This window comes from Deltaproteobacteria bacterium HGW-Deltaproteobacteria-4, assembly GCA_002841765.1.
In the GTDB taxonomy this organism is placed as follows: domain Bacteria; phylum Desulfobacterota; class Desulfuromonadia; order Desulfuromonadales; family UBA2197; genus UBA2197.
In genome coordinates this window covers 1-42,267 of record PHAV01000011.1, presented here as the reverse complement: position 1 = coordinate 42,267, position 42,267 = coordinate 1, and the positions used below count along the sequence as shown (strand labels likewise).

35 protein-coding genes, 1 tRNA gene, 1 other RNA gene and 1 pseudogene (1 of these 38 only partly in view) are annotated in these 42,267 nt (G+C 57.8%); 13 read left to right on the top strand and 25 right to left on the bottom strand.

Annotated elements, in window-relative coordinates:
* The 15 genes and pseudogenes from CVU69_08950 to CVU69_08880 form a co-directional block, all read right to left on the bottom strand.
* Nucleotides 1-231: pseudogene (locus CVU69_08950) on the bottom strand (C4-dicarboxylate ABC transporter permease); it reaches 894 nt to the left of the window's first position.
* The gene (locus CVU69_08945) at nucleotides 228-899 is read right to left on the bottom strand and encodes a TRAP transporter permease DctQ (protein ID PKN12154.1); all 672 of its coding nucleotides are present in this window, start codon (nucleotides 897-899) and stop codon (nucleotides 228-230) included. The pseudogene CVU69_08950 and the gene CVU69_08945 overlap by 4 nt, the downstream one beginning before the upstream one ends.
* 84 nt (nucleotides 900-983) lie before the next feature.
* On the bottom strand, nucleotides 984-1,976 hold the full coding sequence (locus CVU69_08940) for a C4-dicarboxylate ABC transporter (GenBank protein PKN12062.1): 993 nt from the start codon (nucleotides 1,974-1,976) through the stop codon (nucleotides 984-986).
* 165 nt (nucleotides 1,977-2,141) lie between these two features.
* On the bottom strand, nucleotides 2,142-2,345 hold the full coding sequence (locus CVU69_08935; GenBank protein PKN12061.1) for a hypothetical protein: 204 nt from the start codon (nucleotides 2,343-2,345) through the stop codon (nucleotides 2,142-2,144).
* Between the two features lie 321 nt (nucleotides 2,346-2,666).
* A complete protein-coding gene (gspN, locus tag CVU69_08930; GenBank protein ID PKN12060.1) occupies nucleotides 2,667-3,518 on the bottom strand; it encodes a type II secretion system protein GspN in 852 nt (283 codons plus the stop codon).
* A complete protein-coding gene (locus tag CVU69_08925) occupies nucleotides 3,518-4,045 on the bottom strand; it encodes a hypothetical protein (GenBank protein ID PKN12059.1) in 528 nt (175 codons plus the stop codon). Before CVU69_08925 ends, gspN begins: the two co-directional genes overlap by 1 nt.
* Entirely contained in the window at nucleotides 4,042-5,436 is a 1,395-nt protein-coding gene (locus tag CVU69_08920; protein ID PKN12058.1) for a hypothetical protein, read from the bottom strand. The genes CVU69_08925 and CVU69_08920 overlap by 4 nt, the downstream gene beginning before the upstream one ends.
* Before the next feature lie 6 nt (nucleotides 5,437-5,442).
* Complete coding sequence (gene cbiD, locus CVU69_08915; protein ID PKN12057.1) at nucleotides 5,443-6,540, bottom strand: cobalamin biosynthesis protein CbiD; 1,098 nt, start codon at nucleotides 6,538-6,540, stop codon at nucleotides 5,443-5,445.
* A 4-nt stretch (nucleotides 6,541-6,544) separates the two neighbouring features.
* The gene (locus tag CVU69_08910) at nucleotides 6,545-7,189 is read right to left on the bottom strand and encodes a precorrin-8X methylmutase (GenBank protein PKN12056.1); all 645 of its coding nucleotides are present in this window, start codon (nucleotides 7,187-7,189) and stop codon (nucleotides 6,545-6,547) included.
* Complete coding sequence (locus CVU69_08905; protein PKN12055.1) at nucleotides 7,189-7,575, bottom strand: sirohydrochlorin cobaltochelatase; 387 nt, start codon at nucleotides 7,573-7,575, stop codon at nucleotides 7,189-7,191. Before CVU69_08905 ends, CVU69_08910 begins: the two co-directional genes overlap by 1 nt.
* 16 nt (nucleotides 7,576-7,591) lie before the next feature.
* On the bottom strand, nucleotides 7,592-8,710 hold the full coding sequence (locus CVU69_08900; protein PKN12054.1) for a ribonuclease D: 1,119 nt from the start codon (nucleotides 8,708-8,710) through the stop codon (nucleotides 7,592-7,594).
* A 37-nt stretch (nucleotides 8,711-8,747) separates the two neighbouring features.
* Nucleotides 8,748-9,659 carry a hypothetical protein gene (locus CVU69_08895; protein ID PKN12053.1) on the bottom strand — a complete coding sequence of 304 codons (912 nt, stop codon included), beginning with the start codon at nucleotides 9,657-9,659 and terminating at the stop codon, nucleotides 8,748-8,750.
* 25 nt (nucleotides 9,660-9,684) lie between these two features.
* Complete coding sequence (locus tag CVU69_08890; GenBank protein ID PKN12052.1) at nucleotides 9,685-10,623, bottom strand: hypothetical protein; 939 nt, start codon at nucleotides 10,621-10,623, stop codon at nucleotides 9,685-9,687.
* A gap of 42 nt (nucleotides 10,624-10,665) precedes the next feature.
* Nucleotides 10,666-14,181, bottom strand: a complete 3,516-nt coding sequence (gene mfd / locus CVU69_08885; GenBank protein PKN12051.1) for a transcription-repair coupling factor — start codon at nucleotides 14,179-14,181, stop codon at nucleotides 10,666-10,668.
* A 45-nt stretch (nucleotides 14,182-14,226) separates the two neighbouring features.
* Complete coding sequence (locus CVU69_08880) at nucleotides 14,227-15,141, bottom strand: quinolinate synthase (protein ID PKN12153.1); 915 nt, start codon at nucleotides 15,139-15,141, stop codon at nucleotides 14,227-14,229.
* Between the two features lie 208 nt (nucleotides 15,142-15,349).
* Here CVU69_08880 and CVU69_08875 point away from each other — a divergent pair, with 208 nt between their 5' ends.
* Both CVU69_08875 and CVU69_08870 read left to right on the top strand, forming a co-directional pair.
* The gene (locus CVU69_08875) at nucleotides 15,350-15,652 is read left to right on the top strand and encodes a hypothetical protein (protein ID PKN12050.1); all 303 of its coding nucleotides are present in this window, start codon (nucleotides 15,350-15,352) and stop codon (nucleotides 15,650-15,652) included.
* Between the two features lie 44 nt (nucleotides 15,653-15,696).
* Nucleotides 15,697-16,893 (top strand): type II toxin-antitoxin system HipA family toxin, encoded by a 1,197-nt coding sequence (locus CVU69_08870; GenBank protein ID PKN12152.1) that lies wholly within the window; start codon nucleotides 15,697-15,699, stop codon nucleotides 16,891-16,893.
* Between the two features lie 282 nt (nucleotides 16,894-17,175).
* On the opposite strand, the gene CVU69_08865 is transcribed toward CVU69_08870, so the two are convergent.
* A tRNA-Asn gene (locus tag CVU69_08865) sits at nucleotides 17,176-17,251 on the bottom strand.
* 198 nt (nucleotides 17,252-17,449) lie between these two features.
* Between CVU69_08865 and CVU69_08860 the strand changes: the two genes are divergently transcribed.
* Together CVU69_08860 and CVU69_08855 are read left to right on the top strand one after the other, a co-directional pair.
* Nucleotides 17,450-18,211 (top strand): glycerophosphodiester phosphodiesterase, encoded by a 762-nt coding sequence (locus CVU69_08860; protein ID PKN12049.1) that lies wholly within the window; start codon nucleotides 17,450-17,452, stop codon nucleotides 18,209-18,211.
* Between the two features lie 27 nt (nucleotides 18,212-18,238).
* Nucleotides 18,239-20,410 carry a glycerol acyltransferase gene (locus tag CVU69_08855; GenBank protein PKN12048.1) on the top strand — a complete coding sequence of 724 codons (2,172 nt, stop codon included), beginning with the start codon at nucleotides 18,239-18,241 and terminating at the stop codon, nucleotides 20,408-20,410.
* A gap of 100 nt (nucleotides 20,411-20,510) precedes the next feature.
* Here the strand turns inward: CVU69_08855 and CVU69_08850 are convergent, their stop codons facing one another.
* From CVU69_08850 to ffs, 7 genes are all read right to left on the bottom strand, one after another.
* Nucleotides 20,511-21,104 (bottom strand): gliding-motility protein MglA, encoded by a 594-nt coding sequence (locus tag CVU69_08850; protein ID PKN12047.1) that lies wholly within the window; start codon nucleotides 21,102-21,104, stop codon nucleotides 20,511-20,513.
* A 14-nt stretch (nucleotides 21,105-21,118) separates the two neighbouring features.
* A complete protein-coding gene (locus CVU69_08845) occupies nucleotides 21,119-21,619 on the bottom strand; it encodes a dynein regulation protein LC7 (GenBank protein PKN12046.1) in 501 nt (166 codons plus the stop codon).
* 171 nt (nucleotides 21,620-21,790) lie between these two features.
* On the bottom strand, nucleotides 21,791-25,369 hold the full coding sequence (gene nifJ / locus CVU69_08840; GenBank protein ID PKN12045.1) for a pyruvate:ferredoxin (flavodoxin) oxidoreductase: 3,579 nt from the start codon (nucleotides 25,367-25,369) through the stop codon (nucleotides 21,791-21,793).
* 125 nt (nucleotides 25,370-25,494) lie between these two features.
* The gene (locus tag CVU69_08835; GenBank protein ID PKN12044.1) at nucleotides 25,495-26,094 is read right to left on the bottom strand and encodes a recombination protein RecR; all 600 of its coding nucleotides are present in this window, start codon (nucleotides 26,092-26,094) and stop codon (nucleotides 25,495-25,497) included.
* Between the two features lie 166 nt (nucleotides 26,095-26,260).
* Nucleotides 26,261-26,575 carry a YbaB/EbfC family nucleoid-associated protein gene (locus tag CVU69_08830; protein PKN12043.1) on the bottom strand — a complete coding sequence of 105 codons (315 nt, stop codon included), beginning with the start codon at nucleotides 26,573-26,575 and terminating at the stop codon, nucleotides 26,261-26,263.
* 33 nt (nucleotides 26,576-26,608) lie between these two features.
* Nucleotides 26,609-28,372, bottom strand: coding sequence for a DNA polymerase III subunit gamma/tau (locus CVU69_08825; GenBank protein PKN12042.1), 1,764 nt, complete (start codon nucleotides 28,370-28,372; stop codon nucleotides 26,609-26,611).
* Nucleotides 28,373-28,477: 105 nt separating this feature from the next.
* Nucleotides 28,478-28,576: signal recognition particle sRNA small type (gene ffs / locus CVU69_08820), an RNA gene on the bottom strand.
* 177 nt (nucleotides 28,577-28,753) lie between these two features.
* On the opposite strand from ffs, the gene CVU69_08815 reads away from it, so the two are divergent.
* From CVU69_08815 to CVU69_08785, 7 genes are all read left to right on the top strand, one after another.
* Complete coding sequence (locus CVU69_08815; GenBank protein PKN12041.1) at nucleotides 28,754-29,467, top strand: hypothetical protein; 714 nt, start codon at nucleotides 28,754-28,756, stop codon at nucleotides 29,465-29,467.
* Nucleotides 29,468-29,789: 322 nt separating this feature from the next.
* Complete coding sequence (cobM, locus tag CVU69_08810; GenBank protein PKN12040.1) at nucleotides 29,790-30,557, top strand: precorrin-4 C(11)-methyltransferase; 768 nt, start codon at nucleotides 29,790-29,792, stop codon at nucleotides 30,555-30,557.
* Nucleotides 30,554-31,633: a cobalt-precorrin 5A hydrolase gene (locus tag CVU69_08805; protein ID PKN12039.1), complete on the top strand. Its 1,080-nt coding sequence runs from the start codon at nucleotides 30,554-30,556 to the stop codon at nucleotides 31,631-31,633. Before cobM ends, CVU69_08805 begins: the two co-directional genes overlap by 4 nt.
* Nucleotides 31,630-33,990 carry a cobyric acid synthase CobQ gene (locus CVU69_08800; protein PKN12038.1) on the top strand — a complete coding sequence of 787 codons (2,361 nt, stop codon included), beginning with the start codon at nucleotides 31,630-31,632 and terminating at the stop codon, nucleotides 33,988-33,990. Before CVU69_08805 ends, CVU69_08800 begins: the two co-directional genes overlap by 4 nt.
* A complete protein-coding gene (cobD, locus tag CVU69_08795; GenBank protein ID PKN12037.1) occupies nucleotides 33,987-34,934 on the top strand; it encodes a cobalamin biosynthesis protein CobD in 948 nt (315 codons plus the stop codon). Before CVU69_08800 ends, cobD begins: the two co-directional genes overlap by 4 nt.
* Before the next feature lie 2 nt (nucleotides 34,935-34,936).
* Nucleotides 34,937-36,007, top strand: coding sequence for a threonine-phosphate decarboxylase (locus CVU69_08790; GenBank protein ID PKN12036.1), 1,071 nt, complete (start codon nucleotides 34,937-34,939; stop codon nucleotides 36,005-36,007).
* A gap of 4 nt (nucleotides 36,008-36,011) precedes the next feature.
* Entirely contained in the window at nucleotides 36,012-36,449 is a 438-nt protein-coding gene (locus CVU69_08785) for an esterase (protein PKN12035.1), read from the top strand.
* A 64-nt stretch (nucleotides 36,450-36,513) separates the two neighbouring features.
* Here the strand turns inward: CVU69_08785 and CVU69_08780 are convergent, their stop codons facing one another.
* Complete coding sequence (locus tag CVU69_08780) at nucleotides 36,514-37,665, bottom strand: glycosyl transferase (GenBank protein ID PKN12034.1); 1,152 nt, start codon at nucleotides 37,663-37,665, stop codon at nucleotides 36,514-36,516.
* A gap of 310 nt (nucleotides 37,666-37,975) precedes the next feature.
* On the opposite strand from CVU69_08780, the gene clpB reads away from it, so the two are divergent.
* Both clpB and CVU69_08770 read left to right on the top strand, forming a co-directional pair.
* Nucleotides 37,976-40,582, top strand: a complete 2,607-nt coding sequence (gene clpB, locus CVU69_08775) for an ATP-dependent chaperone ClpB (GenBank protein PKN12033.1) — start codon at nucleotides 37,976-37,978, stop codon at nucleotides 40,580-40,582.
* Between the two features lie 91 nt (nucleotides 40,583-40,673).
* Nucleotides 40,674-41,534 carry a hypothetical protein gene (locus CVU69_08770; protein PKN12032.1) on the top strand — a complete coding sequence of 287 codons (861 nt, stop codon included), beginning with the start codon at nucleotides 40,674-40,676 and terminating at the stop codon, nucleotides 41,532-41,534.
* Between the two features lie 121 nt (nucleotides 41,535-41,655).
* Here CVU69_08770 and CVU69_08765 read toward each other — a convergent pair whose 3' ends face one another.
* Nucleotides 41,656-42,036 carry a hypothetical protein gene (locus CVU69_08765; GenBank protein ID PKN12031.1) on the bottom strand — a complete coding sequence of 127 codons (381 nt, stop codon included), beginning with the start codon at nucleotides 42,034-42,036 and terminating at the stop codon, nucleotides 41,656-41,658.
* Between the last annotated feature and the right edge of the window lie 231 nt (nucleotides 42,037-42,267).

Genomic DNA, 42,267 nt, shown 5'->3' with positions numbered 1-42,267 from the left:
CCGCTTGGCAACGCCGCCGTGGGTGAGGAAGTTGCCGGCGAGTATAAAGAAGGGGATCGCCATGATCTCGAACTTCTCAATCCCGGTAAAGAGCTTGAGGGCGACCGCCTCGATCGGTACGGTGGTCATGGTAAAGAGGAAGGTCAGGACCGTCAGGCCGAGGGAGATGGAGATCGGCATGCCGGTGAGCATGAGCAGGGCAAGGAGGCCGAAAATGATCAATGCGGTCATGACTTACCTCCGGGATGGCCTGCATGGTCGAATTTGTGTTCTTCGTACGCTTCCAGTGCTTCCGTGGCATCCTTGGGGATTTCGTCATCAAGGCCGTCGACATGACCGTGGTCATGATGCGGCAGTTCGCCGGTGCGGATGAAATTACGGATGACCTGCAAAAAGCGGAAGCACATAAGATAGGAGCCGAGAGGAATCGCCGAATAGAAGATCCAGACCGGCCATTCGAGATCCGGGGAGACCGGGCCGGAGGTCAGATCAGGCCAGTCAAAACCGAAGGTCGTTGCCACGGCATAGCGCATGCCGACTTCCCAGACAAACATGGCGCCGAGGGAACCGATGATAAAGGTGAAGAGAGCGCCGCCGGAAAGGCCGATGACGACGAACTTGGCGCGGGCCTTAGCCTTCAAGCTGTTGATAAAGACATCGACGCCGACATGAATGCCGGTGCGCACGCCATAAGCAGCGCCGAACTTGGCCATCCAGATGAACATGTAGATGCAGAGTTCCTGGGTCCAGCTCATATTGAGGCTGAGCAGCCAGTCCTGCACACCGGGGATGGCGAGGCCGCTGGCGTAGCGGTGCACCACCGAGAGGAAGATAATGACCGTCGCCGCGCCGATCAGCGTCGCCACCAACCACTCTTCCAGGTGGTCAAGAAATTTCATCATGAGTTATTTTTCTCCACAACGCGTCAAAGAATAGACAAAAAGATGCCGCTGTACACGGAGATACAGCGGCATTAATGCTCTTTACTTGTTAAAACCGGTCGCTTTCTGTACTTCTGCAATCAGGTCAGCGCCGATGCGGTCGGCCATCTGCGCATGCACCGGGGTCAGCACCTTCTTCCACTCTGCCTTCTCGGCCGCGCTCAATGTATAGACCTGTGATTTCCCGGAAGCCTTGACCGAAGCCATATCTTCGTCGTTCTTCTGCTTGGCGATATCGTTGGCAAATTTGGTGGCATCGACCATGGCGCTGTCAAGAGCCGTACGGATATCGGCCGGCAGGCCGTCCCAGAACTTCTTGTTGACGATGACCGCATAACCGAGATAGCCGTGGTTGGAGACGGTGACGTGCTTCTGCACTTCATACATCTTCTGGGTGTAAAGGTTGGAGGGAGGATTCTCGGTACCATCAACAACGCCGGTCTGCAGCGCCTGATAGACCTCGGAGAAGGCCATGACCTGCGGGATAGCACCTAACGCGCGCATCTGGGCATCGAGGATCTTCGAGGACTGGATGCGCATCTTCAAGCCCTTGAAATCGCTCGGCTGCTTCAAGGGCGTGTTGGCGCTCATCACTTTGAAGCCGTTATCCCAGTAAGCCAGACCAAGAACGCCCTTTACCTCAAGCTTGTTCAGGAGTTTTTTACCGATCGGACCGGTGGTGATGGCATGCAGGTCGGCATAACTGTCGAAAATATAGGGCAGGTCGAAGAGTTCAAATTCCTTGACACCGAGAGGAGCAAACTTGGCGAGCGAGGGGGCGAGCATGTGCACGGCGCCGAGCTGGAGGGCTTCCATCTCTTCCTTGTCTTTGTAGAGCTGGCTGTTCGGATAGACTTCAATCTTAACCGCGCCTTTAGTCCGCTCTTCTGCCAGTTTCTTGAAGTATTCCGCCGCCTGCCCTTTCGGGGTATCGACCGCAACAACGTGGCTGAACTTGATGACGATCGGCTCAGCAAGAACCGGAGCGGCAAAGGCCAGAACCAGTGCCATAACCAATAACGACTTGAACTTCATAGGAACCTCCATGTGGGGGGTGAGGGGGGGCTGACCTTGACTGCCTTCAGTCGCAGTCAGCGGCTCTTGAATGTTGCCTTATTCAGTGTAACAAGTATTTATCAGAATTCACTATCTGCAAAAAAGTGTCCAGTGAAAAATAGAATCCTTTTTGTTTCTCCCCCATCAGTCGCGGAAACAGGGACGCTTTGCCGAACCGGTGGGCCCGATCGGGAGGGGCAACCAATGGGTGAAGAGGGGCTGACAGCTCAGGATCGCAGCGCGAGTACCGACACAGGCATGATCATCACCAAAAACCATCTCGGGGGTATAAAGCAGTACGCGTTCCTCTTCGCGGGGGAGCTGTTCATTAATGCTGATCCATTCCATTGTTCTACCCCTGCTGAGAGATTTGTCGGGCGCTGCCGGACAGCGTCAAATTGACGGCATAGAATATAGAACGATGTTAGCAAGAGCGGTGCCGAAAATAGCGACTGGGATTAATCTGTTGATTTCTCAGATGAAAATTGGCGACGACGCTTAGTCGCCCAAAGAGAAGGGGTATGGCGCAAGTTATACCCATCCCCGCAGTCACCGGCAAAGGACGCCAGTAACTGGGGCTTGGCGAATTATCCACGACGTTATAGATATAACTTTGGTTATAGGGGTTTTTGGGGCTTGGCGAATTTCAAACAGCGGATCAATATGATTCTAGCGACTCGCGCTACTTTGTTGCGGGGCCGCCAGGGTACCGGTCAAACGCAGACGCGAGGTGCCATCGACGGCCGGCGGGATAAAGGCGGCCAACAGCTCGACTAGGGTCGGATCGAGGCCGGGGTTGCCGCGCAGGACAAGATTGAGATTGAGGAGACTGCGGCCGAGCGGTTCGTTGAGAAGGATGGTGCCGCTGCCATCGACACCGAGCTGACCGCCGCTGGCCGCCAGGGTCGTCAGGCGCAGATCCTTCCCTTTGCCGCTCCCCTTGACGGTCAGGCTGCCGAGAAGCAAGGGCTCTTTCGCACCGAACAGCCCTTCGATTCTCGCCTGCTCGCAGTCGAGAGAAAGGAGGAGGGCATCGTCCGCCTGCGCCGGCCAGAAAGCACTGAGATCGCCCCGACATCCCTGCAGCACCACAGTGCCGCCACTGAGCCCGGGGAGAGCACCGCGCCAGTTAATCCCCGCCCCTTGCAGGATCATAGGTCCGGGGCGCTGCAGCACCCCCTTGATCCGCCCCCCGAGAAGGGCGGCGTCGTAAGTCATGGCCGCCTTCCCGATCAGCAGTCGCGACCAGGCCGGCGCCAGAGTCAATCTCTCAAGCTTCACCTCGCCACTCTCCATGCCGGTGCTACTGACAATGACATCTTTGGCGCTCAGAGCGGGAGGGAAAGTGCTTTGCAGGGATTTGACTGTCAGGCGCAGGCCCTGTTTTGCCGCTTCCGCTTGCAGCCGCGGCCGCAAACTCTCGGCCGGAAAGAAGAGGGAGAAGCCACACAGGAAAGCGACAAGGGTCACGAGTAAGCCCGCTGCTGAGAGAGTCCAGGGAGAATTACGCAGTCTTTGCATCACGAAGCCTTGACAAAGGAAGAGACGACGACAGTGACGTCGAGGAGGGCGGGATCTTCAAAGCGGGGGCGGATCTTGAGACTGTCACTCTGCATAACACTTTTGGCGCTGTCGATGGCGTGCAGAAGCTGAACCAACTGCTCCAGGCGCACTTTTTCCAGCTGCATCTCCACCTTTTCCTGACGGAAACCGGACGGAGCCGTCACCGGTTGCGGCCGGATGCCGAGAAGTTTTTCCTTGCCGGCAATTTCGGCAACCAGCCCTTCGAGAGTGGCGACCAGCGGGGCGGCGGGAGCCGCACTCAACTTGCGCTGCGTCGCAGCGGCCTCCCCCTGCATCGTCTTGATGCGCTGTATCAGGGTGCGGGCTTCCAGGAGTTGCCCCTGGCGACTGACAATGCGCTGGTCGAGACGCTCCAGGGCCGCGCGGTAAGGGAGGATGATCCCGGCGATAAGGATGGTCAGAAGGACGACAGTGCCGGCGACGCCGACAGCCATTTTTTCCCGGGGCGTGAGACGCTGTATCATGGCAACTCCTCCGCCGCTTTGCTGGTCAGAGTCAAACGAAAATCGACCCGGCTGTTATCCGCGCTACTCTTGGCATCTGTCACCTGCACCGCCTTGAAGAGGGGGGACGCGGCAAGAGCGGCGGCAATCTTGTCGGCAGCTTCAAAGGAAGGAGCATGGGCTTCGATGCGGATCTCTTCCGCCGTCATACTCCAGTCGCGCAGCGTCACCGGAATCTCCCGCGGCAGCAGATTGGAGACCTCGCGCATGATCCCGGCCGGACGCAGCAAGGGATGCTGACCGCCCGGACGGCTGCTGCGCGTCAGTTCATTGAGGTGGGCCTTTAGTTGCAGCGTGACATCGACAATCGCCCCTTGGCCGGGGATCGCTTGACGATACAGGGTTTGCAACTCCTGCTTGAGCGCTTCCGCCCGTTGCGCTTTACTCCACCAGCGCACGCCTGCCGAAGCGGAGAGGATCAGAACGGCCGCAACAACAATCCCGGCGAGAATGAACAAACGGGAGCGCAGCGCAGTGCTTTCTCCGTGCCGGGAAAAGGCGCCACGCCGAAAGTTAAAGCCATTGGCCGAACTCCAGGTCCCACGGCGGGCGAGAGCGAGGGCCGGGAGGAATTCTCCGGCGAGGGTTGCGCCCCCCCGCCCTGGCCGTAACTCCGTGACCGCCAGCTGCGGATAAGCGCTCTGCAGGGCGAAAAGGAGCGCGGCATCGACCTCGGCACCAAAGAGGCGCAAGGTGGTGCTGCGACTGGCATGCAACAGCGGCGTCAATTCCCGCTGCAACCCGGCAGAGCGTTCTTCCGGAGGGAGATCCGCAGCCAAGGGGACGACACGGTAATCGTGCAAGCGGCCGGCAACAAGATGGAGGATCATCCCCCAGCCGTGGCTGAGACAAAGGGCAATCCCATCACCGAGCTCGGCTGCCAGGCCGGCGGCAAGAGCAAAAGGGAGGAGATCGACGGTCTGCAAGGGGATTCCGGCGGCATCATAGGGACCGACCAGCTGTGCCACGGCAATCGCCGGCACGGCAGCGGCAACGACGCTGACGCCGCTGCCCAGGGCAATCGCTTCCTGCTGGGCGATCACACAATTATCAAGGGGGATCGGCAGGAGAGCGGCGAGTTCGAGGGGAATAGCGGTAGCGACCTTGCGGCGGTCGCTAAAGGGGAAGGTCAGGGTACGAGTCAAACCGATGGCTGGCGGCAGCGCTGTTGTCACCCGATCACCAACAGCCGGAATCACCCCCGCCCCCGCCAGGAGCGGCGCCAGGGGTGCACTCCCGTCCCAGGGAATGCGGGCAGCATGGAGGAGGCGTTCACTCCCCTTCTCTACCTGCAGAACAACCGCCCGCAAGATGCTGCCATCGAAGTCGATGCCGATCGCTCGTGTCGTCATAAAAAGTTATACCGTTATCCTTGGCTGGAGTTGGTCCTGACCGGAAAAATATAGCACTTCACCGTCATATCCTGCCAGAAAAACCTGTATCTCCGTCGCCGGGGCGAAGGATTGAGCAAATTTTTGCGCCCGATCACAGATCAACGCGCAGAGAGCCGGGGCGGCAGTACCACAATCCGCCAACAGATGGCGGGCGGTATTGGCTCGCTCCGCCAGCTTGATCGTCGCTGTCGGGAAATTCTCCACCCGCAGCCAGGAGGTTACTGCATGCAGATCGAGCCGGGAAGCGCTGACATGGGTCTGCTCGTGACAGCAGGCGATCTTGAGGAGTTTGGCAAACTGGCCGGCCAGGATGATTGTGGCAATGTTGCGGCGGGCACAGGCGCGCAAGGCATAACCGACATGATCGCCCATCATGATGAAGGCTTCTTCGCCGAGGCTGATCCCGGCCTTGGCGAGGGCGCGCTGTACCACCATCTCGCTCGTCCGCCCGGTCGAGAGGACGATGGTACGCTGACCGCAGGCGCAGGCGACATCAAGGGCCGCATCGAGGGTATCGGTCCAGGCCTGATGCGAAATCGGCTTGACAATGCCGGTGGTGCCAAGAATAGAGAGGCCGCCGAGGATACCGAGGCGAGCATTGAGGGTGCGCTGCGCCCGATCGACACCGTCAGGGATACTGATCTCGACCTGCACTCCGCCGGTGGGGAAGACTTCGCGCAGCGCGGCGGTGATCATCGCCTGCGGTACCGGATTGATCGCCCAGGCGCCGACGATTACGGCGAGCCCCGGCTTGGTCACCCGGCCGATGCCGATGCCGCCAGTGATAACCACTGCTGCACCGGGAAGTCGCTGTACCTTTGCCCAAACCTCACAACCATTGGTGACATCCGGGTCGTCGCCGGCATCTTTCACCACAAAACAGCTGGCCTGTGCGCTCTCAAAGATCTGGCCGTGCAAAGCAAAGGGGACGACTTCACCGCCAGGAAGGACAATCGTCACTACATCGACCTGTCTTTGCCGTTGCAGCAGCAGCGCCGCCCCCTTGGCGGCTGCCGCCGCACAGGCGCCGGTGGTGTAGCCATGCCGCGCCCCCTTGGCCATAGCCTTAATCCACCTCGCCAGCCGCGAGAATAAGCAGGGCGTTGAGCACGGCGGCGGCGACATTCGAGCCTCCCTTGCGGCCCCGGTTGGTGATCATCGGCAGCTGATATTCCGCTGCCATGGCCAGGAGTTCGGCTTTGCTTTCGGCGGCACCGACAAAGCCGACCGGCAGGCCGACGATGAGGTCGGGGCGCACTCCCTCCTCGCGAATCAGCCGCAGCAGTTCAAAGAGGGCGGTGGGAGCGTTACCGATGACGAAAATACCGGCATCTTCGGCTTGTACCGCCGTCCGCATCGCCAGCAAGGAACGGGTGACACCGAGGCGCTTGGCACTCTTGGCAACGACAGGATCATCGACCAGACAGCGCACTTCAATGCCAAGAGGGTCGAGCCGCGCCGCGGTAATCCCGGCCATAGCCATGCGCGTATCAGTGATAATTGTCCGGCCGCGGCGCAGGGCGGCGAGCCCCCGGTCCAGCGCCGTTGGGGCAATGACCAGGTCGCGCACATAATCGAAATCAGCGCTGGTATGAACGGCGCGGCGGACGATCGTCCATTCCGCTGCTGACCAGCCATGCGCACCGGCCTCAGCCTCGATAATGCGAAACGATTCCGCTTCGATCTCTTCCGGACGCAGATGCACCGTCATCACTGCCACCCGTTAACGGTCAGCCCTTCGGCAATCCGCTCGATGACGATCTCGGCGAGCTTGCGATGAGCACCGAGATGATTCCCCATGGCAAATTCGACCTGCGGATAGCGCTGCTGCGCCAGGGTCATCTCGGCGGGGAGGTCTTCCCGCACATGGGCGCCGACAAAGAGGAAGTAGGGCATGAGGAGGATACGCTCAGCCCCCTGGGTAACGCAGCGATCGATGGCACTCTGGATATCCGGGGGGTGCATTTCGCGAAATGCGACCTCGACGATCTCGAAGGTACTGGCGCCCCGGATCATTTCGGCGATTTCATAAGCAGCATTGTTGGCTTCGGCAATGCGGCTGCCGTGTGCCATCAGAAGAATAGCGGTCTTTTTCATCGTGATTCTCCTAAAATCAGCCTTTTAAGGCGGCGACAATCCCGGCGCCGAGGACATGACGCTGCCAGCGCTTCATGCCGATCTGCTCCAATTCGGCGAGGCTGCGCGGCGGCTTGCGAGCAATTTCTTCGAGGAGGCCGTTATTGATCAGGATCCCCGGCTCCAGCGCCAGTTCTTTGGCAATCGCAGTGCGCCAGAGTTTAAGGATGGCAAGACGCTGATCAACGGCAGGATCACGCTCGCGCCGCTCAGTGCGGGGGAAGCGCGGCAACTCTGCCTCAGGGAGCGCCAAAGCGGTGGCAATCACCGGCAATAAGCTCTTGCCGAAACGTTCGGCCACCCAACCCGGCAGGCCGGCAATGGCACTGACAGCGGCAATATCGAGCGGGGCATTCCGCACCAGCAGGACAAGAAAGTCGTTGCCAAGGATCTTGAAGGGGGGTTTGTCGCGGCGCTCGGCTTCGCGATTGCGCCATTGCAGCAGCTCTTCAAGGATCGCCAACTGGCGGCGATCGAGGGCCGCCGCCCCTTTGAAGCGGAGGAAGAGCGGGCCGCCATGCTGCGCAAACTGCCCCTGTTCGAGGAGTTCAAACTCCTCCGCCACCCAGTCGAGGCGGCCGAGCTCGCGCAAACGCTCTTCGAGCAGGACAGCGAGGGGGAGGAGATGAGTGGTATCGGCGGCGGCATAAGCGATCATCTCCGGCGACAGGGGCCGCTGCGACCAGTCGGCGCGCTGATACTGTTTGTCGAGGGTGACACCGTAATATTTGCCAAGGACATCAGCGAGTCCGAACTTCTCTTCGCCGAGGAACTGGCAGGAGACCATGGTGTCAAAGAGGCCGCGGATGGTGAAGCCGTAATCGCGGTGCAGGCAGCGGGTATCGTAATCGGCGGCATGAAAGATTTTTCGGATCGCCGGGTTGGCGAGGATCGGGCCCAAAGGGGAAAGATCGCCGCCGGCCAAGGGGTCGATAAGGAGAGTTGTACTCGGCGTCGTAAATTGCAGGAGACAGACCTTCTCCTGATAAGAGTGCATCGAATCTGCTTCGAGATCGACGGCAATGACCGGCTCGCGGTGCAAGTCGGCAGCAAAGGCGGCGATCTCGGCGCTGCTGGTGAGAATCGGGAAAGACATGAAATCTCCGGGAGAGGGGAAGGACGGGCGGAAAAATTTACAGTTTCATCTCAATGTGTGCTCTCTTCTTCAAACCCTCCAGCCAATCCTTGGCGGCGGTGGAGCGCTTCTGTTCGGCGAGCTGGTTGCGAATCTCTTCGCGCACCTCGTCGAGGGTGCGAACCTTGGCGGGGGTGCGCGCCGTGACGATCAGGAGATGCAGTGCCTGTTCGTTGGCAATCAGCTCACTGCTCTCCCCAACCGGCAGATCCCTGACCGCGGCGGCAAAAGCCGGGGTGAGATCTTCAAGATAAAGTTCCCCCATGTCACCACCATCCGCCCCGTCCTGCCGGGCTGTCTCCAGAACGGTGGCAAAATCTGTACCGGCGCGCAGGGCTGCAAGGGCGGCATCGCCCCGTTCTTTCTGCACTTGCGCGTCCTGCCCGGCCAAAGGAAAACTGATATGCCGCAGCGTGATGCTTGCGGCTTCGCGGTAGGCGGTACTGTTAGCGGCATAATAATCCTGAATCTCACGACTGGAAACTTCGATCAAGCCCTGCACCTCTCGCCCGACCAGCTTGAAACGCAGAATCTGCCGACGCAGGCTCTGCCGGTAATCGTCCGGAGTAATCCCTTGCTGAGCCAGAGCAACATCGAGCTGTTCTTTGGTGAGACGGTTCTGGCGGAGAACATCCTGCACCGCCGCTTCGACCTCGTCATCGCTGACCGTCAAACCGATCTCTTCAGCGCGTTGCCGCATCAGGCTCTCTTCGATCAAACGCTCGAGAACCTGGCGGCGCTCATCAATGGCCGGCGTCGTTCCGGGCTCGGCCGCGGCCAGAGCCTTATCGAGCTGGATGCTGGTAACGGCATCGTTGTTGATCACCGCAACCACCCGGTTTAATTCAAGGGCAAAGGCGTACACGGGGAGGAGAAGACAAAGAAGTAACAGGAGCCATTCTTTACGCATGTTCAATACCTTTATCCGGGAAGGATTAACGCTGGTCGAGGAGTGCCCAGTTGACCTCTATCTTTGCCTTGGCCCGCAATTCATCAAGCCATTGCTGGTAAAGGCGCTCTTCGAGCTCCGCCTGCAAAGTCGCGCGGATCTCTTCATGGGCCTGCGCAGGGGAGAGCTTACCGGCAGCGCGGCGCTCTTCGACGAGAAAAATGTGATAGCCGTATTCACTCTTGATCAAAGGGCTGAGACGGCCGACCGGCAGGGTAAAGACGACAGCATCAAACTCCGCCGGCATTTCGCCACGGGCAAAGAAACCGAGATCCCCTCCCGCTTCGGCATCGGGGGAAAGGGAATACTCCTTCGCCACCTGCGCAAAAGGGACCGACGCTTTCAACAGGGCCAGGATCTTTTCTCCATCGGCTTCGCTGGCAACGACGATCTGCCGGGCCCGCACCTGTGCCGGGCGGTCGAACTCATCGCGATTGGCACGATAATAAGCAGCAATCGCCGCGTCGTTGACCTTCTCTTGGTCGCCGACCACTTTTTTCTCCAGTTTCTCGATAAGCAGGCGATCCTGGAGCTCACGCTTCCAGTCGGCAAGGCTCATCTTTCCTTCCTGCAAATTTGCCTCGAACTCGCCATCCGGATAGTCACGCTGGAGTTCGGCAAGAGCAGCGTCAACTTCGGCGGGGGAGACCTGAACGCCGAACTTTTCAGCCGCGGCAAGGGCGAGTTCTCGGTCGATGATCTGGGCGAGGAAAGAGCGTTGCAATTCATCCCGTTCAGCGGCGCTGCTTTGCTGCTCTTTGGGGAGGATCTGCTCGAAGTCGCGACGGAAATCCTGCAAGGTGACGGTGCGATTGTCGATTTTGACAAGAATGTCGACGGGAGGAGCCGCTTTCTCCGTGCAGGCGGCGACTGAGCCGAGGAGGAGAAGGAGACAGGAAAGGATAATGACCTTACGACATGTCATGGGAAAGAAAGCGTCCTTTTCAGGGAGAAAGAGGGGTAACAGTTAATGGGCATAACTAACACGCTCACCCAGCCCGTGCAATTCCTTTTTTATCCGGGCCAGGAGCTCTTCTCCTTCAAGTTTACCGCATTTGATCGTCAACCGGTAATCTGGGGAGAATTGATACAGCCCGCTTTTATCCTGAATCAGCGTGAGAATCGTTTCCGGGGGGACCGGCGTGGATTGGTGGAAGGCGAAAAGGAGGCGACGGCCGTCGTATTCGGCGCTTTCGATCCATAACTCTTTGAGGAGGACCCGTAACTTCATGATCGCCAGGAGACGCTCTGCGGCTTCGGGGAGGTCACCGTAGCGGTCCCGCAATTCATCGGCAATTGCATAGATCGTCTCAGCGTCCGGAGCGCTGGCCAGCCGCTTGTAAAGGACAAGTCGCTGATTCGGATCCGGGATGAACTTCTCGGGGAAGAAGGCGGAGAGACCAAGACGGATTTCAGGGTCGATCTTCTCTGCGTGCGCCTGCCCTTTCAGCTCGAGGATCGTCTCTTCCAGCAGCTCACCGTACATCTCGAAACCGATGGCGGCAATCTGCCCGGATTGATTGGCGCCCAACAGGTCGCCGGCGCCGCGCAGCTCGAGGTCGTGGCTGGCAATGCGGAAGCCGGCGCCGAGTTCGGTCAACTCCTGCAGAACGCGCAGCCGCTCCCGTGCTTCGCGGGTGAGGATTCCTTCGCCGGGGATAAGGAGATAAGCGTAGGCACGGCGGTCGGAGCGCCCGACCCGGCCGCGCAGCTGGTAAAGCTGGGCAAGGCCGAAACAGTCGGCGCGGTTGACAATGATGGTATTGGCGCGGGGGATGTCGAGGCCGTTTTCGATGATCGTTGAGCAGACCAGAACATTGCTGTTGCCGGCCATAAAGTCGAGCATGACTCCTTCCAGCGCCTTCTCTGCCATCTGCCCGTGGCCAACGGCCACTTTCGCCTCGGGGACCAGAGTCCGGAGGAATTCGGCCATCGCCTCGATATTCTGCACGCGGTTATGAACAAAGAAGACCTGGCCGCCGCGACGCAGTTCGCGCAGAATCGCTTCGCGGATCACCGCTTCATCGAACTTGGTGACATAAGTGCGGATGGTGAGGCGATCGACCGGGGCGGTGTCGATGACCGAGAGATCACGCAGCCCCATCATGCTCATATGCAAGGTTCGGGGGATGGGAGTGGCAGTGAGGGTGAGAAGATCGACCTCGGCGCGCATCTTCTTCAGCCGTTCTTTGTGCACCACCCCGAAGCGCTGCTCTTCGTCGACAATGACCATGCCGAGATCCTTGAAGTGGACATCACGCTGCAGCAGGCGGTGGGTGCCGATGAGGACATCAATCTTTCCGCTGGCAGTGGCGGCGAGGATCGCTTTCTGCTCGGCCGCCGTGCGAAAGCGCGATACCATCTCGACATTGATTGGATAATCCTTGAAACGCGCCTTGAAGGTTTCATAGTGCTGGCTGGCAAGGATCGTCGTCGGCACCAGGACTGCCACCTGGCGGCCGTCCATCGCCGCCTTGAAGGCGGCACGAATCGCCACTTCGGTCTTGCCGAAACCGACATCGCCGCAGACGAGACGATCCATCGGCCGCCCTGACTGCATGTCGCTGAGGACATCGCTGATGGCGGCAAGCTGATCAGCGGTCTCTTCGTGCGGAAAGGTCGCCTCGAATTCGCGGAAAGTGCGATCCGGCGGCGTATAAGTGAAACCGGCGTGCATCTCGCGGCGGGCGTAGATCTTGAGGAGTTCGCGGGCGAGCTCCTCGACAGCAGCGCGGGCCTTGACTTTCGCCTTTTCCCAGGCGCTGCCCCCCATCTTGTCGAGACGGGGGATGTGCCCTTCACCGCCAAGGTACTTCTGCACCTTCTCGATGCGCTCGACCGGCACGTAAAGTTTGTCGTCGCCGGAATATTCGAGATGGAGGAAATCCCCCTCAATCGCGCCTGCCTGGAGGTGGAGGAGGCCACGGTAAACGGCGATGCCGTGATCGGTATGGACAACATAGTCGCCGATTTTGAGCTCGGCCAGGGAGTCAAGGAGGGCACGCGCCTTGGCGGACGCGAGACCGCGGCGATGGGCGCGCTGGCCGAAGATCTCTTCTTCGGTGACGACGGCAATCTTTTCATCGGCGAGACGAAAACCGGCGGAGAGGTCACCGAGGCAAAGAAAGAGTTCGCCAGCCTTGAAATCTTTGAGACGGACTTCCGGAAAGATCTCCGGCGGCCGGCCGTAAGGGGTAAGGAGATCACAGAGACGCTCGGCCTGGCCGCGCTGATGACAAACCAGGAGCGTCCGCCACCCCTCGCGCTGCCACTCCTTGAGGCGGGCGGCGAGCGCTGCCATCCCCGCCCCTTCAGCGCGCATTTCATCACGGAGATCGCCATTCCCCTGCCCTTCGATACGGAAGACATGGCGCTTTTCATCGATGCGGTAGACTTGGAGTTGGGCGAGATCGAGGCGGGGACGACCTTGAAGTGCCGCATCAACTTCAGCGACCGACAGGAAGAGTTGGGGAACCAGGGCAAAGGGCTCCCCCCCCTTGGCGGCAAGACGCGCCTCGCCTTCGCGGGCTTCGGCGCAGAAAGCATCGAGATCGCTCTCCACCTGCGGCGGGTCGAGGACGATGGTCCGTCCCGCCGGCAGATAGTCGAAGAGGGTGTCGAGACAATCGTAGTTAAAGGGGAGAAGGAAAGCGTGACCGGGGGCCAGGATCCCTTCCCGCACCTCTTCAAGAAGGGCTGCGCGGACGCTGCGCGGCAGATCGAGCTCGTCGCAGCGCTCCTTGATGCGCCGCGCAAAGGTCTCCAGATGCGGACCGGCAAGGATCATCTCCCGGGTCGGCAGCAGCTCCAGCTCCCCCAATTCCTCATCGCTGGAACGCTGCGACGTCGGGTCGAAGGGGCGCATCCGTTCGATATAATCGCCGAAGAATTCGATGCGCACCGGCGCGTCGCGGGTCGGCAGAAAGATGTCGAGGAGATCGCCGCGCACTGAGAAGGTGCCGCGATCCTCGACCAGCGGCGTCGGCTGATAACCGAGGCCGAGAAGCTTTTCGAGGAGTGGACCCCGCTCATATTCATCTTCGACGATCAGCCGGGTACAAAGGGAGGACAGCACCTCTTTGGGGATGAGGCGCTGCGCCAGGGCCCGCACCGTCGTCACCACCGCATCGACGCGCTTTTCGAGCAGGCCGGCGAGGGTGGCAAGACGGCTTGCTTCGGTCTCAGGGTGAGGGATAAGCGGGTCGTAGGGACGGATATCCCAGGGCGGGAGAAGGGCAATGTTCCGTTCGTCACCACAGTAGAAGAGCAGATCCGCGGCAAAGCGTTCAGCGACAGCGGTCTCGGCGGCGATGATCAGCAGAGGGGCGGTCTCACGGCGGAGGAGACCGGCGACAAGATGGGCACCGGCCGAACCGGTGAGACCGAGGACCTCCCCGTGTTTCAGGCCGGCACAAAGCTGGTTGGTGATCGTCTGGACGGTGGCGTGAGCGATTTCGTGCGGGGTATTGTTTTTGTCAGTCATGGTGTACAGATCTGCCGGAGCGGGACGGCGGCCCGGAGCAGAGTTCTAATCCCGGGGCACAGCGAGCATCCGGTCGAGGGTAATGCGGGCACGGGCGGCAATATCGGCGTCCACAGTAATAATCGGATTCATGGCGACCAAAGACTGATAGAGATCTTCGAGGGAGGTCAGTTTCATATTCGGGCAGATCAGGCGGTGGCCGGCAAGGATAAAGGTCTTCCCCGGATTCTCCCGACGCAAACGGTAAAGGATGCCGGCTTCGGTGCCGATGATGAAGGTCCCTTCGCTGCGCCCCTGAACATATTCGTACATGCCACTCGTCGAACAGATGTGATCGGCAAGAGCAAGGATCGCCGGCGGACATTCGGGGTGGGCAAGAAAAAGGGCTTCCGGGTGCGCCGCCTTGGCGGTGAGAACCTCCTTGACGTCGAGGCGCTCGTGGGTCGGGCAGTAGCCATCCCAGATGTGACAGATCTTGCTGGTCCGGTCGGCAATGTAGCGACCGAGGTTGCGGTCGGGGATAAGGATGACTTCGGGCTCAACCAGAGAATTGACCACCCGTACCGCATTGGCGCTGGTGCAGCAGATATCGCTCTCCGCTTTCACCGCCGCGCTCGAATTGACATAAGTGACGACAACGGCGCCGGGATGGCGGCGGCGCATCTCTTTGATCCCTTCGGCATCGACCATGTCGGCCATCGGGCAGCCGGCATCGGCTCTCGGGATAAGCACCTGCTTTTGCGGGGCGAGGATGGCAGCGCTCTCCGCCATGAAGTGGACGCCGCAGAAAACGATCACCTGGCGTTCGGTCCGGGCCGCTTCCTGGGACAGGCCAAGGGAGTCGCCGGTGATATCAGCGATCTCCTGAATTTCGTCGCGTTGGTAGTTATGGGCCAGAATCAGGGCATCGCGCTCAATCGCCAGCGCGCGGATTTTTTCTTTCAGTTCGTTCTCTATCATCGTTCCATTCCCATCAAAGAAAAGTGCCATATGTTAGGGCAAAAACACCGGCAAGTCAATTTCCAGGACCAGGGCAGGCGCTTTGATGAGAATCGCCCCACATTAAGTGGCGCGCAACCCTCAAATGATCTGGTGTGATTCATTTTTGTGGCAGGAAATTGACATATACAGGGTAGTATATTATCCTTTATAAACTTTTGGAGATTTTATGGTTAATATATTATCCACTAAAGATATACAGTTGAGGATTGCCAAGAGACTGAAGGAAGCGCGACTCTCTGCCAATTTGACACAACTAAGTCTCTCTCTGCGTGCAGGTATAAGCCTGGGGAGCCTGAAACGGTTTGAACGGACAGGAGAAATTTCTTTCAAAGGCCTCGTTCAGCTCACCTTTGCATTGCGCATGGAAGATGAAATTGCTGCACTATTTTTGCCGCAGCAAAAAGCCTCTCTCGACGCATTGCTTGAACAGGCTAAAAACACACAGCGACAACGAGGTCGAAAATCGTGAGCAGCAAATTCAAGCCGATCAATCTGTTAACTGTTGTTCTGGATATGGGTGAACCCCGACCTGTCGGGCGGTTGGCATACATTGGCCGAGAGATCATTTTTGAGTACGATCCCGGGTTTCCTGTCGACAAACTCAACATCTCCCCCTTCAAGCTCCGACCACCTCTTGGGTCAAGCATTATCAAGGGTCCGGAAAGAATCTTTGAAGGACTCCACGGCGTCTTCAATGACAGTCTTCCTGATGGATGGGGACGCCTTCTCATGGATCGCAAACTCCGTGATATAGGAATACGTCCGAATCAACTCACCCCTCTAGACAGGTTGGCATGGATTGGCTCCAAAGGGATGGGGGCGTTGCTTTACCGTCCGGAGCATGTGGAATTAACAAAAAGTGATTCCCCGCAATGGATCGATCTTGATGAAGTTGCGGCGGCTGCCCGAGTTGTCTTGGAAGACAGTCCCGAAGCTGTGTTTGATTATCTTTTGCAAGTAGGCGGCTCACCTCAAGGAGCCAGGCCCAAGGCGCTTATTGGCCTCGCCCGGGACGGTTCATCCATTGTGCATGGAAAAGATAATTTGCCAGACCGCTATGAGCATTGGCTGGTTAAATTTGGCTCTCAGTTTGATCTTCCCGAATCTGGACTCATAGAGCAGGCCTATGCTGATATGGCGCGAGCAGCAGGTGTGGTGATGCCCGAGAGCAAAGTCCTCCCCTCGAATCAGGGACCAGGATACTTTGCGGTGAAAAGGTTCGATCGCGAGGGAAATCGCCGTATCCATATGCATACGGCCTGTGGCTTGCTCCACGCTGATTTCAGATTGCCCAGTATTGGCTACGAAGAACTCTTAAAGGCAACGCAGGCCCTGACCAGACACCAGCTCGATGTTGAACAGATGTTCTTAAGGATGGTTTTCAATGTGTATGCTCACAACAGAGACGACCATACCAAAAACCACGGGTTTCTAATGGACAACAACGGAGAATGGCGGCTATCTCCAGCTTATGATGTCACGTTTTCTGATGGTCCTGGCGGGGAACACACTCTTGACATTGCAGGTGAGGGAAAAAATCCGGGGCTGAAGGATATTCAAAATGTTGGACTCGCTATTGGACTTTCCAACGCAACGATAACTGAGTGCGTAGATCGTGTCAGGGTGGCAGTGAATAAGTGGAGCGAGTTTGCCGATCGCAATGGAATTCCAATAAAATTGGCAGAAAAGTTTACTTCAACATTTTCATAAAGCAAACAATCGTATATTCAATAGCTTACAAGCAACTTGTCAAAAATCTAACCTCCAAACAATTATCAAAAAGCAACATACAGATTGCTTTTCAAGGATCACGTGCCAGCCACAGCCAAAAGAAACATACAGAAGCAATCTTCGCCCTTCATTAAAATTTAGTTCATCATCGGCACCCCAAATTGACCTATTTAACGACTTGTTTTATCTCGTTTTTTCGTTTTGATTAATCAAATAACAAAAAAGACCGCCTCCAGTTAAGAAGACGGCCTTTGATTAGTTTGGCTCCCCGAGCAAGACTCGAACTTGCGACAAGGCGATTAACAGTCGCCTGCTCTACCGACTGAGCTATCAGGGAACGGTAGTTGTGTCTCGTGCTGGTCGATTTCTTGAGTTGTTGCCTTGTCATCGGCGGGCAACCGGGAAACGTCTTCCCTGAAAATCTCACTGGCGTCGGGACGGGAAATCTTATACAACGGGGATAAAATGTTGTCAAGAAGGAATCTGCATCGCCATCCAGCAAAAACGGGCGGGCGCATGCTGCCAGGGAGGTTAAATGCCAGTACCCTTGATCATCGCGCACCGCGGCGCGTCCTTCGATGCGCCGGAAAATACTCTGGCCGCCTTTCGCCTGGCTTTTGCCCAGGGAGCTGACGGTATCGAAGCCGATTTTCGCCTGAGCGGCGATGGCGAGATTGTCTGCATCCATGACGCGTTGACCGGTCGCACCGCCGATCGTAATCTGCGCGTTACGACCCGCTCCCTGGCCGAATTACGCCTTCTCGATTTCGGGGGGTGGAAAGGTCCGCAATGGCATGGGGAAAGGATTCCGACCCTTGCCGAGGTGCTGACGATCTTGCCGGCCGGCAAGAAGTTCTTTATCGAAATCAAATGTGGCGCCGAGATTATCCCGCCATTACGCAAACACTTGACCACGACTGTCATTGCCACGGAGCAACTCTGCTTTCTCTCTTTTGACCCGACACTGCTGGCAGCTCTCAAAGGAGCTTTTCCGAAGATCAAGTCTTGTCTCAATGTCGAATATCACCGCACCGGACTGGTCGGCGGGTGGCGCCCGCAACCCCGGAAAATTCTGGAAATTCTCGCGGACTGCGGCGCCAACGGTCTCTCCTCTCAAGTCTGTCCCCTCATTGATAACGCGTTTGTCGACGGCCTGCGCGCAACCAGCATGGAGTTGCACATCTGGACGGTTGATTTTTTAGCCGACGCCCGTCATTATCAAACGCTGGGAGTCGACTCCCTGATGTCGAACCGGCCGGGTTTTCTGCGACAGGAACTCTTTGCTGAATCGATTTGATACGCCGCTTGCCGGAGAGGATTGCTCATGAACCGTCGTGCCTATCTGACTTCCGGTCGAGCCATCGCGCTCCTCGAAAACCTTTCCCGCGTGCGCATTAATATGCATGGCCGCGAGAACCTTTCCGCCGCTCCGACCATTTTTGTTATCAATCACTTCACCCGCATCGAGACCCTCCTTCTCCCTTTTCATATCTACTCCCTGACCCAGCGGCCGGTCTGGTCTTTGGCAGATGCAGCAATGTTTCGCGGCACCTTTGGCAATCTCCTCGACGCCCTTGGCGCAGTCTCGACCAAAGCCCCGGATCGTGATCGCTTGATGGTCAAGAGTCTGTTAACCGGTGAAGCCAACTGGATCATCTTTCCGGAAGGATGCATGGTCAAGGACAAATTGATCCTTGAACAGGCGCGCTATGCCATCTCCTGCGCCGGCGGACGGAAGCCGCCCCACACCGGCGCCGCCACTCTAGCTCTGCGCACGGAATTCTACCGGAAAAGGTTGCTGACTCTCGCTAATGACTTCCCGGCCGAGGCGGCGCGCTTAAGGGCTCTCTTCGGCATCGTCTCGTCAACGGAAGTTTTGACAACTCCCACTCAAATCATTCCGGTCAACATCACATATTACCCTCTCCGCGCCAAGGAGAACGCCCTCAGCCGCCTCGCTGAACGCTACCTCGGGGATTTACCGGAACGCTTTCACGAAGAACTCTTGATCGAGGGGGCGATGCTGCTCGAAGGGGTTGATATCGATATTCGCTTCGGCGCACCTTTGGCGGTCGGGGATTGCTTGGACTGTACCGAGATCATGAACGATATTAATTCCGTGCAGCGCATCGATTTTGAAGATCGCCTCCCTTCCCTGCATGCCATGCGCAAAGAAGCGTTACGCGTGATGCAGAGCTATATGGATGCGATTTACATGATGACGACGGTGAATCACGATCATCTCTTCGCCTCCCTGCTGCGCACTTTCCCCTTCAACAAAATGACTCCCGTCGATTTTCGCCGGCGAATCTTTCTCCTGAGCAACGACCTGACAGCTCTCGGCCTGCACCAGCACCACAGTCTGGAAGAAGGGCAGTTAGCCCTCTTGACCGACGACCGTTTTAACAAATACCATGAATTTCTCGCCCTGGCCCTGGAGACCGGGGTTTTGCGCCAGGAAGGGGTCTACCTGGTCAAGGATCCGACGAAATTCTCTTCACCCCTGGCCCTCAATCGCGCCCGCATTGACAACCCCATCGGCGTCCTCGCCAACGAAGTCTTACCGTTGAGCAAACTGCAAAAGAGGATCCGCTTTTATGCCTATCTACCGCCGCTGGCCGTGCGTTACCTGGTAGCAAAAGAGATTATCAAAGGGGCGGAGCAGGAGTTTGAGGTCGATTATCAGAGTTTTTTCCAGAGAGGTGAATCCAGGAAGGAGGAGGTGGGGAGACCGGTTCTGCTGCGCGGTTCTTCCCGTAAACTCGGAATCGTTCTCGTCCACGGCTTTTTGGCCGCGCCCCGCGAAATGATCGAGCTTGCCAGCTACCTGCAGCAACGCGGATGGTGGGTCTACGTCCTCAGGGTCAAAGGGCATGGAACCTCTCCGGCCGACCTGGCCCGTCGAAAAGGAAGCGACTGGCAGAACTCCGTCGACGTCGGTTATGCTGCCTTAAGCACCCTCTGCGACAAGGTCATCGTCGGCGGTTTCTCCTTCGGCGGTGGCTTGGCCCTCGACTGCGCGGCCCGCATTCCTCAGGTTATTGGAGTCTTTGCCGTCTCCCCGCCGATGCAACTGCAAGATCTGTCGTCAAGATTTGCGCCGACGATCGCCGCCTGGAATCGTTTGATGGATGTATTGAAACGGGAGAGGGGGAAAAAAGAGTATGCCGAGATCTTCCCGGAACATCCCGAGATCAACTATCACCGCCTGCCGATCGTCAGTCTGATTGCCATGGAGAATGTCATGAAAGCGCTCGCGGCCAAACTGCCGATGATTACCGTACCGACCTTGATTGTCCAGGCAAAAGGGGACCCGGTGGTGACGCCGGACGGATCAAAGCGCCTCTTTGAAAAGCTTGGAGCCAAAGAGAAGGAGTATCTCCTCGTTGACCTGAATCGTCACGGCATCCTCTCGGGTCCCGGGGCAGAGCAGGTCCATAGTGCGATTGCCGCCTTTATCGAGCGGGTGTTGAAATCAAACGAGACAAAGAACTAGCGGGCGGGGAAACCGGGCAGGGAAAAGGCCGCAAGTCTGATGACTTGCGGCCTTTTTTATCATTAAAAGAATAGGCAGGAAATAGCAAAATATCCCGATATCAACCGCCGGTTCCTTGTCGGAGTTCGACGAGAATCAATTTGGCGACGGCTTTGAGCGTTTCAAAGACCCCTTCGCCGGTTGTTGCGCAGGCCTGAAATTCCGGCACGCCACGGGGATTAAGGAGCGCGCGCAACTCTTCGAGGGGGGTGACATTCGGCAGATCACACTTATTGTACTGGACGACAAAAGGGATCTTGTCGAGATCGTAGCCCTGTTCTTCAAGATTGATACGCAGATTGTCAAGGCTCTCGATATTGGCGTCGAACCGCTCTTCCTGCGAATCAGCGACAAAGACGACACCGTCAACCCCCTTGAGAATCAGTTTGCGCGACGCATCGTAAAAGACCTGACCGGGGACGGTGTAAAGATGGAAACGGGTCTTGAAGCCGCGAATCTCACCGAGGGCCAACGGCAAAAAATCGAAGAAGAGGGTGCGCTCGGTCTCGGTTGCCAGGGAGATCATCTTCCCTTTGGCATCCGGCGCGGTCTTCTGATAGACGTGCTGCAAATTCGTCGTCTTGCCGCACAGCCCGGGGCCGTAATAGACAATCTTGCAGTTAATTTCCCGGGAAGCATAGTTGATAAAGGACATAAGAATCTTTCCTGTCAGCTGAACAGGTTGTCGATGTCGTCGTCGGTAATTTCGGCGAAGGGGCTGAGGGCGTTGCCACTCTTCTCCTGGACTTCAGCCTTTTTGGCGAGGTCGTAGAAGATCTGGGTCAGCTCTTCACTCCCTTTTTTCACCCGCAGACGCACCAGCCCGAGGGAGCTGCGCTGGTCGAAGATGACGACGAGGATGACGCGTTCGGCAACGATCGAGATATGGAGATTATCCTTTTCACCTTCGTGAAAGAGGATGGAAAATTCCTTCTCACCGATAAGTTTGGCCAGTCCGCCGGTTGCGGCGATATTGCCGGCGGTCAGGGAGGCAAGACTGGTGGTGTCGAGGTGCTCGGTTTCGCCGACAGAGGAAATCAACTGGCCGTTTTTATCGACCAGAAAGATGACCTTGGCATTCGCATCCCGCAACAGCTTTTCGATGACGAGATTGATCCGCTTGAACTCTTCGTCGTACATCACGAAGGACGACGTATTGGGACCGAGCATGGGCAAAGCTCCTTGGCATAAGTACTAGATTGGTCTTTATAGCACCTTGCCCCGACTCTTTCAAGATTATCCTTATGCGCGCGACACAGCTCCTGGCTTTGGCGAAAAAAAGAACCCCCGATGCCTTTCGACGATCGGGGGTTCTTTTATCTGCCTGCTTGAATAAATCAATTATTCATTTTTATCAAATGTCAGCGCTGCCAGCTTCTGGTAATACTCGAAGCGGCTGGCGGTCCAGGCCGTCGCTTTTTTCATCAGCACGGCGGCAGCTTCAGGGTTGGCCTTCTGCAGGACCTTGTAACGGTTCTCGCCGTAAGCATAGTCCTCGAAAGAGGTGGTCGGGGACTTACTATCCAATTGCAGCGGATTCTTGCCTTCCGCAGCCAGGGCGGGATTGTAACGGTAAAGAGGCCAGTAACCGGAGGAAACTGCCTTTCTGTTTTCGTCCACACCCTTGGTCATATCGATACCGTGGGCGATACAATGCGAGTAGGCGATGATCAGCGACGGACCGTCATAGGCTTCCGCTTCGATAAAGGCTTTGACCACCTGCCCGGGATTGGAGAGAGCAACATTGGCGACGTAAACGTTGCCGTAGGCCATCGCCATCATGCCGAGATCTTTCTTCGCCATCGCCTTGCCACCGGCCGCGAACTGGGCGACGGCGCCGGTCGGTGTCGCCTTGGAGGCCTGACCACCGGTGTTGGAGTAAACCTCGGTGTCAAGAACCAGCAGGTTGACGTTCTTGCCGGAGGCGATGACATGGTCGAGTCCGCCGTAACCGATGTCATAGGCCCAACCGTCACCACCAACGCACCAGACGGACTTATTGACCAGATAATCAGTCAGGGGGAGAAGCTGAACGGCCGCCCGTTCTGTACACCCTTTGAGGGCTTTCTTCAGAGTTGCCACCCGTTCACGCTGTTTCTCGATGCCGGTCTGGTCGGACTGGTCGGCGGCAAGGATCTCTTTCATCAGCGAGATAACCGGTTTACAGGATTTGCAGTTGCAGTTGATCAGTTCAGCCACCAGCTCGCGGGCTGACTCGGTGAATTTGTCCACCGCCAGGCGCATGCCGAAACCGAATTCGGCGTTGTCTTCGAACAAAGAATTGGACCAGGCCGGTCCGCGGCCGTCGGCCCGCTTGGCCCAGGGGGTGGTCGGCAGGTTGCCGCCGTAGATGGAGGTGCAGCCGGTCGCGTTGGCGATCATCGCCCGGTCACCGAAAAGCTGGGAAAGGAGTTTGAGATACGGGGTCTCGCCGCAACCGGCGCAAGCGCCGGAATATTCGAAGATCGGTCGCACCAGCTGACTGCCACGCAGGGTATCAAGCTTGAGCTGGGTCGGATCCATGTCGGGCAGAGACAGGAAGAAGTCGAAGTTGGCTGCTTCCGCCACACGCAAGGGCGGCTGGAACTGCATGTTGATGGCTTTATGGTTGGGATCTTCCTTGCTCTTGGCCGGGCAGTTGTAAACGCAGGCACCGCAGCCGGTGCAATCCTCAGGAGCGACCTGCAGGGTGTATTTCATCCCTTTGAATTCGGGGAGCTTACAGTCGGTCGACTTGAAGGTCTTGGGTGCATTTTTCAGCAGTTTCTCGTCGTAGGCTTTCATGCGGATGGTGGCGTGCGGGCAGACGAAGGAGCAGATGCCGCACTGGATGCAGAGCGCCGCGTCCCAGACCGGGATGTCAACAGCGATGTTGCGCTTCTCGTACTGCGAAGTCGCGGTCGGGAAGGTGCCATCGGCCGGCATCGCCGAAACCGGCAATGCGTCACCAAAGCCGGCAATAATGCGGCCGGTCACTTCCTGCACAAACTTCGGTGAAGTCTTGGCGACAGCCGGGGGCATTTTGAGCTTGCTGGTCGCCTTGGCCGGAACCTTGACTTCATGAATGTTCTTGAGGGCTTCGTCGACGGCGGCGTTGTTCATCGCCACGACCTTGTCACCCGATTTGCCGTAACTCTTCTTGATCGCGTCCTTGATCTCTTCTATGGCCAGCTTGAGCGGGATAATATTGGAGATTTTGAAGAAGGCCGTCTGCATGATCACGTTAATGCGGGCGCCAAGGCCAAGTTCCTCGCCAAGTTTGATGGCGTTAATCACATAGAATTTTAGCTGTTTGTCGATGATCTGCTGCTGGACTTCCTGAGGCATTTTGTCCCAAACCTCGCCATGCTCGAAGGGCGAGCAGAGGAGGAAGGTGCCACCTTGCTTGGCCCTGGAAACCATGTCGTATTTCTCCAGGAAGGAGAAGTTGTGACAGGCGATGAAGTCGGCGTTGTCGATCAGGTAAGGGGCGGTGATCGCCTTTTTCCCGAATCGCAGGTGCGAAGTGGTGATGGTTCCGGCCTTCTTGGAATCGTAGACAAAGTAGGCCTGGGCGAAGTTTTTGGTGGTCTCGCCGATGATCTTGATGGTGTTCTTGTTGGCGCCAACCGTACCGTCGGAACCGAGGCCGTAGAACATCGCCTCGTAGGTGCCGTCCATGGCATTGCGGAAGGAGGGGTTATACTCCAGACTGCAATTAGTGACGTCTTCCTTGATGCCGACGACAAAGTGATTCTTCGGCTTGGCTTTCTTGAGATTGTCGAGGACCGACTTGGCCATCGCCGGGGTGAACTCTTTGGAGCCAAGTCCATAGCGACCACCGACAATGACGGGATAACCCGCGAAGCTGAACTTGCCGGTTGCCATCGCTTCACCGATTGCAGTGCGCACATCGAGATAAAGCGGTTCGCCAAGGGAACCAGGCTCCTTGGTGCGATCGAGGACGGCGATGCTCTTGACGGTTTTCGGCAGGGCCTTGATGAAGGCGTCGAGGGGGAAAGGGCGGTACAAATGAATCTTGACGACGCCGACCTTCTCGCCCTTCTTGACAAGATTATTGACGGTTTCCTGAACAGTGTCGGCGGCGGAACCCATAACGACAACGACCCGCTCGGCGTCTTTCGCTCCAGCGTAATCGACCAGTTTATATTTACGGCCGGTGAGTTTGGCAAACTTGTCCATCTCTTCCTGCACAATGGAGACACAGGGCGCATAGTATGAGTTGACGGTTTCACGTCCCTGGAAGTAGACATCCGGATTTTGAGCGGTACCGCGCATGACCGGGCGGTCGGGGGAGAGGCCGCGCAGACGGTGGGCGTTCACCATATCGTCACTGACCATGGCGCGCATGTCGTCAAAGGTCAGTTCTTCAACTTTTTGGACTTCGTGCGAGGTGCGGAAGCCGTCGAAGAAATGGAGAAAGGGAATCCGCGATCTCAGGGTGGAGGATTGAGCGATCAGAGCAAAGTCCATGACTTCCTGGACATTATTGGAACAGAACATTGCCCATCCGGTGGAACGGCAGGACATGACATCGGAATGGTCGCCAAAGATGTTCAGTGCGGCCGCGGAGATGGCACGAGCGGAAACATGAAAGACCGTGGAGGTCAGTTCTCCGGCGATCTTGTACATGTTCGGGATCATCAGGAGCAGGCCCTGACTGGCCGTAAAGGTTGTGGTCAGTGCACCGGTCTGCAGAGCGCCGTGTACGGTGCCGGCCGCACCCCCTTCGGACTGGAGCTCGGAGACCAGCGGGATTGTTCCCCAGATATTCTTTTCGCCGGCGGCGCTCTTGGCGTCAGAGATCTCGCCCATTACCGAGGACGGCGTGATCGGATAGATCGCTATAACCTCGTTGGTGGCATGCGCCACATGGGCTGCTGCGGTGTTCCCGTCAATCGTTACCATTTTTCTTGCCATCGATAAAATCCTCCTTGGGCTGGGTTATTCAGTCGTCTTGACATGAGCGGAACAGGAATAAAGCATACTGCACAGAAACAGTTTTGCTGCTCTTGAAGAAATTTTAGTGGCAGGAACGGGCAGGATCAAAGGTCTCGACGCCCCTCAATCGCCCGACTCACCGTTGCATCATCAACATATTCAAGATCGCTCCCCAGCGGGATCCCGTAAGCCAGGCGGGTGACGCGGATCGCCAGGGGACGCAGACGTTGCGCCAGATAAAGAGCGGTCGCTTCTCCTTCCACCGAGAAGTTGGTGGCAACGACAACTTCCGTCACCCCTTCGCTCTGCACCCGCTCCAGGAGTTCGCGGAGACGCAATTGCTCGGGACCGATGCCGTCCAAAGGGGAAAGGGCCCCGTGCAGAATGTGGTAACGGCCGTGAAAAGAACGCCCCCGCTCAATGGCGAGGAGATCCTGCGGCTGTTCGACAATACAGAGCAGATGCCCGTCACGGGACGAATCACAACAGATCGCACAAGGATCCGCTTCCGTCAGGTGAAAGCAACGACTGCAGAGACGAACCCGCGCCTTGACATCACGAATTGCCGCGGCGAGGGCTTCCGATTGCTGCTCGGGCTGACGCAGCAAATAAAAAGCCAAGCGGGTCGCTGTCTTACGACCAACTCCGGGGAACTTGGCAAGCTCCGTGACCAGACGGGCAAAAGACGGTATGGAATCTAGCATGAGAGGCGACAAAATCCAAGTTTTTAAAATATTGTTTTAGTTTTTAAGGGTGACGAAAAATCTTGCATCTAGCTAAAAAACAAGGGGTAACGCTTCCGGCAAAAGCAGAATCATCACCCCCGGTCGAGAATGGGAACTAACATCATCTCTAAATTTCACTGCTTTTTTACATGAGGCCGGGAAGATTAAAACCGCCAGTCACCTTCCCCATCTCTTCTTGTTGAATGTCCTGGCTCTTCTTGATCGCTTCATTCACCGCCGTGATCACCAGGTCCTGAAGCATGTCGATATCTTCCGGGTCGACCACACTCTTGTCAATCTTCAACGACACCAGCTTCTGCCGACCGGTGACGACCGCGGAGACCACTCCGCCTCCGACCGAAGATTCGATGCGGAGGTGCTCCATCTCTTCCTGCATCTTCGCCATCTTTTGCTGCATCGCCTGCGCTTGCTTGACAATACCTCCAAAACCACGGGACATTTTTACCTCCTTGAAATGACGATGGGACGAGCTTTATTCGTCGCCATCCTGAGTTTCCTCGATCGTACCTTCGACCGGAATGATTATGGGCCGGACTTCAACTATCTCTCCGCCTAAAAGGTCACAGACCGAGCGGACCACCGGGTTGCCATGCGCTTCATCGTGCAGCTCTTTCTTAAAATTTTCTTCAGCGACGCGGCGACTCTGCTGCAGGGAGGGAGGAGCACTCCCCTGCGCTTCTGCTTCACTGAGTGGGACGAAACGCAAATCGACTTTGCTGCCAAAAAAAGCATTGGCAAGGGTGCGAAGTTCGGTGATGACGGCTTCATCCTGAAGCATCTCCAGGGCTAATGACCCTTTGGGCAAGCCGAGGCGGATCGTCGGTAACGCCATCTCGAGGAGGCTGGCCTGTTCCAGGGCATTGACCAGACGCGGCCGCTTTGCCGCCCGCACATGGGCAATCATCCCCGGCCAGTCCTGCGTCCCCCGAGTCGCTGGTGACGGCGTTACAACGGTCTGAATGGTTTCGGCCGCAGCGGACTTCTCTCTGGGCGTGAAACGAGATGGCGCAACCGGGACGGAGGGCGCGGCCACCTTGAGCGGGGAGGGAGCGATCGGTTTCGACGGCGGAAAAGCCGGCCCTTTACCAGTCCCGAGACGACGTTCGAGTTCGTCAATCTTCCCCAGCAGCGCCGCAATCTCACGGGTCGGCGGCAGATGACAAAGGCGAATCAGGGTCATCTCCAGAAGGAGACGGGGGAAGGTGGAGTGGGCGATTTCACTTTCGGTACGGAGCAGCAAAGTCATGGCCCGCTGCAGATCTTCTACCGTCGCCAAATCGGCGAGGGACTGCAGTTTCTGCCGCTCCTCGGTCGTCACATCAAGAAGATCGCCGGGATCGGTAGTCACCTTGAGGAGGATCAAACCACGCAGCGCTTCGACCAGTTCCTGGGCAAACTGCCGGAAAGCGTAGCCCTGCTCGTCAATACGACGCAAGGTTTCAAGGGCGAGATGGCTTTCCCGGTTGACAATCGCTTCGACCGTATCATGAATCAAACGGCGGTCGACGAGACCGAGGAGCCCCTGCACGTCTTCATCCGCCACGGTTTCACCGCAAAAAGCAATCATCTGATCCAGGGCGGAGAGAGCGTCACGCATACTCCCTTCGCCGCGGCGGGCGATCAGGGTCAGAGCCAGGTCGGAGATGATGATCTGCTCGGCATCGACAATCATCCGCAAGCGCGCCACCAAAGGATTGAGACTGATCTTGCGAAAGTCGAAGCGCTGGCAGCGGGACAGGATGGTGATCGGGATTTTGTGCGGTTCGGTGGTGGCAAAGATAAATTTGACGTGCGGCGGCGGCTCTTCGAGGGTCTTGAGCAGGGCATTAAAGGCGCTCGTCGAGAGCATGTGGACTTCGTCGATGATGATGATCCGGTAGCGGCCGCGCGACGGAAGGTAACGAATACTTTCGCGCAATTCGCGAATTTCATCGACGCCATTATTCGAGGCACCGTCAATCTCAAGGACGTCGATCCCCTGGCCGTTGGTGATCTCTACACAGGAAGGGCAGACATTACAGGGGGTGGAGGAAAGTCCGACTTCGCAGTTGAGGGCTTTAGCGAGGATGCGGGCGGCTGAGGTCTTGCCGACACCGCGGGCACCGGTAAAGAGAAAGGCATGATGAATGCGGCCGCTGGCCATGGCATTCGCCAGGGTCCGGCTGACATGTTCCTGACCGACCAGGTCGTCAAAGTTCTGCGGTCGCCATTTAAGCGCCAGCACCTGGTAAGACATGGCTACAAAAACTCCGTCGCCGGGGGTTGACTTTCGAACGAACTGGATGCGAACCACAGCGCCAGGGTTCACCTTGAACGACAAAAAAATGTTGCCGCCACAAGTGACAGCCAGGCACCCCCGCGGCACACGACTAAGACCGTTACCGCTGCTCCCTTCCGGGCCTGACGGGGTTGGCGGTCCGCCGTTGCGCGGGACCCGGCTGTCACTTCTAACGGCAACCGCTGCAGACGCTGCCTGCACCGGAACCCTGAGAATCGCCGACAAAATACAACATGAGCTCAGGGGTGTAAAGGGATTTTTGCGGGGGAGAGAAGAGATTGACAAAGGGAGCAACTCCCCATAATATCGCCGCCATCTTTTTATTCATTGTCAGTGGTCATGGGAGCGCAACACATGGAACAAAGTCAGGCAAAGATCCTCCTGGTCGATGAATCACGTTTTTTCTTGACGATAGAGAAACAATTTCTCCGCAACATCCCTGTGACCCTCCTCGAAACGCAGAACGCTGCTCAGACCCTGGCTTTCTGCCGCGCGGACAAACCGCAACTTATCTATCTTGCCAAGGAAGTCACCGGCATGCCGGGGACGGAATGTTGCCTGCAAATCAAGGCCGACCCGACACTGCGCCATATCCCGATCATCATGATCTGCGAACCCGGCGAAGAAAATGAGTGCCATCTCGCCGGCTGCGATGCTGTTCTTTTTAAGCCCCTTGACCGCCACCGTTTTCTCGAAATCGGCAGGAGTTTTCTCGCCGGCATCAGAGAAAGACGCCGTTCCTGCCTGATCAGTGCCAAAGTGAAGAGCGAGAGCATGACCTTTGCTGCACGGGGCCTCGATATCAGCAGTGGCGGCATCTTCCTCGACACCGCTACTAAACCGCCATTAGGAACAGCCGTCCACCTCGATATTCATCTCGCCCGCCCTCATGAAGCCGGACCACATATCGATTGCCATGGAGTGGTTGCCTGGCACAACACCAAGGAAAATCCGCAAAAACAGAATCATCCTCTCGGCGTTGGCATAAAATTCCAGGAACTGTCCACCCAAACCGCCGCCGTTCTCAACGGCTTTCTCCGAACTTTCGACTAAACCGGCAGGAGGTGGCAGGGTTTTATTGCCTCCGCAGCACCGAGTGGGGCGCGGACAAAAAAAAGCGCGCCGGCCAGGAGGGCATGCGCGACGCGCAAAAGATTTCCATGAAACCAAGTATAAAATGGAAGAGCGCTTTGTCAAGGGGATGTGTCGCTGCGCATATCACATGTGTATAAAAACTTAAGCAAGAGGCCGAAACAGGGACTGTTCCGGCCTCTTGCTCTTTTCATCCTACATGAAATCCTTGCGCAAAGCAGGTCAGGACTATAAACTGCCAGCGTTTTAGCGAAAAAGCCGAAAATTTCCTGCTGGAGAGCTTGTGAATAAAGTCTATTTCATTGGCGCCGGTCCGGGCGATGCCGAATTGATCACGGTCAAGGGGGCACGACTGCTGAGCGAAGCGCAAGTTGTTGTTTATGCCGGCAGTCTGGTCGATCGTGCCCTGGTCCTCACTTACGCGCCCCACGCAGAAATTATCGATTCCGCCGCCTTGAACCTGGCCGAAACGACGCAGATCCTTGTTGCCGGGATTCGCGCCGGCAAGAAGACGATTCGTCTCCATACCGGTGATCCCGCCATCTTCGGTGCTATTCAGGAACAGATGGCCGAACTCGACGCCGTCGGCATCGATTACGCCGTCATCCCCGGCGTCACCAGCGCTTTTGCCGCGGCCGCCGCCCTGCGCCAGGAATTGACTTTGCCGGAGGTCTCACAAACCGTCATCTTCACCCGCATCGCCGGCCGCACCCCGGTTCCGGAAAAAGAAGCTCTTGAAAAACTCGCCGCTATCGGTGCCACGCTGGTGATCTACCTCTCCGTCGGCATGTTAAAGCAGGTTGTGGACGCCCTTTTGGCCGGCGCCTACACGCCAGAGACTCCGGCAGCCGTCGTCGCCCGGGCTTCCTGGGCTGACGAGCAGATCATCGAAGGGACCCTCGCCGAGATCGGGGATCTCGTGCGCGCTGCCGGGATAAATCGTCAGGCGCTGATCATCGTCGGGGACGTTCTGGCTGCCCGCAACAAAGGACTAGCAGCAAAATCCCTCCTTTACGACGCCGACTTCCGCCACGGCTATCGGCCATCATGACCTTGGCGATCTGTGCTATTACCGCCGGGGGCGCCGCCCTCGCCCGCCGCCTCGGCACCCTCCTGCCGGAGGCCCAAGTCTGGCTCCCCGAGAAGTTGCGCGCTGACGATCATTGCCATTACAGCGCTGCCGGAATGGCGGAACTGCTGCCGCGACTCTTTCAGCGTGGCCAAGGCTTGATCTGCATCATGGCAACCGGCATTGTCGTACGCAGCCTTGCCCCGCAACTGCGCAGTAAAGCCCTCGATCCGGCAGTCGTCGTCCTTGATGAAGCCGGACACTTTGTCATCAGCCTCTTGGCCGGACATCTCGGCGGTGCCAACGCCCTGACCCGGCAGGTCGCGTCTCTCCTGAGTGCGACGCCGGTGATCACCACTGCCACTGATGTCAACGGCCTCTGCGCCTGGGATGAAGCTGCCCGCCTCGCCAACCTAGCCGTCGAACCGCTCGAGCATATCCGCACCCTCAACAGCCTCCTCCTGCAGGGGAAGAAGATCGCTCTGGTCGACCATCAACGTCTCATTGCCGAACGATTTGCGACAACGCCGGGGGTCGAGCTGGCCGCCAACTTCAGCGCTGCCAGCCATGCCGGCGCGGCAGGCCGGGTCTTTGTCACCGAGCGGCTTATCCCCGAGCTTGCGGCACAGAAAGATCTTCTCCTGCTGCGCCCCCGGCATCTGGTCCTCGGCATCGGATGCAACCGCCACACCAGCAAAGAAGAGATCACGCAGGCGGTTGAAGGTATCCTCAACCGCGCCTGGCTGGCGCGCCTGGCAGTCGGGCGCATCGCCACCATTAACGATAAAGGGGATGAAGCCGGCCTCCTTGCCGTTGCTGCCGAATTTGGCCTCCCCCTCATCACCTACAGTCGCGATCAACTCAATCGCGTCCACGGCCCCTCCCCCGCATCGAAGCACGCTCTCGCCGCGGTCGGTGCCCATGGCGTCTGCGAACCGGCGGCTCTTTTGGCAGCCGAAGGCGGGCCCCTCCTCATCCCGAAACAAAAGTGTGGTCAGGTTACGGTTGCCGTGGCCCGACTCCGTGCCCTCACCCCTGACGAAGACAGCAGAGCATGAACGGAAAACTTTACATCGTCGGCATCGGCCCTGGCGGCGCCGAACACATCACTCCGGCAGCGGTCGAGGCTATCGCCGCTTCGACTTTGATCGCCGGCTACCAGACCTACCTCGATTTCATCCCGCAACTTCTCGAAGGGAAGAAACTCCTTTCCACCGGGATGATGCAGGAAGTTGAGCGGTGCCGCGCCGCCCTTGATACAGCGCAGGCCGGCGAAATCGTCGCTCTGGTCTCCTCGGGCGATGCCGGCATCTACGGCATGGCCGGGCTGGCCCTGGAGATGCGCGAAGCCCTGCACCTTGATCTGGAGATCGAAGTCATCCCCGGCGTCTCGGCGGTGCAGGCAGCAGCGAGTCGTCTCGGGGCACCGCTCATGCACGACTTTGCCGTCATCTCCCTGTCCGACCTCCTCACCCCCTGGCCTCTCATCCGCACCCGCCTCAAAGCCGCAGCCGAAGCCGACTTTGTCGTCGCCCTTTACAACCCCAAGAGTCGCGGTCGCACCACCCAACTCGGCGAAGCCTGTGCCATCTTCCAGGCATGTCGTCCGGCCACGACCCCGGTCGGGATTGTCCGCAATGCCTGCCGCGGCGACGAAGTCCTGCTCGTCACCGACCTCGCCGGTCTCGCCGACGCTGAAGTTGACATGCTTTCGCTGGTAATCATCGGCAATGCCTCGACCTTTATCGACCAGTTGGGGAAGATGGTGACGCCGCGCGGCTATAAAGTGCGCTCCGAAATACCCCCCCCCCTTGAAATAGGGGGGCCGGGGGGGATTTCACCGCTTTCAAATCCCCCTCAATCCCCCTTTGCCAAAGGGGGAAGTCCTGCCGCCCGCGCCCTCTTTGTCGGCGGCACCGGCTCTGATGTCGGCAAAAGCGTCATCACCGCCGGCCTTTGCCGTCTGTTCAAACAGCGCGGCTACCATGTCGCCCCCTTCAAGGCGCAAAATATGGCCCTCAATTCAGCAGTCACGCCGGAAGGGGGGGAGATCGGCCGGGCGCAGGCCCTGCAGGCTGCCGCCTGCGGCATCGCCGCTCATACCGACATGAACCCGATCCTCCTCAAACCGAATTCCGCCACCGGCTCGCAGGTGATCATTGCCGGCAAGGTGCTGGGGAATATGTCGGTCAGCGAATATCATCGCTTTAAACCGCAGGCTTTCTCTGCCGTTGAAGCCGCTTTTGCCCGACTGCAGGAGCAGTATGAACTGGTTATCCTTGAAGGAGCGGGGAGCATCGCGGAGATCAATCTCAAAGAGCACGACATCGTCAACCTCCGCGCCGCCCGGATGGCGGAAGCCCCGGTCCTCCTTGTCGCCGACATCGACCGCGGCGGCGTCTTTGCCGCGATCATCGGAACGATTGAGCTCCTCACCCCGGAGGAGCGCGCTTCCGTTGCCGGGATCATCATCAACCGCTTTCGCGGTGACGCCTCCCTGCTCACGTCCGGGATCACGGCGATCGAAGAGCGTACCGGCATTCCTGTCCTCGGCGTCATCCCCTGGATCAAGCTGGAACTGCCGGAGGAGGATTCCGTTGCCCTCAGCCGCAAGGCGATGCGGGCACGAACAACTAAAACTGTCCGCATCGGCGTCATCCGCTTACCCCACATCTCCAACTATACCGACTTCGACCCCCTTGAACACACGGCTGGCGTTGAGCTCCTTTACCTCAGTGAAGCGAGTCAGATCGCCGGACTCGACCTCCTCATCCTCCCCGGCAGCAAGAGCACCATCCCCGACCTTGCCTGGTTGCGGCAAAGCGGCATGGCCCGGGCGATCCACGATTATCACCGCGCCGGCGGGGAGATTATCGGCATCTGCGGCGGCTACCAGATGCTCGGCCGAACCGTCGCTGACCCGGAAGGGATCGAATCGGATCAGGCCCGGAGCGAAGGGCTCGGGTTCCTTGATGTCGAGACAATCCTGACCGGCGAGAAACAGACGCATCAGGTTGCCGGTCGCGGCCTCGATGGAGCAGAACGCATCGGCCTGAATCGGGAGGAGGTCGTCAGCGGCTACGAAATCCACATGGGGGAGACGACGATCGGCCCCCTGGCCCTCCCCCTCTTGCGTTTAACCATGCGTTCCGGCTGTACCGTCGTCATCGACGATGGCGCTGTCAGCGCCGATGGCCGTGTCTGGGGGACCTATCTGCACGGCTTCTTTGATAATGCCGCGATTCGCCACCCCCTCCTGTCCCGCCTCCGCCAGCGCCGGGGGTTGGGGATGGTGGCAGACGACGACGGGGCAGATCTGGAGAGTGAACTCGATCGCCTCGCCGACCATTTGCAGTCCCACCTCGATGTCGAGCGCATCCTGGCCCTCCTCACCCCCCCCGACCGCCAGAGATGACGGCAACTCTCCTTGCCGCTGCATGGGGACTCGATCTCCTCCTCGGCGACCCGCATACTTTCCCGCATCCGGTTGTTGCCATCGGCCGACTTATCCGCGGCGGGGAAAAATTCTGGCCAAAAGTATTTACAAAGCGTCGCAGTGCCGGAATTGCCCTCACCCTTTCGGTGCTGGCGTTGACAGCGTCAACAACCTGGGGCATCCTTTTTCTGGCGGAGATGCTGGCCCCGGCATTGGCAACACTGGCAACGGTCTGGCTGAGCTACACCTGCCTGGCGACCCGCTCCCTGCACCGGGAGAGTGCCAAAGTAATCCGCGCTCTTGACGCCGGCGATCTCGACGGCGCGCGCCTCGCTCTGTCGTGGATCGTCAGCCGCGACACCCGGGAACTGGAGGCCGAAGCGATCCTTCGCGCCACCTGCGAAACCGTGGCAGAGAACACTTCGGACGGCATCATCGCCCCTTTATTTTACCTGGCCCTCGGCGGACCGATTCTGGGGATGACCTACAAAGCCGCCAGCACTCTCGATTCGATGGTCGGCTACAAAAACGACAAATATCTCCACCTGGGCTGGGCATCAGCGCGGCTTGATGATCTCCTCAATCTGATCCCGGCGCGACTGACCGTTCTCCTCATCGCCCTTTGTGCGCCGCTGGTCGGCCTTAACGCCGGACAGGCCCTGCAGGCCGCACGGCGCGATGGACCAAAAAGCAGCAGTCCCAATGCCGGGTACCCGATGGCTGCCATGGCTGGTGCCCTGGGTGTGACCTTCGGCGGCGCCGCGATCTACTTCGGCGAGAAACATGAAAAACCGATTCTCGGCAACGCTTGTCATCCCTTAACTATTGCCGATTATCACCAGGTCATCCGCCTGATGTACGCGGTCTCCCTGGCGGCCCTCCTCCTTGGCGGCGGTCTCCTCCTCCTTTTGTCGAAAGGGTGATCATGTCCCGATATCAGCACGGTGGTGGCATTCATCAGGCCGCCGCGGAACTGCAGCGACCCGTTGCCGAGCTCCTCGACTTTTCAGCGAGTATCAACCCCTTGGGGATGCCGGCAAGCGTGCGCGCCGCCGCCGCAGCGGCCCTGGACGATGCCATCCACTATCCGGAGATCCATGCCGAGTCGTTGGTCACCGCCCTTGCCGCCTATCATCACCTCGACCCGCGCCACTTCCTGGCCGGTAACGGCTCAACCCCCCTCTTCACCCTCTTTGCCCGGACGCTGCGCCCCCGCCGCGCCCTGGTCGTCCGGCCTGCTTTCAGTGAATATCAGCGGGCTCTGGAGATCGCCGGGACCGGAATTGACGTCTTCGACCTTTCTCCGGAGAAGGACTTCATCCTCGATCTCTGTCAACTCCTCCAGCAGGTCATGAAGGCGACTGACCTCCTCCTGCTCGCCAACCCCGGCAACCCGAGCGGCGCCAGAATCGAAGCCGCGACCATCCTGACTTTAGCCCATGCCCTCCGCGAACAAGCCCTGGTTGCCGTCGACGAAGCCTTTATCGACTTCTGTCCCGACGCTTCTGTCCTCGAGGCCGTTGCCAACACGCCGAACCTTTACGTCTTTCGTTCCATGACCAAGTTTTACGCCATCCCCGGTCTGCGTGTCGGTTATCTTGCCGGCCCGATCAATGGCATTTGCCGCTTGCGGGAAGCGGCCGAACCGTGGGCCCTCTCGACCATCGCCATTGCCGCCGCCAAGGCGGCGTTGAGTGCAACAGCGTATGACGAGGAGAGTTTACGCCTCATCCCGCAACTGCGCAGCGAGCTCGCCTCCGGTCTTCGCGCCCTCGGCCTGCACGTCTATCCGTCAACGACCAATTACCTCCTCGTCCGCCTCACCGCAGCACGCGCCGATGAACTTGTCGCCGCCCTCCGACAAGAAGGGATCCTGCTGCGCTCCTGCAGCAATTTTTTGCCGCTCGATGCCCATTACCTGCGAGTGGCGGTGCGGACGAGCGCCGAGAACCAGCGCCTGCTCAACGCTTTGGCCCGGTTTTTTGCGCCAAGATGACAACATGAAGCTCTGGCCCCGCGACTATTCACTGGAAGAACTCAACCGCCTTAATACCGGCAATCTCCTTGGTCATCTCGGTATTGAATTCGTTGCCATCGACAGCGACTCCCTGACCGCACGGATGCCGGTCGATCACCGCACCACCCAGCCCTTTGGTTTGCTGCACGGTGGTGCTTCCGTCGCTTTAGCCGAATCGGTCGGCAGTTTTGCCGCCTTTCTGACCTTGCGGGAGCACAATAAAACGACGGTCGGGATCGAAGTCAACGCCAACCACCTGCGCCCGGTCACTTCGGGTTTCGTTTATGGCGTAGCCCGCCCGCTGCATATCGGCCGCAACACCCAGGTCTGGGATATTCGTATCAGCGATGACAGCGCGCGTCTGGTCTGTGTTGCCCGGCACACCATCGCCGTGATCCCCCACCCCAAAAAACGACTGTGACGAAGAAATAGGGAGTCGCACATCAATGCGGCTCCCTATTTTTATAGTGAATAATTTCGGAGAATTAAATTCGGTTGCGGCGCAGCTGGTCGAGGGGATAAAAAGTCCCGCGCCAGACAATCCCCCCTCGATAAAGATTGAGAAGCATCGTTCGCAGCAAAATCCAGCTGAAGAGACAGAGCCCCAGAGGGAATCCCCAGGCAAAACGTTTCCGCTCGCCGTGCAGCATTGCCCCCCGCATTAACAAAGTGGTAAAGATCAGGACGATGAGCAGATTCACGCCCCAGGTGACGCCCTCGGTCAACAGCAGGGCGAGATAAGGCCAGAGGCCGAAGGTCAACTGCACGACAACTCCCCCCAGCACTATCCCCACCCGATAATCACAGCCGGCAAAAGCATTCTTCTCCAGACCCCGGATCGCCTCGCCGAGACTCGCGTACCATTCGACGGCGAGAAACTCCGGCGCATACGCGACATTCTGCCGAAACCCACCTTTTTTAATAATTTTACCGAGTTTGAGATCATCATCCGGACGGAGTGCAATCGTTTGATGGCCACCGACCGCATGATAAGCGCTGCTGCGCAGGAGATTAAAGGCACCGATGCCGATATGACAGGGACTTTGCAGATCGGCGGCTCGCCAGGGACGGGTAAAAATGCCGAAGAAGAAGATAAAGGCAAGACCAAGGATAGGCAGCAGGGTGCCGGGCAGCGTCATGCGCGGGGTCAGAGCCAGATGATCGAGCCCTTCATTTTGCAGCCGGATAACGGCGCGGGTCAGAACGCTCCCCTCCATGATGATATCTCCGTCGGTAAAGAGCAGGAGTTCCCCGGTCGCGCGGTGACTCCCCTGCCAAAGGGCGTGATTCTTCCCCAACCATCCCGCCGGAAGGGCATCGATCCGCAGCACTTTGAGCTGCGGGAAGTGGGCGGTTAGTTCCGTCAGGATCGCCGGCGTCCGATCGTCGGAGCGATCATCGACGACGATGAGCTCATAGGTGGGATAAGAAAGATGGAGGAGGGAGGTGACGGCGACGGCGAGATGACGCTCTTCGTTGCGCACCGCTACAACAATCGAGACCAGCGGCCAGGGACCGGGTCCGTCGCTGGGTGTAGCATGTAACGGTTGCAGGCGGCGTTCCCCACAAAGGAGTTCAACGGCGATAAGCAGGGTGCCGAGGAGGGTTACAAGGGCAAGGATCAAGAGTGCGGTCATGGCGAATCTCCTTCCCTTGACAGGATAATCGGTAATAACCACATTGCCAAGGTCAATACACCAACGACAAAAAAAACCGGAACAAGGGGAGGCTCCTCGTTCCGGCTAGGTCATTCCCTCTCCACTGGGGATGGAGAGTATTTGTGCGCTGCTATCACTTGCCTTGATGGGGTGACTTTACTCCGGCGCATCAGATAACAACAGGTGGTGAAGCGTATATTTTGCACACAGATTGAACGATCCGGCGCTGTGCATTTGCGCAATAGGAATTTTGCTTTATCTTTTCTATAGTCAACGAAAGGACACGATTATGGATCTCAACAAGCTGACAATTAAATCACAGGAAGCTTTCCAGGGCGCTCAGGAACTGGCGGCGCGGCGCGGCCACATTGAGGTCGATGGCGAGCACCTGCTGGCGGCCCTCCTTGAACAGGAAGGGGGGCTGATTCCGCGCTTGTTGCAAAAACTGACCATTCCTGTCGAGAGCATGCTTCAAGCGGTGCGGGCGGAGCTGGATCGCCGGCCATCGGTCTCCGGCCCCGGCGCCGAAGCAGGGAAAATTTACGTCACCCAGCGCCTCAACCAACTTTTGCTCAAGGCCGGTGATGAAGCCAAACGTCTCAAGGATGACTTTATCAGCGTCGAACACCTCCTTCTTGCCCTCGCGGACGAAGGGGTGAAGAGTGCGTCCGGGAAGATCTTCTCGACCTTCCGCCTTGATCGCGATCGCATCCTCGATGCCCTCACCTCAATTCGCGGCAACCAGCGGGTGACGAGTCCCGAACCGGAAGCGACCTATGAAGCGCTGGAAAAGTACGGGCGCGACCTGGTGCAGGAAGTTCGCAAGGGGAAGCTCGACCCGGTGATCGGTCGCGACGGCGAGATCCGCCGGGTGGTGCGCATCCTGTCGCGCAAGACCAAGAACAATCCGGTCCTGATCGGCGAAGCCGGGGTCGGCAAGACCGCCATTGTCGAAGGGCTGGCGCATCGCATCGTCCGTGGTGACGTCCCCGAGGGGCTGAAGAACAAGACCATCTTCTCCCTCGATATGGGCGCCCTGATCGCCGGCGCCAAATATCGCTGCGAGTTTGAAGAACGGCTCAAGGCGGTCCTCGCCGAAGTCAAGGAGAGCGAGGGGAAGATTATCCTCTTTATCGATGAACTCCACACCATTGTCGGTGCCGGCAAGAGCGAAGGGGCGATGGATGCCGGCAACATGCTCAAACCGATGCTGGCGCGCGGTGAGCTGCACTGCATCGGCGCCACCACCCTCGACGAATATCGCAAGTATATCGAAAAGGATGCCGCTCTGGAGCGACGCTTCCAGCCGGTCCTCGTCGAACAGCCGACGGTGGAAGATACCATCTCGATCCTGCGCGGTCTCAAGGAGCGCTTCGAGGTCTTTCACGGCGTACGGATTCAGGATAACTCGCTGGTCGCCGCCGCGACTTTGTCGCATCGCTACATCACCGACCGCTTCCTCCCCGACAAAGCCATCGATCTCATCGACGAAGCCTGCGCGATGATCCGCACCGAGATCGATTCCCTGCCGACGGAACTCGACGAAGCGAGCCGCCGCGTCATGCAGCTGGAGATCGAGGAAGCTGCCCTGAAGAAGGAGAAGGATCGTGCTAGCAAGGACCGTCTCGATATGCTGCGCAAGGAGCTTGCTGATCTCAAACATAATGCCGATACTCTGCGGGCGCAGTGGGATGCCGAGAAGGAAGGGATCAAAAAGCTACAGGGGCTACGGGAAACGATTGAACAGGTGAGAAAGGAGATTGCCGTTGCCGAACGTCAGTACGACCTCAATAAAGCAGCAGAACTCCAGCATGGCCGCTTGCCGCAACTGGAGAAGGAGCTCAAAGAAGCCGAGGCGAGTGCCGCCGAAAGTGGAGGCCAGCGCCTGTTGCGCGAAGAGGTGACGGAAGAAGAGATTGCCGAAATCGTTGCTCGCTGGACCGGCATCCCGGTGACCCGACTGGTGGAGGGGGAGAAGGAGAAACTCCTCAAACTCGACACCATCCTCCACCAACGCGTCGTCGGTCAGGACGAAGCGGTGCAGCTCGTCGCCGATGCGGTGATCCGCGCCCGTGCAGGCATTAAGGACCCGCGCCGACCGATCGGCTCTTTTATCTTCCTCGGGCCGACCGGAGTCGGCAAGACCGAACTTGCTCGCACCCTCGCCGAAGCCCTCTTCGACACAGAAGAGAATATCATCCGCATTGACATGTCCGAGTACATGGAAAAACACACCGTCAGTCGCTTGATCGGCGCCCCCCCCGGCTATGTCGGCTACGAGGAAGGGGGGCAGCTCACCGAGGCGGTGCGCCGTAAACCCTACAGCGTCATCCTTTTTGACGAGATCGAAAAAGCCCATCCCGACATCTTTAACGTCCTGCTGCAAATCCTCGACGATGGCCGGGTCACCGATGCCCAGGGGAGGACCATCGATTGCAAAAACACCGTGATCATCATGACCAGCAACATCGGCAGCCCTTATCTCCTGGACGGCGTCAGTGCGCAAGGGACGATTGAGGAGAGCGCCCGCAAGCAGGTCATGCAGGAGCTGCGGAGCGCCTTCCGGCCGGAGTTTCTTAACCGGGTCGACGACATCGTCCTCTTCAAACCACTCAGCAAGGCCGAAATTACCCACATCATCGTCCTGCTCACTGATGATCTGCGCAAACGCCTCGCCTCCCGCCACATCGGCCTGGAATTGACCCCTGCCGCCTGCGACTTTGTTGTCGGGGCTGCCTATGATCCGGTTTATGGCGCCCGGCCCCTCAAACGCTATCTGCAACACCAGCTGGAGACTAAAATCGGCCGCGGCATTATCGCCGGTGAGATCGGAGATGGTGACAAGATAACAATCGATGCTGATGCTCAGGGGTTAAAGATTGCTATCAGTCCTTGATCCCTGTAATTTTTTCTTGTGTAATCCCCATTTTTGCTTGAAGATTAATAAGTTTTTGCAGAATAGTTTTCAGGAAACGGGGCGAGTCAGAGTGACCAATAAAAAAAAATTTGGTGAAATCCTTGTTGATGCCGGCGTCATCAACGAAATCGCATTACGCCAAGCCCTCGACCGGCAACAAATAACCGGCTGGCGTCTCGGCAGGGTTCTCGAGACAATGGGGATCATCGCCGAAAAGGATATTGCGGTGGCGCTGAGCAAACAGTACGGGTTTCGCTCGGCCAAAGATTTTGCCCGACATGCCTTTACAAAGGAACTCCTCGACTTAATTCCGGTGAAGCTGTGTAAAAAAGCCCAGATCTTCCCCTTAAAGCGCGATGGAAGTTCACTTCATCTGGCCATGGTCAACCCTCTCGACATTCCCTTGATCGATGAAGTGTCATCAGCCACACGCCTGCACATCATTCCGGTCGTGACGACCTCAACCGAGATTGCGGCCGCCATCCGCCGCCACTATGAAGAGCGGGACCCGGCGCAAAAAGAGACTGTGCTGGTCAGCGACAAAGAAGCCTCCATTCTTGTCATTGATGCCAGCCCTTCTTCCCGGCTCAAGACCGGTGAATTTTTAAAGAAGGCCGGTTTTCTCGTCAAAATTGCCGCTAGCGATACAGAAGCTACCGCCTTGACCCGCGACTTTTTGCCGCACCTCGCCTTAGTCGATACCGAGTACCCGGAACAGGTCAATCCATATAAGCTGTTGCAAGAGATGGGCGATATTCCTCTCCTCGCCATCGGCCCCAACCCGGTGAAAGATGAGGTTGCCTTCCTGAACAGCGGCTTTGTCGATTTTATCCATAAACCATTTCACCAGGATCGCCTCCTCGCCCGAATCAACTCTGGCTTACAACTGGTCTATGGCGAACGGAAAGGAAAGCGGAAAAAAGGGAGATAACAAAGAGATAACAAAGAGATAACAAAGAAATAACAAAGAGATAACAATGGGCATCGATGCACGTGCATCGATGCCCATTGTTATTGCTACCGAGTTGTTGATAAAGATTAAATAAGTCTGCCTAGGGGACGGCATCGGAAAAAAAACTGCTCTGGGAGGGAGAAGATTTAAAGGCATCGAGGAGCGAGAGTCCTCTCGGTTTCATCAGCAAAATAGCCAAAAACGCAATAATTAACAGGGCGGCGGTCCAGTTCATGAAAGCGGTCAGCCAGGGCCAGTCCGGTTCCCGCCGCAATGCCCCCGCAAGTTTCTCTTCTTCCTCTTCAGCGCTGCCCAGACGGACCTTTTTTAACATCCGGCCGGCGGTTAAAAAGATCACCGCCGTCACCACAAATTGCGGCATGGCTTCCAGACCCAAATAACCGAAACCGAACATAATGCCGTAAAAACCGAGGGCACAAAAACCCAGTAAGGTTAAATATTGTCCAAGATTTCCCTTCATCACTTCACGGCTCCTGCACCGTACGCATTACTGCTCTCGCCGGTATGATTATAAAGTTAATCTATAACTGAGCCGGGGAACGGCTGTCAACTCCGCAGTGCCGGAAGGGGGGTAAAGTCTGGCAAGGATCGCATCGGGTAGGAGGCGGAATTACTCCCGCCGTCCTCCCACACCCCCGTACGTACGGTTCCGTATACGGCGGTTCACATTGAATTCTGGAAACGGTGAAAC

Excerpts from the sequence above, each read along its gene's own strand:
- CVU69_08945 (PKN12154.1), bottom strand. The coding sequence starts at position 899 with ATGAAATTTCTTGACCACCTGGAAGAGTGGTTGGTGGCGACGCTGATC.
- CVU69_08940 (PKN12062.1), bottom strand. The coding sequence starts at position 1,976 with ATGAAGTTCAAGTCGTTATTGGTTATGGCACTGGTTCTGGCCTTTGCC.
- CVU69_08935 (PKN12061.1), bottom strand. The coding sequence starts at position 2,345 with ATGGAATGGATCAGCATTAATGAACAGCTCCCCCGCGAAGAGGAACGC.
- gspN (PKN12060.1), bottom strand. The coding sequence starts at position 3,518 with ATGCAAAGACTGCGTAATTCTCCCTGGACTCTCTCAGCAGCGGGCTTA.
- CVU69_08925 (PKN12059.1), bottom strand. The coding sequence starts at position 4,045 with ATGATACAGCGTCTCACGCCCCGGGAAAAAATGGCTGTCGGCGTCGCC.
- CVU69_08920 (PKN12058.1), bottom strand. The coding sequence starts at position 5,436 with ATGACGACACGAGCGATCGGCATCGACTTCGATGGCAGCATCTTGCGG.
- cbiD (PKN12057.1), bottom strand. The coding sequence starts at position 6,540 with ATGGCCAAGGGGGCGCGGCATGGCTACACCACCGGCGCCTGTGCGGCG.
- CVU69_08910 (PKN12056.1), bottom strand. The coding sequence starts at position 7,189 with ATGACGGTGCATCTGCGTCCGGAAGAGATCGAAGCGGAATCGTTTCGC.
- CVU69_08905 (PKN12055.1), bottom strand. The coding sequence starts at position 7,575 with ATGAAAAAGACCGCTATTCTTCTGATGGCACACGGCAGCCGCATTGCC.
- CVU69_08900 (PKN12054.1), bottom strand. The coding sequence starts at position 8,710 with ATGTCTTTCCCGATTCTCACCAGCAGCGCCGAGATCGCCGCCTTTGCT.
- CVU69_08895 (PKN12053.1), bottom strand. The coding sequence starts at position 9,659 with ATGCGTAAAGAATGGCTCCTGTTACTTCTTTGTCTTCTCCTCCCCGTG.
- CVU69_08890 (PKN12052.1), bottom strand. The coding sequence starts at position 10,623 with ATGACATGTCGTAAGGTCATTATCCTTTCCTGTCTCCTTCTCCTCCTC.
- mfd (PKN12051.1), bottom strand. The coding sequence starts at position 14,181 with ATGACTGACAAAAACAATACCCCGCACGAAATCGCTCACGCCACCGTC.
- CVU69_08880 (PKN12153.1), bottom strand. The coding sequence starts at position 15,141 with ATGATAGAGAACGAACTGAAAGAAAAAATCCGCGCGCTGGCGATTGAG.
- CVU69_08875 (PKN12050.1), top strand. The coding sequence starts at position 15,350 with ATGGTTAATATATTATCCACTAAAGATATACAGTTGAGGATTGCCAAG.
- CVU69_08870 (PKN12152.1), top strand. The coding sequence starts at position 15,697 with ATGGGTGAACCCCGACCTGTCGGGCGGTTGGCATACATTGGCCGAGAG.
- CVU69_08860 (PKN12049.1), top strand. The coding sequence starts at position 17,450 with ATGCCAGTACCCTTGATCATCGCGCACCGCGGCGCGTCCTTCGATGCG.
- CVU69_08855 (PKN12048.1), top strand. The coding sequence starts at position 18,239 with ATGAACCGTCGTGCCTATCTGACTTCCGGTCGAGCCATCGCGCTCCTC.
- CVU69_08850 (PKN12047.1), bottom strand. The coding sequence starts at position 21,104 with ATGTCCTTTATCAACTATGCTTCCCGGGAAATTAACTGCAAGATTGTC.
- CVU69_08845 (PKN12046.1), bottom strand. The coding sequence starts at position 21,619 with ATGCTCGGTCCCAATACGTCGTCCTTCGTGATGTACGACGAAGAGTTC.
- nifJ (PKN12045.1), bottom strand. The coding sequence starts at position 25,369 with ATGGCAAGAAAAATGGTAACGATTGACGGGAACACCGCAGCAGCCCAT.
- CVU69_08835 (PKN12044.1), bottom strand. The coding sequence starts at position 26,094 with ATGCTAGATTCCATACCGTCTTTTGCCCGTCTGGTCACGGAGCTTGCC.
- CVU69_08830 (PKN12043.1), bottom strand. The coding sequence starts at position 26,575 with ATGTCCCGTGGTTTTGGAGGTATTGTCAAGCAAGCGCAGGCGATGCAG.
- CVU69_08825 (PKN12042.1), bottom strand. The coding sequence starts at position 28,372 with ATGTCTTACCAGGTGCTGGCGCTTAAATGGCGACCGCAGAACTTTGAC.
- CVU69_08815 (PKN12041.1), top strand. The coding sequence starts at position 28,754 with ATGGGAGCGCAACACATGGAACAAAGTCAGGCAAAGATCCTCCTGGTC.
- CVU69_08805 (PKN12039.1), top strand. The coding sequence starts at position 30,554 with ATGACCTTGGCGATCTGTGCTATTACCGCCGGGGGCGCCGCCCTCGCC.
- CVU69_08800 (PKN12038.1), top strand. The coding sequence starts at position 31,630 with ATGAACGGAAAACTTTACATCGTCGGCATCGGCCCTGGCGGCGCCGAA.
- cobD (PKN12037.1), top strand. The coding sequence starts at position 33,987 with ATGACGGCAACTCTCCTTGCCGCTGCATGGGGACTCGATCTCCTCCTC.
- CVU69_08790 (PKN12036.1), top strand. The coding sequence starts at position 34,937 with ATGTCCCGATATCAGCACGGTGGTGGCATTCATCAGGCCGCCGCGGAA.
- CVU69_08785 (PKN12035.1), top strand. The coding sequence starts at position 36,012 with ATGAAGCTCTGGCCCCGCGACTATTCACTGGAAGAACTCAACCGCCTT.
- CVU69_08780 (PKN12034.1), bottom strand. The coding sequence starts at position 37,665 with ATGACCGCACTCTTGATCCTTGCCCTTGTAACCCTCCTCGGCACCCTG.
- clpB (PKN12033.1), top strand. The coding sequence starts at position 37,976 with ATGGATCTCAACAAGCTGACAATTAAATCACAGGAAGCTTTCCAGGGC.
- CVU69_08765 (PKN12031.1), bottom strand. The coding sequence starts at position 42,036 with ATGAAGGGAAATCTTGGACAATATTTAACCTTACTGGGTTTTTGTGCC.